The 56,590-nt window shown below is 64.9% G+C and carries 52 protein-coding genes (2 of these 52 only partly in view); 22 read left to right on the top strand and 30 right to left on the bottom strand.

What is annotated here, in order from left to right:
- Together treZ and treY are read left to right on the top strand one after the other, a co-directional pair.
- Positions 1-50, top strand: the final stretch of a protein-coding gene (treZ, locus tag ACFDR6_RS23245) for a malto-oligosyltrehalose trehalohydrolase (protein ID WP_375859624.1). 1,702 nt of this gene lie to the left of the window's left edge; 50 of the gene's 1,752 nt are visible here — the last part of the coding sequence; the start codon falls outside the window, past its left edge; its stop codon occupies positions 48-50.
- Position 51: 1 nt separating this feature from the next.
- The gene (gene treY, locus ACFDR6_RS23240; RefSeq protein ID WP_375859623.1) at positions 52-2,838 is read left to right on the top strand and encodes a malto-oligosyltrehalose synthase; all 2,787 of its coding nucleotides are present in this window, start codon (positions 52-54) and stop codon (positions 2,836-2,838) included.
- 2 nt (positions 2,839-2,840) lie between these two features.
- On the opposite strand, the gene ACFDR6_RS23235 is transcribed toward treY, so the two are convergent.
- Complete coding sequence (locus ACFDR6_RS23235; protein WP_212088686.1) at positions 2,841-3,158, bottom strand: polyhydroxyalkanoic acid system family protein; 318 nt, start codon at positions 3,156-3,158, stop codon at positions 2,841-2,843.
- A gap of 181 nt (positions 3,159-3,339) precedes the next feature.
- Between ACFDR6_RS23235 and ACFDR6_RS23230 the strand changes: the two genes are divergently transcribed.
- The gene (locus ACFDR6_RS23230) at positions 3,340-3,504 is read left to right on the top strand and encodes a DUF3309 family protein (protein ID WP_018318514.1); all 165 of its coding nucleotides are present in this window, start codon (positions 3,340-3,342) and stop codon (positions 3,502-3,504) included.
- A 132-nt stretch (positions 3,505-3,636) separates the two neighbouring features.
- Here the strand turns inward: ACFDR6_RS23230 and ligD are convergent, their stop codons facing one another.
- Positions 3,637-6,321, bottom strand: a complete 2,685-nt coding sequence (gene ligD / locus ACFDR6_RS23225; RefSeq protein WP_375859622.1) for a DNA ligase D — start codon at positions 6,319-6,321, stop codon at positions 3,637-3,639.
- A 116-nt stretch (positions 6,322-6,437) separates the two neighbouring features.
- Here ligD and ku point away from each other — a divergent pair, with 116 nt between their 5' ends.
- Positions 6,438-7,322: a non-homologous end joining protein Ku gene (gene ku, locus ACFDR6_RS23220; RefSeq protein ID WP_212088682.1), complete on the top strand. Its 885-nt coding sequence runs from the start codon at positions 6,438-6,440 to the stop codon at positions 7,320-7,322.
- 118 nt (positions 7,323-7,440) lie between these two features.
- Here ku and ACFDR6_RS23215 read toward each other — a convergent pair whose 3' ends face one another.
- From ACFDR6_RS23215 to ACFDR6_RS23185, 7 genes are all read right to left on the bottom strand, one after another.
- Positions 7,441-8,130 carry a response regulator gene (locus ACFDR6_RS23215; protein ID WP_317240927.1) on the bottom strand — a complete coding sequence of 230 codons (690 nt, stop codon included), beginning with the start codon at positions 8,128-8,130 and terminating at the stop codon, positions 7,441-7,443.
- Positions 8,127-10,850, bottom strand: coding sequence for a DUF4118 domain-containing protein (locus ACFDR6_RS23210; RefSeq protein WP_375859621.1), 2,724 nt, complete (start codon positions 10,848-10,850; stop codon positions 8,127-8,129). The genes ACFDR6_RS23215 and ACFDR6_RS23210 overlap by 4 nt, the downstream gene beginning before the upstream one ends.
- Positions 10,851-10,890: 40 nt before the next feature.
- On the bottom strand, positions 10,891-11,496 hold the full coding sequence (locus tag ACFDR6_RS23205; RefSeq protein WP_212088676.1) for a K(+)-transporting ATPase subunit C: 606 nt from the start codon (positions 11,494-11,496) through the stop codon (positions 10,891-10,893).
- 110 nt (positions 11,497-11,606) lie between these two features.
- Positions 11,607-13,721, bottom strand: coding sequence for a potassium-transporting ATPase subunit KdpB (kdpB, locus tag ACFDR6_RS23200; protein ID WP_375859620.1), 2,115 nt, complete (start codon positions 13,719-13,721; stop codon positions 11,607-11,609).
- Positions 13,722-13,739: 18 nt separating this feature from the next.
- A complete protein-coding gene (kdpA, locus tag ACFDR6_RS23195) occupies positions 13,740-15,443 on the bottom strand; it encodes a potassium-transporting ATPase subunit KdpA (protein ID WP_375859619.1) in 1,704 nt (567 codons plus the stop codon).
- Positions 15,444-15,555: 112 nt separating this feature from the next.
- The gene (locus ACFDR6_RS23190; RefSeq protein ID WP_247322870.1) at positions 15,556-15,645 is read right to left on the bottom strand and encodes a K(+)-transporting ATPase subunit F; all 90 of its coding nucleotides are present in this window, start codon (positions 15,643-15,645) and stop codon (positions 15,556-15,558) included.
- 389 nt (positions 15,646-16,034) lie between these two features.
- Positions 16,035-16,616: a TetR/AcrR family transcriptional regulator gene (locus ACFDR6_RS23185; protein WP_317240932.1), complete on the bottom strand. Its 582-nt coding sequence runs from the start codon at positions 16,614-16,616 to the stop codon at positions 16,035-16,037.
- A gap of 81 nt (positions 16,617-16,697) precedes the next feature.
- Here ACFDR6_RS23185 and ACFDR6_RS23180 point away from each other — a divergent pair, with 81 nt between their 5' ends.
- From ACFDR6_RS23180 to ACFDR6_RS23170, 3 genes are all read left to right on the top strand, one after another.
- Positions 16,698-17,438, top strand: coding sequence for a crotonase/enoyl-CoA hydratase family protein (locus tag ACFDR6_RS23180; protein WP_375859618.1), 741 nt, complete (start codon positions 16,698-16,700; stop codon positions 17,436-17,438).
- Positions 17,439-17,508: 70 nt separating this feature from the next.
- Positions 17,509-18,141 (top strand): uracil phosphoribosyltransferase, encoded by a 633-nt coding sequence (gene upp, locus ACFDR6_RS23175; protein ID WP_212088667.1) that lies wholly within the window; start codon positions 17,509-17,511, stop codon positions 18,139-18,141.
- A 33-nt stretch (positions 18,142-18,174) separates the two neighbouring features.
- Positions 18,175-19,749 (top strand): AMP-binding protein, encoded by a 1,575-nt coding sequence (locus tag ACFDR6_RS23170; RefSeq protein ID WP_375859617.1) that lies wholly within the window; start codon positions 18,175-18,177, stop codon positions 19,747-19,749.
- 22 nt (positions 19,750-19,771) lie between these two features.
- Here ACFDR6_RS23170 and ACFDR6_RS23165 read toward each other — a convergent pair whose 3' ends face one another.
- Complete coding sequence (locus ACFDR6_RS23165; RefSeq protein WP_375859616.1) at positions 19,772-20,938, bottom strand: acyl-CoA dehydrogenase family protein; 1,167 nt, start codon at positions 20,936-20,938, stop codon at positions 19,772-19,774.
- 95 nt (positions 20,939-21,033) lie between these two features.
- On the opposite strand from ACFDR6_RS23165, the gene ACFDR6_RS23160 reads away from it, so the two are divergent.
- Both ACFDR6_RS23160 and ACFDR6_RS23155 read left to right on the top strand, forming a co-directional pair.
- A complete protein-coding gene (locus ACFDR6_RS23160; RefSeq protein ID WP_375859615.1) occupies positions 21,034-21,537 on the top strand; it encodes a MaoC family dehydratase in 504 nt (167 codons plus the stop codon).
- A complete protein-coding gene (locus ACFDR6_RS23155; protein WP_375859614.1) occupies positions 21,537-22,388 on the top strand; it encodes an HpcH/HpaI aldolase/citrate lyase family protein in 852 nt (283 codons plus the stop codon). The genes ACFDR6_RS23160 and ACFDR6_RS23155 overlap by 1 nt, the downstream gene beginning before the upstream one ends.
- A gap of 99 nt (positions 22,389-22,487) precedes the next feature.
- Here the strand turns inward: ACFDR6_RS23155 and ACFDR6_RS23150 are convergent, their stop codons facing one another.
- The 6 genes from ACFDR6_RS23150 to ACFDR6_RS23125 all read right to left on the bottom strand — a co-directional run bounded on the left by ACFDR6_RS23150 (position 22,488) and on the right by ACFDR6_RS23125 (position 27,250).
- On the bottom strand, positions 22,488-22,871 hold the full coding sequence (locus tag ACFDR6_RS23150) for a hypothetical protein (protein ID WP_375859613.1): 384 nt from the start codon (positions 22,869-22,871) through the stop codon (positions 22,488-22,490).
- Positions 22,872-23,019: 148 nt separating this feature from the next.
- Positions 23,020-24,126 (bottom strand): trypsin-like peptidase domain-containing protein, encoded by a 1,107-nt coding sequence (locus ACFDR6_RS23145; RefSeq protein ID WP_375859612.1) that lies wholly within the window; start codon positions 24,124-24,126, stop codon positions 23,020-23,022.
- Positions 24,127-24,283: 157 nt separating this feature from the next.
- A complete protein-coding gene (locus ACFDR6_RS23140) occupies positions 24,284-24,619 on the bottom strand; it encodes a hypothetical protein (protein WP_212088655.1) in 336 nt (111 codons plus the stop codon).
- Between the two features lie 87 nt (positions 24,620-24,706).
- On the bottom strand, positions 24,707-25,198 hold the full coding sequence (locus tag ACFDR6_RS23135; protein ID WP_375859611.1) for an Hsp20/alpha crystallin family protein: 492 nt from the start codon (positions 25,196-25,198) through the stop codon (positions 24,707-24,709).
- A 76-nt stretch (positions 25,199-25,274) separates the two neighbouring features.
- On the bottom strand, positions 25,275-25,736 hold the full coding sequence (locus tag ACFDR6_RS23130; protein WP_212088651.1) for an Hsp20 family protein: 462 nt from the start codon (positions 25,734-25,736) through the stop codon (positions 25,275-25,277).
- A gap of 212 nt (positions 25,737-25,948) precedes the next feature.
- Positions 25,949-27,250, bottom strand: a complete 1,302-nt coding sequence (locus ACFDR6_RS23125; protein ID WP_317240937.1) for an MFS transporter — start codon at positions 27,248-27,250, stop codon at positions 25,949-25,951.
- Positions 27,251-27,589: 339 nt separating this feature from the next.
- Between ACFDR6_RS23125 and ACFDR6_RS23120 the strand changes: the two genes are divergently transcribed.
- The 3 genes from ACFDR6_RS23120 to ACFDR6_RS23110 are packed head-to-tail and all read left to right on the top strand — an operon-like array spanning position 27,590 to position 31,352.
- Positions 27,590-28,801, top strand: a complete 1,212-nt coding sequence (locus tag ACFDR6_RS23120) for an ABC transporter substrate-binding protein (protein WP_375859610.1) — start codon at positions 27,590-27,592, stop codon at positions 28,799-28,801.
- Positions 28,802-28,808: 7 nt separating this feature from the next.
- On the top strand, positions 28,809-30,542 hold the full coding sequence (locus ACFDR6_RS23115; RefSeq protein ID WP_375859609.1) for an FAD-dependent oxidoreductase: 1,734 nt from the start codon (positions 28,809-28,811) through the stop codon (positions 30,540-30,542).
- Positions 30,543-30,557: 15 nt separating this feature from the next.
- Positions 30,558-31,352, top strand: a complete 795-nt coding sequence (locus ACFDR6_RS23110) for an IclR family transcriptional regulator (RefSeq protein ID WP_212088636.1) — start codon at positions 30,558-30,560, stop codon at positions 31,350-31,352.
- Between the two features lie 167 nt (positions 31,353-31,519).
- Here ACFDR6_RS23110 and ACFDR6_RS23105 read toward each other — a convergent pair whose 3' ends face one another.
- Genes ACFDR6_RS23105 through ACFDR6_RS23090 form a run of 4 tightly spaced genes read right to left on the bottom strand, consistent with a single transcriptional unit; the run spans position 31,520 to position 36,036 of the window.
- Positions 31,520-32,299 (bottom strand): SDR family NAD(P)-dependent oxidoreductase, encoded by a 780-nt coding sequence (locus ACFDR6_RS23105; protein WP_375859608.1) that lies wholly within the window; start codon positions 32,297-32,299, stop codon positions 31,520-31,522.
- A 54-nt stretch (positions 32,300-32,353) separates the two neighbouring features.
- The gene (locus ACFDR6_RS23100) at positions 32,354-33,097 is read right to left on the bottom strand and encodes an aspartate/glutamate racemase family protein (RefSeq protein WP_375859607.1); all 744 of its coding nucleotides are present in this window, start codon (positions 33,095-33,097) and stop codon (positions 32,354-32,356) included.
- An 8-nt stretch (positions 33,098-33,105) separates the two neighbouring features.
- Positions 33,106-34,371 carry an NAD(P)/FAD-dependent oxidoreductase gene (locus ACFDR6_RS23095; RefSeq protein WP_375859606.1) on the bottom strand — a complete coding sequence of 422 codons (1,266 nt, stop codon included), beginning with the start codon at positions 34,369-34,371 and terminating at the stop codon, positions 33,106-33,108.
- Between the two features lie 3 nt (positions 34,372-34,374).
- Entirely contained in the window at positions 34,375-36,036 is a 1,662-nt protein-coding gene (locus tag ACFDR6_RS23090; protein WP_375859605.1) for a thiamine pyrophosphate-binding protein, read from the bottom strand.
- Positions 36,037-37,111: 1,075 nt separating this feature from the next.
- Here ACFDR6_RS23090 and ACFDR6_RS23085 point away from each other — a divergent pair.
- Positions 37,112-37,804: an aspartate/glutamate racemase family protein gene (locus ACFDR6_RS23085; RefSeq protein ID WP_317240943.1), complete on the top strand. Its 693-nt coding sequence runs from the start codon at positions 37,112-37,114 to the stop codon at positions 37,802-37,804.
- Between the two features lie 171 nt (positions 37,805-37,975).
- On the opposite strand, the gene uxuA is transcribed toward ACFDR6_RS23085, so the two are convergent.
- From uxuA to ACFDR6_RS23055, 6 genes are all read right to left on the bottom strand, one after another.
- Entirely contained in the window at positions 37,976-39,163 is a 1,188-nt protein-coding gene (gene uxuA, locus ACFDR6_RS23080) for a mannonate dehydratase (RefSeq protein ID WP_375859813.1), read from the bottom strand.
- Between the two features lie 16 nt (positions 39,164-39,179).
- Positions 39,180-40,229 (bottom strand): L-idonate 5-dehydrogenase, encoded by a 1,050-nt coding sequence (locus tag ACFDR6_RS23075; protein ID WP_375859604.1) that lies wholly within the window; start codon positions 40,227-40,229, stop codon positions 39,180-39,182.
- On the bottom strand, positions 40,226-41,632 hold the full coding sequence (locus ACFDR6_RS23070; RefSeq protein WP_375859603.1) for a TRAP transporter large permease: 1,407 nt from the start codon (positions 41,630-41,632) through the stop codon (positions 40,226-40,228). Before ACFDR6_RS23070 ends, ACFDR6_RS23075 begins: the two co-directional genes overlap by 4 nt.
- Positions 41,633-41,636: 4 nt before the next feature.
- Positions 41,637-42,215 (bottom strand): TRAP transporter small permease, encoded by a 579-nt coding sequence (locus ACFDR6_RS23065; protein WP_375859602.1) that lies wholly within the window; start codon positions 42,213-42,215, stop codon positions 41,637-41,639.
- A 136-nt stretch (positions 42,216-42,351) separates the two neighbouring features.
- Complete coding sequence (locus tag ACFDR6_RS23060) at positions 42,352-43,317, bottom strand: sialic acid TRAP transporter substrate-binding protein SiaP (protein WP_375859812.1); 966 nt, start codon at positions 43,315-43,317, stop codon at positions 42,352-42,354.
- An 82-nt stretch (positions 43,318-43,399) separates the two neighbouring features.
- Positions 43,400-44,212 (bottom strand): FadR/GntR family transcriptional regulator, encoded by an 813-nt coding sequence (locus ACFDR6_RS23055; RefSeq protein WP_375859601.1) that lies wholly within the window; start codon positions 44,210-44,212, stop codon positions 43,400-43,402.
- A gap of 143 nt (positions 44,213-44,355) precedes the next feature.
- Between ACFDR6_RS23055 and ACFDR6_RS23050 the strand changes: the two genes are divergently transcribed.
- From ACFDR6_RS23050 to ACFDR6_RS23040, 3 genes are all read left to right on the top strand, one after another.
- Entirely contained in the window at positions 44,356-45,840 is a 1,485-nt protein-coding gene (locus ACFDR6_RS23050; protein ID WP_375859600.1) for a mannitol dehydrogenase family protein, read from the top strand.
- An 85-nt stretch (positions 45,841-45,925) separates the two neighbouring features.
- A complete protein-coding gene (locus tag ACFDR6_RS23045) occupies positions 45,926-46,333 on the top strand; it encodes a nuclear transport factor 2 family protein (protein ID WP_212088612.1) in 408 nt (135 codons plus the stop codon).
- A gap of 202 nt (positions 46,334-46,535) precedes the next feature.
- Positions 46,536-47,354, top strand: a complete 819-nt coding sequence (locus ACFDR6_RS23040; RefSeq protein ID WP_317240946.1) for a class I SAM-dependent methyltransferase — start codon at positions 46,536-46,538, stop codon at positions 47,352-47,354.
- A 150-nt stretch (positions 47,355-47,504) separates the two neighbouring features.
- On the opposite strand, the gene ACFDR6_RS23035 is transcribed toward ACFDR6_RS23040, so the two are convergent.
- Together ACFDR6_RS23035 and ACFDR6_RS23030 are read right to left on the bottom strand one after the other, a co-directional pair.
- The gene (locus ACFDR6_RS23035; RefSeq protein WP_317240947.1) at positions 47,505-48,512 is read right to left on the bottom strand and encodes a methyltransferase; all 1,008 of its coding nucleotides are present in this window, start codon (positions 48,510-48,512) and stop codon (positions 47,505-47,507) included.
- Between the two features lie 404 nt (positions 48,513-48,916).
- A complete protein-coding gene (locus ACFDR6_RS23030; protein WP_375859599.1) occupies positions 48,917-50,710 on the bottom strand; it encodes a winged helix-turn-helix domain-containing protein in 1,794 nt (597 codons plus the stop codon).
- A 153-nt stretch (positions 50,711-50,863) separates the two neighbouring features.
- Here ACFDR6_RS23030 and ACFDR6_RS23025 point away from each other — a divergent pair, with 153 nt between their 5' ends.
- From ACFDR6_RS23025 to mddA, 4 genes are all read left to right on the top strand, one after another.
- On the top strand, positions 50,864-51,169 hold the full coding sequence (locus ACFDR6_RS23025) for a nickel-binding protein (RefSeq protein WP_212088599.1): 306 nt from the start codon (positions 50,864-50,866) through the stop codon (positions 51,167-51,169).
- A gap of 325 nt (positions 51,170-51,494) precedes the next feature.
- Positions 51,495-51,905, top strand: coding sequence for a hypothetical protein (locus tag ACFDR6_RS23020; RefSeq protein WP_212088596.1), 411 nt, complete (start codon positions 51,495-51,497; stop codon positions 51,903-51,905).
- Between the two features lie 135 nt (positions 51,906-52,040).
- The gene (locus ACFDR6_RS23015; protein WP_212088594.1) at positions 52,041-52,367 is read left to right on the top strand and encodes a hypothetical protein; all 327 of its coding nucleotides are present in this window, start codon (positions 52,041-52,043) and stop codon (positions 52,365-52,367) included.
- A gap of 78 nt (positions 52,368-52,445) precedes the next feature.
- Positions 52,446-53,219 (top strand): methanethiol S-methyltransferase, encoded by a 774-nt coding sequence (gene mddA / locus ACFDR6_RS23010; protein WP_212088592.1) that lies wholly within the window; start codon positions 52,446-52,448, stop codon positions 53,217-53,219.
- A 307-nt stretch (positions 53,220-53,526) separates the two neighbouring features.
- On the opposite strand, the gene ACFDR6_RS23005 is transcribed toward mddA, so the two are convergent.
- Positions 53,527-54,555, bottom strand: a complete 1,029-nt coding sequence (locus ACFDR6_RS23005) for a lysozyme family protein (protein WP_212088590.1) — start codon at positions 54,553-54,555, stop codon at positions 53,527-53,529.
- Between the two features lie 81 nt (positions 54,556-54,636).
- A complete protein-coding gene (locus ACFDR6_RS23000; protein WP_317240949.1) occupies positions 54,637-55,437 on the bottom strand; it encodes an HAD family hydrolase in 801 nt (266 codons plus the stop codon).
- A gap of 146 nt (positions 55,438-55,583) precedes the next feature.
- Between ACFDR6_RS23000 and ACFDR6_RS22995 the strand changes: the two genes are divergently transcribed.
- Together ACFDR6_RS22995 and ACFDR6_RS22990 are read left to right on the top strand one after the other, a co-directional pair.
- Positions 55,584-56,432 carry an SDR family oxidoreductase gene (locus ACFDR6_RS22995; RefSeq protein WP_317240950.1) on the top strand — a complete coding sequence of 283 codons (849 nt, stop codon included), beginning with the start codon at positions 55,584-55,586 and terminating at the stop codon, positions 56,430-56,432.
- A gap of 119 nt (positions 56,433-56,551) precedes the next feature.
- Positions 56,552-56,590, top strand: the start of a protein-coding gene (locus tag ACFDR6_RS22990) for a serine hydrolase domain-containing protein (protein ID WP_375859598.1). 1,230 nt of this gene lie beyond the right edge of the window; the window shows 39 of its 1,269 coding nt (coding positions 1-39); its start codon is at positions 56,552-56,554; the stop codon falls past the right edge of the window.

Here is a 56,590-nt window from a genome sequence, read left to right as displayed (position 1 = left end):
CCGGCGAGCGGCTTCCGCCCTGGTCGGTAGTCTGGCGCCTCGGAGGTTGACATGCCTCCCGCCATTCCTCTCGCGACCTACCGGCTTCAACTCACCGCCGATTTCGACTTCGACAAGGCAACCGCGGTCGTTCCTTACCTCAAGGCGCTGGGGATCACGCATCTCTACGCCTCGCCGGTGATGAAGGCCCGCAAGGGCTCGACCCATGGTTACGACACCGTCGATCACGGCCTATTCAATCCGGAGCTCGGCGGCGAGGCCGGCTTCGCGCGGCTGAGCGAGGCCCTCAGGCAAAACGATCTCGGCCTCATCATCGACTTCGTGCCCAACCATGTCGGCGTGCATTTCGCCGACAATCCCTGGTGGCTGGACGTGCTGGAATGGGGCCAGGCCTCACCGCACGCGGTCTCGTTCGACATCGACTGGGATCAGCTCGCCTACCGCGCCCGCGGCGGCGTGCTGCTGCCGATCCTCGGCTCGTCCTACGGCGATGCGCTCGAGCGCGGCGACATCGAGCTGCGCTATGATCCGGATCAGGGAAGCTTCTCCGCCTGGTATTTCGAGCATCGCCTGCCCATCGCGCCCGAGCGCTATGGCGAGATGCTGCGCATGATCGTGAAGGAAGCCGATGCCGCCGAGACGGAGGCCGGTCAAAGCCTGCTCGCGCTCGCGGCGCGCTACACCGGATTGCGCCGACCCAACCGCAAGGAAGCTCCCGCCTTCAAGTCGGAGCTCAGGGAGATCGGGGGAGCCGCCGGGATCATCGCACGCGGCCTTGCAGCCTATCGGGCCGCCAAGGATCGCCCCGCGCAGACGCTGGCGCTGCATCATTTACTGGAGCGCCAGCATTACAAGCTCGGGCATTGGCGGCTCGCCTCCAGCGACATCAACTATCGCCGCTTCTTCGACGTCAACGGACTGGCAGGTCTGCGCGTCGAGGATGCGAGCACATTTGCCGCCACGCACCGGCTGGTGAAGCAGCTCATCGTCGATGGCAAATTGCAGGGAATTCGGCTCGATCACATCGACGGCCTGCGCGATCCTGCCCAATATTGCCAGCGCCTGCGCCGGCTGGTGCGCGACGCGCAAGGCAACACGAAGCCGTTCTATACGGTGATCGAGAAGATCCTGTGCGAGCACGAACGCCTGCCACACTTCGCCGGCGTCCAGGGCACCACCGGTTATGAATGGATGAACGTCATCACCCAGGTTCTGGTCGACGCCAAGGGGCTGGCGGCGCTGGACGAGACCTGGCGGCAGATCAGCAACCGGCCGCCGCGGCTTGCGCCTTACGTCAAGGACGCCAAGCGGCGCGTGCTGGAGACGCTGCTCACCAGCGAATTCACCGTGCTGACGCGCCTGCTCGCCCGCATCGCCAACGGGCATTACTCGACCCGCGATTTCTCCGCCGACAGCCTGCGGCAGGCGCTGGAACTCTATGTGCTGCATTTCCCGGTTTACCGCACCTATCTGACCCACAGCGGCCCAATAGCCCCCGACCGCAAGCTGATCGACGACACCATCGCGCGCGCCCGTTCGGAATGGTTCGCCGCGGACGAAGGCATCTTCGATTTCCTGCGCGACGCGCTGACCATGGACCTGCTCAAGCCCGGCCGCCCGCCACACAGCGTCCCGCGTGTCCGCCGCTTCGCGCTGAAGGTGCAGCAATTCACAGGTCCCGTGATGGCGAAGTCGCTGGAGGACACTGCCTTCTACCAGTTCCACCGGCTGCTCGCCCTGAACGAAGTCGGCGGCGATCCCGCCAGCAACGGGCTCACCATTCCCGCTTTCCACGAGGCCCTCCAGGCCCGCGCCAAGGAATGGCCGATGGGAATGACGGCAACCGCCACGCATGACACCAAACGCGGCGAGGACGCCCGCGCGCGGATCGCGGCACTCAGCGAAATTTCCGGCGAATGGACCAGCGCGGTTTCGCGGTGGAAGGTGTTGAACGCGCCGCACCTCGCGCTCCACGGCAATCTCCGCGCGCCGTCGGCGACGTTCGAGTACATGCTCTACCAGACGCTGCTCGGGGCCTGGCCGCTGGGCGAGACGATCGATGCCGGCTTCGTCGAGCGCATCCAGGCCTATGCGCTGAAGGCCGCGCGCGAGGGCAAGGAGGAGACCAGCTGGCTCAATCCGCACGAGGCCTACGAGAACGGCGTGAAGAGCTTCGTCGACAAGATTCTCGACCCCGCGCTGTCAGGCGAATTCCTGGAGGCGCTGCAAACGCTGGCGCGCCGCCTCGCACTGCTCGGCCTGTTGAATTCGCTGAGCCAGCTCACCCTGAAGGCGACGCTGCCCGGCGTGCCCGACTTCTATCAGGGCACCGAGTTCTGGGACCTGTCGCTGGTCGACCCGGACAACCGTCGCCCGGTGGACTTTGCCGCGCGGCATGCGGCGCTGGGCACGCTGGAAGATCCGGATTGGCGGGGCCTGATCAAGAGCTGGCCGGACGGCCTGATCAAGCTGGCCTGGACACGGCGCCTTCTCAAGCTGCGCAACGAACTCGCCGACGTTTTCGCTCAAGGCGACTACGAGCCGCTGGCGGTGCGCGGCGCACATGCCGATCATGTCATTGCCTTCGCCCGCCGCCACGGCCGCGCTGCCGCAATCATCGTGGTCGGGCGTCATTTTGCACCCTTCACGCAAGCGGGGCGGGAGTGGCCCACGCTCGAGGGATTCGACGCGACCGTCGATGTCACGGGCTATGCTGCGGCGGGTTTTGCCGGCAACGGGCTACCGCTCTCGCAGGCCTTCCGTGATTTTCCCGCCTCCGTCATCGAGGCCCGCACGGCAGATGCCATCAGGCGCGCACGGCCCCGCGTGCGCGCCTGAAATTACTTTCCCTCGCCCTTGGTCAGCAGCAACTGCCCGCGCTTCTTGATCGTGGCCTGCGCCATCTCGGCAAAGCGCTGCAATAGCCAGGGCAGCACCACCTCGACCCGGACCTGATCATCGCCGACGTCGACCTGACCCGTCGCGACCTGTCCGAGCGCGCGGATTCGGAAATTCATCGTGTCTCCGCTCCACCGCTCCTCCTCAACCTGCATCACCGGAATGCTGGCGGCGGCGCGGCCAAGCCCGGTCTTGAGCCGGCGCACCGCCTCCTCGCGGCCGAGACGGTGCGGAATTGAAACGACAAGCGGTGCTGACATGGCTCGGCCCTGTGAGACTGATCTCACATAATCATGCCGGCTGGAACGTCAAACGTTCCATGCAACCCGATCCTGCAACCGCTGTTTCCATGGTCGGAACTTTAAAACCTGCGGCAAGTTGCCCTCGCACCACGGGACAGGTGCAAACGACCCTTTCATCAAAGGGCTGGAGGAGATTCGCATGTCAATCGGTACGATCATTCTGATCATTTTGGTCATCGCCCTGCTTGGCGGCTTCAGCGGCATCGGCGGCGGCCCGTTCTATGGCACCGGCTATTACGGCGGCGGCGGCCTCGGGCTCGTCATCGTCATCCTGCTGATCCTGCTGCTGATGGGAAGGATCTAGCGGCACAACGAGGATTGCGTAGGGTGGGCAAAGGCGCTCTCGCGCCGTGCCCACCTATTCGTCGCAAAGAAAAAGATCGTGGGCACGCTTACGCTTTGCCCACCCTACGAGAGTTGTGCCTCTGGCAAGGACCTACTTCATCTTCCCCGCGAGTTTCTTGATCGCGGACTTGATTGAAGCGGCCGCATCATCATAGCCCTCCCACGCCTTCGACCGCGGCAGCGAGCCCGGCACGGTTCGCACCGTATATCGCTTCGGATCGAGATCGCTCTTCACCTGGGCCCAGGTGACCGGCATCGACACCGTGGCCCCCGCGCGCGCCCGCGGCGATAACGGCGCCACTGCCGTCGACATGCGATCGTTGCGGAGATAGTCGAGGAAGATCTTCCCCTTGCGCAGCTTCTTCGACATGTTGAGCAGATAGCGCTCAGGATCGTCATCGGCCATCCACTGGCAGACGCCTTGCGCGAAAGCCTTGGCTTCCTTCCAGCTCACCTTGTCGCGTGCGCCGTGGCGCAGCGGCACGACGACGTGCAGGCCCTTGCCGCCCGTGGTCTTGCAGAAGCTCTCCATGCCGATGTCGATCAGCCGCTGCCGCATCTCCTTGGCCGCCTCGACGACGTCGGCGAACTCGACATCCGGCGCCGGATCGAGATCGAACACCAGCCGACCCGGCGTATCATAGGCGTCTGGCGCGCAGTTCCAGGGATGCAGCTCGACGCCGCCGATCTGTGCAACGGCGGCAAGCCCTTCAACGCGATCAATCTGCAAATAGGGTTTACGATCGCCCGAGACCTTGGCCAGTTCGAGCAAATTCGAGGTGCTCTGCATGGCATGGCGCTGGAAGAACGTCTCGCCACCGATGCCGTCGGGCGCCCGCACGATCGAGCACGGGCGGCCCTTCAGATGTTCGATCATCCAGGTCCCGACCGCCTCGAAATAGCGGGCGAGATCAAGCTTCGTCACGCCCTCGCCATCTCCGACATCCGGCCACAGCTCCTTGTCCGGCTTGGAGATGACGACGCCCATCACCTCGGCCGTGCCAGCGTCCTTCGATCGCTTGGCCGCCTTCGTCGCGCGCTTTCTGGCCGTGGGCTCGGCGAGCTCGGTGTCGACGGGCGTCTCCGCCTCGACCTCCTCGGCGGGCTTGTCCTGCCGCAGGCCCTTGAACGCCGCCTGGCGAATATTGCCGTCCGCGGTGAAGCCGGCGAACTCGATCTCCGCGACCAGCTCCGGCTTCAGCCAGTGCACCTCGCGCGTCTTCTTCGGGGCATTCTTGCCGCCGAACGGGCTATCCTTCGCCGCCATCGCCTTCAACGACGGCATGATGCGCTTGACCTTGTCGGCGCCGAAGCCGGTGCCGACCATGCCGACGAAGGCGAGATGATCGCCGCGCTGCACGCCCGCCATCAGGGAGCGGAATTTGCCGTTGGTGGTCTTGTAGCCGCCGATCACCACCTCGTGGCCGGCGCGACATTTCGATTTGACCCAGCTCTCGGTGCGCCCCGAACGATAGGGCGCATCCAGCTTCTTCGACACCACGCCTTCGAGCTCGAGCTTGCATGCCGATTGCAGCACCGCGTCGCCGCCGCTCTCGAAATGCTCGACATAGCGGATCTGGGTCGATTTCCGCTTGCTCTTCTCCAGCAACTTCTTGAGCTGGGCCTTGCGCTCGCCGAGCGGCAGCCGGCGGTAATCCTGGCCATCGGCGAAGAGCAGGTCGAAGGCAAAGAAAATCAACTCGTCGGTCTTGCCGTCCGACAACGCAGCCTGCAGCGAGGAGAAGTTCGGCGCGCCATTGTGGTCGAGCGCGACGATCTCGCCGTCGATCGTCACGTCCGGCAGCGCAGCCGCTTCCTTGGCGATGGACCCGAACTTTTCCGTCCAGTCGAGGCCCTTGCGCGTCTTGAGCGTGGCCTCGCCGTCCTCGACCCGGAGCTGCACACGATAGCCGTCGAACTTGATCTCGTGGCACCAGCCCTCACCGCCCGGCGGCCGCTCCACCAGCGTGCAGAGTTGCGGCGCCACGAAGTCCGGCATCGCCGCAACCTTCTTCGCATTCGTCGCCGTCGTGGCCCTTTTCTTTGCCGCCTTGGCTTTGGAGATCTTGTCGACCTTCAACGTCGCGCGCGGCGCCGGCTTGATCGCACGCCCCTTCGCCTCGTCAGCCCGATTGGATTGCCAGACCGCGTCGGCCTTGGTCCTGGCACCCTTCGCCAGCATGAACGGCTTTGGCGCGCGGCCCTTGCCTTCGGCGATCTGCTCCATCGCACGGCCGGAGGCGACCGATCTGTCCTCGTCGAGAATGTCGTTGTCCTTGCCCTCGCGGACGAATTCGTCGCGGTGCTTGATCAGGAGCCAGTTGGTGCGCTTCTCGCCCCCGCGGTTGCGCATGCGCACCAGCACCCAGCTGCCGTGCAGCTTCTCGCCATGCAGGGTGAACTTCAAATCGCCCTTCTTGAAGCCGCGCTCGGCGTCCTCCGATTCCCAGGTGCCGCGGTCCCACAGCATCACCGTGCCGCCGCCATACTGTCCTTCCGGAATCGTGCCTTCGAAATCGCCATAGTCGAGTGGATGGTCTTCCACCTCGACCGCCAGCCGCTTGTCGTGCGGGTCGAGCGAGGGTCCTTTCGTCACGGCCCAGGACTTGAACACGCCGTCGAATTCGAGCCTGAGATCGTAGTGCAGCCGGCTCGCATCGTGCTTCTGGATCACGAAGCGCCGCTGCTTCGATGACGTCACTGCGGTCTTGCCCGATGGCTCGGGCGTCTTCTCGAAGTCACGCTTCTGTCGATAAGTGGAGAGTTTTTGCAGCACGACCGGTCCCGCTTCTCTTTCGGCGTTCAGCCTATCACGGCCAAAGTCCCACCCGGAACCAAAACCCAACGGGAGGGTTGGGGTTCCAAATCGCCTTGAGAACGCTGGAGAATTGCATGGCCCCCCGCGCCTATTGGAAGGGAACGTTGAAGCTGTCGCTGGTCGGCTGTCCCGTCGTGCTCTACCCCGCGACAACGTCAGCCGAGAAGACGCGATTTCACCTGATCAACCGCGAGACCGGGAACCGGCTCAAGCAGCAGATGATCGATGCCGAGACCGGCGACATCGTCGAGAGCGACCAGAAGGGCCGCGGTTACGAGCTGCGCAAGGGCAAATATGTCGAGATCGAACCGGAGGAGCTCGAGGCCGTCCAGATCGAGAGCAATCACACCATCGACATCGAGAGCTTCGTGCCGAGCGAGGAGATCGACCAGCGCTATCTCAACCATCCCTATTACATCGCGCCCGACGGCAAGGCCGCGGTCGATGCGTTCGCGGTGATCCGCGACGCCATGAAAGACCAGGAGCGCGTGGCGCTCGCCAAGATCGTGCTCACCAACCGCGAACACATCATGGCGATCGAGCCGCTCGGCAAGGGCCTGCTCGGCACCACGCTGCGCTTTCCCTACGAGCTCCGCGACGAGGGTGAGTTCTTCGGCGACATCAAGAGCCCGAAGATCACCAAGGACATGGTCGAGCTCGCCGGCCACATCCTCCAGACCAAGGCCGCGCATTTCGATCCCGGCAAGTTCAAGGACGAGTACGAGACCGCGCTGAAGGCGCTGGTGAAGCGCAAGGCCAGCGGCAAGACAATCGAACCGCCCGAGCGCGCGGAGCGACCGAGCAACGTGGTCAACCTGATGGACGCACTGAAGCAGAGCCTGAAGGGACGTGGCGGGAAGAAGACGGCGGCCAAGTCCCATGCGCGGCGGACGACCGGGCGACAACGCGCCGCGCGAAAGACGCACCGATCGACCGCGCGGCAGAGGAAGGCGGGATAGCTCGTCATTCCGGGGCGATGCGAAGCATCGAACCCGGAATCCATCATCTCGAATGCGACGAGCGGAGAAATGGATTCCGGGCTCGCGCCGAGGGGCGCGCCCGGGAATGGCAGCGAGACTAATCCCCCGCCCTCAACCGATACCCGATCCCCGTCTCCGTCAGCACATATTGCGGCCGTTCCGGATCTGCTTCGATCTTCTGCCGGAGCTGACGGACGTAGACGCGTAAGTATTGCGCGTCGGTCAGCTCGTCCCAGAGTTCCCTCAGCAGGAAACGATGGGTCAGCACCTTGCCGGCGTGCTGCACGAGCACGCGCAGAAGGTCATATTCCTTCGGCGACAGCTTGACGTCACGATCGCCGACCTTGACGATGCGGCGGACGAGATCGACCGAGAGATCGCCGGTACGGAATACCGGACGCTCTCCCTGGACCTGAAGCTGATGCCGCAGCGCGGCGCGCAGGCGGGCCAGCAGCTCGTCCATGCCGAACGGCTTGGTCAGATAGTCGTCGGCACCGAGATCGAGCGCCTGCACTTTGCCGGCCTCGTCGCCGCGGCTCGACAATACCACGATCGGTACGGCCTCGTTGCGGGCGCGGAGGGTGCGCAGCAGTTCATGCCCCTGAACGTCGGGCAGGCCGAGATCGAGAATGATCAGCGCCGGCTCCTCAACGAGCTTCTCCAGCGCAATCTTGCCGTTCGACGCTTCCAGGATTTCATAGCCTTGCGTCGTCAGCCCCATCCGCAGCAATTTGCGGATCGGCGGCTCGTCGTCGATGACTAGGACCTTGATCGGCGCAGCGCTCATGCGGCGGTATCCAATGCGCGGCTTAGTGCCGGAACAGGAAGACGGATGGTGAGGACAGCGCCGCTGCGGTCGCTGCGGCTCGCGGCCGAGATCGTGCCGCGCATCGCCTCGACGAAGCCGCGCGAGATGGCAAGGCCAAGGCCCGTACCGGGGCGGACATGGTCGCCCTTCTGCACGCGGTAGAACTTGTCGAACACGCTCTCGAGCTCGTCCGGCGGGATGCCGGCCCCCTCGTCCGAGATCTCGAGCACGACATGATCGCCGTCGCGCCGGCCGCGGATCGAGATCGTGGTGTCGGGCGGCGAATATTTGGCGGCGTTGTCGAGCAGGTTGAACAGCACCTGCTCGAACAGCACGGCATCGAGCTGCAGCATCGGCAGATCGGCGGCCAGCACCAGCTCGACCTTGTGGCCTTCGAGGATCTTGGCTGCCCTGCGCAGCGCGCTGCCCACGATCTCGCCGAGATCGTGCAGCGCCGTGTTGGGCACGACGGCGCCGGATTCGAGCTTGGTCATGTCGAGCAGGTTGGCGATGAAGCGGTTGAGCCGCTCGGATTCGTCGATGACGGTGGCGAGCAGGTCGCGCTTCTCGGCGTCGGACAAGGCCGCGGCGAGATCGCGCATAGTCGAGGCCGCGCCCAGCACCGAGGCGAGCGGTGTCTTCAAATCGTGCGAGATCGAGGTCAGGAGCGCGGAGCGCAAACGTTCGGATTCGACGGTGCGCTTGACGCGGTCCATATCCTCGACCAGCAGCACGCGCTCGATCGCCAGCGCACCCTGATCGACCAGCGCATCGAGCAGCCGGCGCTGGTCCGGCGTCAGCAGCGGCCCGCTGCGGTCGTCGTCGATGCCGATGACGCCGATCGGGCCGCGCCCCGTACGCATCGGCAGGAACAGCCGTTTTGCACCGGGCAACGTATCCGAGCCACGGCCGGCGGGGCGGTCGTTGCTCCAGGCCCAGTTGGCCGCGGCGAGATCAGCCTGGTCGAGCTCGTCTTCGGGCGGATAGCCGGATTTCACCGTGAGCAAGCCTTCTTCCGGCAGCAGAAGCACCACGCGGACCTTCAGCATCAATGCGATCTGGTAGGCTGTCGCCCACAGCACGTCGTCGAGCGTCGCGGTGCCCGCGAGCTTGCGACTGAAAGCGTAGAGGTGCTCGGACATCCTGATCCGGCCGATGGCGGCGTCGGCTTGCGTGCGCACGCGCGCCGCGAGATTGGAGATCAGTATGGCGATCAACATGAAGAAGAAGAACGCCGCAACGTTGGTCGGATCGGTGATCGTGAAAGTGTAGACCGGCGGAAGGAAGAAGAAATTGTAGGCAAGCGAGGCTGCAATGCTGGCAAGCAGCGACGGCCACAATCCATACCGCACCGCGACCGCAACCACCGCGGTCAACAGCACGAGGTCGACGTTCTCGATGCCGAACCGCGGCTGGAGCAGTACGGCGGCGCCGAGGCCGATCAGGACGATGCCCAGCGCCTTCAGATGGGGCAGCGGATTGAACGGCTCGGATCGCGCAGCGGTCTGTACCGACGTCTTGGGCGCCCCCTCGGCCGAAAGTTCTTCGCCCGGGATCACGTGAACGCTGATATTGCCCGCGCGGCGAACCAGGTCATGGACGACAGAGCCGCGCGTCATCTCGAACCAGCGCGAACGGGTGGACTTGCCGATCACGATCTGGGTGACGTTGTTGCCTTGCGCGAAACCGACGACGTCATCGGCGATACGGCGGCCGGCGGCCGGAATGGTCAGCGCCTCGCCGCCGAGCGATTCGGCGAGCCGCAGCGTATCGGCCAGCCGGTCGCGCTGCTCGTCGGACAATTGCAGGGATCGCCGCGTCTCGATCGATATCGCGGTGAACGGCGCATGCAGCCGGTCCGCCAGCCGCTTGGTGTAGCGCACGAGGCCGGCCGCGCGCGGATCCTCGCTGACGCAGACGAGGATGCGCTCGCCCGCGGCCCACGGCCCGGGAATCGCATTCGCCTGCATGTGGGTGAGCAGCTGTTCGTCGACCCGCTCGGCGGTGCGCCGCAAAGCGAGCTCGCGCAAGGCGGTCAGATTGCCCGGCGAGAAATAGTGCTCCAGCGCCCGCTCGGCTTGCCGTGGCACATAGACCTTGCCCTCTTTCAGGCGCTGGATCAGATCGTCGGGCGTGAGGTCGATCAGCTCGATCGCATCGGCGCGGTCGAACACGGAATCGGGCACCGTCTCGCGCACCCGGACATGGGTGATCTGGGCAACGACGTCGTTCAGGCTCTCGATGTGCTGGATGTTGACGGCGGTGTAGACGTCGATGCCGTGGGACAGCAACTCCTCGACGTCGAGATACCGCTTGGGATGGCGGCTGCCGGCCGCGTTGGTGTGGGCGAGCTCGTCGACCAGCGTGATCCTTGGCCGCCGCGCGATCACGGCATCGAGGTCCATCTCCTCCACGATCTGGCCGCGGTAGTCAAACTTCTTGCGCGGGACAACTTCGAGGTCGCGCACCAATGCTTCGGTCTCGGCGCGGCCATGGGTCTCGACGAAGCCGACCACGACATCGACGCCGGCCTTGCGCTTGGCGTGGGCGCTCTGCAGCATCTCGTAGGTCTTGCCGACGCCGGGGGCGGCGCCGACGAAGATCTTCAGCTTGCCGGTCGCATCCTCCTCCCGGCGCGCTGCCTCCAGCAGCGCCTCCGGGGACGGACGTTGTTCGGGATCGCGGCGCTCTCGGACCATCTTTCCAATATAATCATCTGGGCACGGCGAGCCTAGACCGCTACTTCGCCGCCGCCCGATCGAGCGCGAGATTCAGCGCCAATACGTTAACCCGGGGTTCGCCGAGCAAGCCGAGCAGCCGGCCCTCGGTGTTCGCAGCAACGAGCTGCTTGAGCACGTCCTCCGGCAGATTTCGCGCCTTCGCCACCCGTGGCACCTGGAATTGCGCCGCTTCGGGCGAGATATTCGGATCGAGACCGCTGGCCGAGGTCGTCACGAGATCGACCGGCACCGGCTGGTTCGGATTCTCAGCCTCGCGCTTCTCAACATCCTCCTTCAGCCGGTCGGCCAGCGCCTTGCTGGTCGGGCCGAGATTGGAGCCGCCCGAATTGGCGGCGTTGTAGGGCGCCGACACCGTCTTGGTCGCATCATTGGGGTCCGGGGCCAGGGTCGCCGACGGGCGGCCGTGGAAGTACTTGTCGTCTCTGAACTCCTGCCCGATCAGGGTTGAGCCGACGACCTTGCCGTCCTTCTCGATCAGACTGCCCTCTGCCTGCGCCGGAAACAGCGCGCCGGCGATGGCGGTCATCGCCAGGGGATAGGCCAGACCCGTGATGGCGGTGAGAACCAGGAGGAGGACGACGGCGGGGCGGATTTCTCTGAGCATGTTAGGTCTCCGATTTCTTCGTCATTGCGAGGAGCGAAGCGACGAAGCAATCCAGGCTGTGGGCTGAGGAGGCATTTCTGAATTGCTTCGCTGCCCTCGCAATGGCGGGGTTAGGCCAGGTGCAAGGCGGTCACGACGAGATCAATCGCCTTGATACCGATGAAGGGAATGACGATGCCGCCGAGGCCGTAGATCAAGAGGTTGCGCCGCAGCAGCGCGCCGGCACCGACGGCGCGATAGGCGACGCCTTTCAGCGCGAGCGGAATCAGCGCGATGATGACGAGCGCGTTGAAGATGATCGCCGACAGGATGGCGCTCTGTGGGCTCGACAGGTTCATGACGTTGAGCACGGTGAGCTGGGGGTAGAACGCGAGAAACATCGCCGGGATGATCGCAAAATACTTGGCGACGTCGTTGGCGATCGAGAACGTCGTCAGCGCGCCGCGCGTCATCAAGAGCTGCTTGCCGATCTCGACCACCTCGATCAGCTTGGTCGGATTGGAATCGAGGTCGACCATGTTGCCGGCCTCGCGGGCGGCCTGGGTGCCGGTGTTCATGGCGACGCCGACATCGGCCTGCGCCAACGCCGGCGCGTCGTTGGTGCCGTCGCCGCACATGGCGACCAGCTTGCCCTTGGCCTGCTCGTCGCGGATCAGCCTGAGCTTGTCCTCGGGAGTTGCCTGCGCCAGGAAGTCGTCGACGCCGGCCTCCGCCGCGATCGCCGCCGCCGTCATCGGATTGTCGCCAGTGATCATGATGGTGCGGATGCCCATGCGGCGCAGCTCGGCGAAACGCTCGCGGATGCCGCCCTTGACGATGTCCTTGAGCTGGACGATTCCGAGCAGCTTGCCGTCCCTGGCGACAGCCAGCGGCGTGCCGCCGGCCTTCGATATCTCGTCGGCGATCGTCTGAAGCTCGCGGCCGGTGTCCGAGAGCGTCGCGGGCTGGATGGCACGGGCGGTGTTGCCGGAGGCCAACGCCAGCGCCGCGCCGCCGCCGACATAGTTGAGCATGGCATCGACCGCGCCCTTGCGCACCGACGAGCCGCCGGCATCGACGCCGCTCATACGGGTCTGTGCCGTGAACGGAATGAAGGTGGCGCCAAGCTCGGCCATGTCGCGGCCGCGCATGCCGTACTTTTCCTTGGCCAGCACGACGATCGACCGGCCCTCCGGCGTCTCGTCCGCGAGCGATGCGAGCTGGGCCGCGTCCGCAAGCTCCTGCTCGGTGACACCGCGCAGGGGACGGAACGCAGTCGCCTGCCGGTTGCCGAGCGTGATGGTCCCGGTCTTGTCGAGCAGGAGCGTATCGACGTCGCCGGCGGCCTCGACGGCGCGGCCCGACATCGCCAGCACGTTGAAGCGCACCAGACGGTCCATGCCGGCAATGCCGATGGCGGACAACAGCGCGCCAATGGTAGTCGGGATCAGCGTCACGAACAGCGCGACCAGCACGACCACCGAGATCGAGCCGCCGGCATAGGCGGCGTAGCTCGGGATGGTGACGGTGGCGAACACGAAGATTATGGTGAGGCCGGCAAGCAGGATGTTGAGCGCGATCTCGTTCGGCGTCTTCTGCCGCTCGGCGCCCTCGACCAGCTTGATCATGCGATCGATGAAGGTCGAGCCCTGCGCCGCAGTGATGCGGACGCGAATCCGGTCCGACAGCACCTGCGTGCCGCCGGTGACCGCGGAACGGTCGCCGCCGGATTCGCGGATGACGGGAGCGGACTCGCCGGTGATGGCGGCCTCGTTGACCGAGGCGACGCCCTCGATCACCTCGCCGTCCGAGGGAATCGTGTCGCCCGCCTCGACCAGCACGAGATCGCCGACCTTCAGGCTCGTGCCGGGCACGAGCTTGAAGGCAGCGCCGGCACCGGTCAGGAGCTTGGCCTGGCTTTCGGTACGGGTCTTGCGCAGCGTCTCGGCCTGCGCCTTGCCGCGGCCCTCGGCCACCGCCTCGGCGAAATTGGCGAACAGCACCGTGAACCAGAGCCAGACGATGATCTGGAAGGTGAAGCCGAGATCGTTCTCGGCGGTGACGAGGTCGCGCAGGAAGATCAATGTGGTCAGCGCAGCGACGATCTCGACCACGAACATCACGGGGTTCTTGATCATCAGTCGCGGATCGAGCTTGGTGAAGGAGGCGCGACTCGCGGGCACCACGATCCTGGGATCGAGCATTGCCGACGTCGGCGCTTTTTTGTGCGGATTGGTCGTATCCATGGCGGTCACTCCAGACGATCAGAACAGGTTGCCGGCGTTCATCGCCAGATGCTCGACGATCGGACCGAGCGCGAGTGCCGGGAAGAAGGTCAGGCCGCCCACGATCAGGATGACGCCGACGACGAGGCCGACGAACAGGCCGCCGGTGGTCGGGAACGTGCCCATGGATGGCGGGATCGATTTCTTCGCCGCGAGCGACCCCGCGATCGCCATCGCCGGCACGATCATGAAGAAGCGACCGACGAACATCGCGCTGGCGAGCGTGAGATTGTAGAAGAGGGTATTGCCCGTGAGACCTGCGAAGGCGGAGCCGTTGTTCCCGGCCGCCGACGTATAGGCGTAGAGCACTTCGGTGAAGCCATGCGGTCCGGCATTTGCCATCGAGGCGACGGCTGCCGGATAGACCACACCGACGGCGGTCCAGCCGAGGATCATCAGCGGCAGCACCAGGATGGCCAGCATCGCCATCTTGACCTCGCGCGCCTCGATCTTCTTGCCGACATATTCCGGCGTGCGGCCGACCATCAGGCCTGCGACGAAGATCGCGAGGATGACGAACAGCAGCATGCCGTACATGCCGGCGCCGACACCGCCGACGATGATCTCGCCGAGTTCGATGTTGATCAGCGGGATCATGCCGCCGAGCGCTGTGAAGCTGTCGTGCATGGCGTTGACGGCGCCGCACGAGGCGGCGGTGGTGATGACGGCGAACAGCGAGGACGCAACGATGCCGAAGCGGACCTCCTTGCCCTCCATGTTGCCGCCGGTCAGGCCCAGCGCGTGGAGCGTCGAGGTGCCGCTGGCCTCCGCCCAGTAGGTGACGGCAACACCGGCCAGGAACAGCACGCCCATGACGGCGAGGATCGCCCAACCCTGGCGCTGGTTGCCGACCATGCGGCCGAACACGTTGGTCATCGCAGCTCCGATCGCCAAGATCGACAGCATCTGCACGAAGTTCGACAGCGCGGTCGGGTTTTCGAACGGATGCGCAGCGTTGGCGTTGAAGAAGCCGCCGCCATTGGTGCCGAGCATCTTGATCGCGACCTGGGATGCCACCGGGCCGACTGCGATGGTCTGCCTGGCGCCTTCGAGCGTGGTGGCCTCGACATAGTCGCCGAGCGTCTGCGGGATGCCCTGCCAGACCAGGAACAGTGCGTAGACGACGCAAATCGGCAGTAGCACGTAAAGTGTGCAGCGTGTGACGTCGACCCAGAAATTGCCGACCGTGCGCATCGACGCACGCGAGAAGCCGCGGATCAGCGCCACCGCCAACGCGATTCCGGTTGCCGCCGACAGGAAGTTCTGATGGGTCAATCCGAGCATCTGGACGAGATAAGACAGCGTGCTCTCGCCGCCGTAGTTTTGCCAGTTGGTGTTGGTGAGAAAGGAGATCGTCGTGTTGAAGGAAAGGTCCGGAGCGACTGCGCCCTGCCCGGCCGGATTGAAGGGCAACACGGCCTGGAGCCGCATCACGCCGTAGATGACGAGGAAGCCGCTGACGTGGAACAGCAGCATGGCGACCGTGTAGGTCATCCAATGCTGCTCACGCTTCTCGTCGACACCGGAGATCCAATATATGCCGGCCTCGATCGGACGCAGGACGGGTGACAGGAACGTCCGCTCGCCGCCGAACACCCGCGTCATGTACCAGCCGAGCGGTTTTGTGAGCGCGACGATGATGATGCAGAACAGAATGATCTGGAGCCAACCGACCATGGTCATGGAATCAACCTTTCAAGCTTGGCGCCCGCCGCAGGAGCGGCAGGAGCAACGTCAGCAGGCCGGCGACGAGCACGGCGTCGGCCAGTAGCAATTCGACGAGCAGCAACACGGGTCAGAACCGCTCGGGCCGCAGCAGCGCGTAGGTGAGATAGGCCAGCAGGCCGAACGAGACGGCGCCGGCGAGCACATAATCGAAGATCATGATCCGCGTCCTCAAAGCCGTTCGCAGGCGAAGGCGTAGCCGATCGCGAGCGCAAAGAAGCCGCATCCCAGCGCCAGCATCAGAATGTCCATCATGGCGATACTCCTCGTTGCACCCAGTTTTGGCGCAACTATTCCTCAGGCTCGGACGGGCAGTTCGTAACCAAGACGATCCATGCAACCTCGGCGCCCGGCCGGATCTTCACCACGCTGAAGTGCCACCAGGGGCATAGGTTTTCGAGATGAGGGCTGTGGCGAAGTTATAGGAATCTCATAAAGACTGGCGCAGACGACGCGTTGACCCGCACCCGCAAGGCGCCCGGCCCGCTGCGTCCCTCAGCCACCTCTCCTGACGCCCGTGATCACGCTTGTCGCGCGCGGGCTCGGCGTCTAGCTCCTCGCTTCGCTCTCGATCAGCCGGGCCAATTCCGCCGCCGTGACCTCGATCGGCCGGCCGCTGCGCTCGACGCGGGCCTGGATCAACGCACCCTGGAGCGCCGAGGTGCAGAGCACGGCCAGCGCTTCGGCGCGGGATCTGCCGAAGCCGTCCGCGACCAGCTTGTCGCGCAGGATCGATATTCGCGCCGCGTAGGCCTTGCGACCGGCATCGGACACGGCACGTTCGCGCGGTGCCAGCTCGAGCAGCACGGTCGTGATCGGGCAGCCATTGCGAAAGCCGGAGCCCTGCATCCAGCCCGCCAACAGTCTTGCATGGGCACGCAAGAGATCGGCGGTCGAGCCGCATTCTTCCGCGAGCTTGGCGACCGTGGCGGCGACGCGGCGGCCCGCCTCCTCCACCGCCGCCACCGCGATCGAGGATTTTCCGTCCGGAAAGTAATGGTAGAGCGATCCTTTTGGCGCACCGCTGACGTCGACGATGTCGTTCAGCCCGGTCCGGGCGAAGCCCTGGCGGCGGAACAGCGTCACCGCGGCATTGATGATGGGCTGGCGGTGTCTTGGCACGGCCGGCATGGCGTCCTCCGGTAAGAATTATATTGATTGGTCTACATCAGACTTCGACAGTCAAGCCGTAACCACAACAAGGAGCGGTCAATGGCCAAGGCAGTAAGCTACCAGTTGGAGGACGGAGTCGCGCGGATCGGGCTCGACGACGGCAAGGTCAATGTGATGTCGGCCGCGATGCTGGCGGAGATCGGCGCCGCCTTCGACCGGGCCGAAGGGAAAGCCGAGGTCGTGGTGCTGCGCTCGGCACGGCCCGGCATCTTCTCTGCCGACTTCGATCTCAAGGTCTTCGCCTCGGGCGATGCCGCCAGGAGCCTCGAAATGGTCCGCGCCGGCGCGGAGCTTGCGCTGCGGCTGATGTCGTTTCCGCATCCGACGATCGGCGTGATGGAAGGCCACGCATATCCCATGGGAACGTTCCTGCTGCTCGCCTGCGACGTCAGGCTGGGCGCGCGCGGGCCGCATCGCATGGGGCTGAACGAGGTCGCGATCGGCATCGCGCCGCCGAGCTTTGCCATCGAACTCGCGCGCAGCCGCCTGCATCCGGCCTGGCTCAGCCGCACCGCGGCGCTCGGTGAAATGTACGAGCCGGAGGAGGCGCTGACCGCCGGCTTCCTCGACCGCGTGGTTGCACCGGAAGCCATCGAGGGCGCGCTTGCGGAGGCCGTCGCCGCGTTGCGCGCCATCCACAAGCCATCACATGCGACCGCGAAGAAGCGCCTGCGTCAGGCCGCGATGGACGCGATGCGTATTGCGATCGACCGTGAATTGACCATGGCTGCCTATGCGGCAAGCAACCGGGCCCGCAGCGCGGTGGCAATGCCCGGCTGACGTCAGCTGTCCCTGCGGAAACCACCCAGCCGATCTGGCGCAACTCCAGGGAACCGTGTAGATCGGTTTCATGAGCAGCAACGTCAACGTCGTCACCCACCCCCTGGTCCAGCACAAGCTCTCCCTGATGCGGGAGAAGGACCGGTCGACCAAGAGCTTTCGCGAGATCCTGAACGAGATCGGGATGCTGCTCGGCTACGAGGTGACGCGCGATTTGCCGCTGGAGCTGGTGGATATCGAGACGCCGATCGCGGCGATGCAGGCACCCAAGATCGCCGGCAAGAAGCTCACGCTGGCGCCGATCCTGCGCGCCGGCGTCGGCTTCCTCGACGGCATGCTGGCGCTGATGCCCTCGGCGCGCATCGCCCATATCGGGCTCTACCGCGACCCCGAGACGTTGCAGGCCGTGGAATATTACTTCAAGGCGCCGCAGGATCTGTCCGACCGCACCGTGATCCTGATGGACCCGATGCTGGCGACCGGAAATTCGGCCTGCGCCGGCGCTTCCCTGCTCAAGGCGCGCGGCGCCCGCGACATCCGCTTCGTCTGCCTTCTGGCTGCGCCCGAGGGCATCGCGCAGTTCGAGAGCGAACATCCGGACGTGCCGATCTGGACCGCTGCGATCGACGAGCGGCTCAACGACCACGGCTATATCGTGCCGGGCCTCGGCGATGCCGGCGACCGGATGTTCGGTACCAAGTAGACAGATTTGCGCGGTCGGGTTACTCCGCTTGCCATGAGTGCCAACGCGTTTTCGCTGCAATCGCTGATCCGGCTGGAGCCCGCCGCCGATCCCGCCTTCGTATTCGACGGCACGCCAGTGTCGCGCGCCGGGTTCTCCGATAGGATCGAGCAATCCGCGGCTTGGCTTGCAGCACAGGGCATCGGCAAGGACGACGTGATCGCGGTCTGGCTGGTCAACCGGATCGAATGGCTCACGCTGCTGTTCGCCGCCGCCCGCCTTGGCGCCGTCGTCGCCGCTGTCAACACGCGCTACCGCAGCGGAGACGTCGCGCATCTGCTTCGCGTGTCGGGCGCGAGGCTGCTGGTGGTCGAAGCCGCTTTCCGCTCGATCGATTTTGCCGCAATCCTGGCCGACCTCGCCAAGGACGAGGTGCCCGCGCTGCAACGGCTCGCGGTGATCGGCGCGGATGCGATCCCGGCGCATTGGCCCTGCGTGCGTTTCGACGCCTTCGACAGGGCTTATCCTCCCGCCCCGCCGGCTCAGGACGATATCGACCTGCCTGTCCTGCTCTACACGACGTCGGGCACCACCAAGGGACCGAAGCTCGTCGTGCATTCGCAGCGCACGCTGGCGAGCCACGCCGTCGCCGTTGCCAAGGCGCTCAGGCTCGATCCGCAGCGTCACGCGCTGCTGGCCATGCTGCCGTTCTGCGGCACCTTTGGCATGACGAGCCTGCTCGGCTTCGTCGCGGCGGGCGCGACCGTCCACGTGCTCGACGCCTTCGAGGCGGCACCGGCGCTGAGGATCCTCAGCGCGCACAAGATCACGCATTCGTTCGGCTCGGACGAGATGTTTCGCCGCATCCTCGCCCTCACCGACGCGCCCCGGCCGTTTCCGCATCTCGAACTCTGCGGCTTCGCCGCATTCCAGCCCGGCTGGCGCGAGCTGGCCGCGGAGGCCGAGACCCGCGGCCTGCCACTGTTCGGCCTTTACGGGTCGAGCGAGGTCCAGGCCTTGTTCTCGATCGCGCAGCCTGGCGATGCCTTCGCCGACCGCATCGAGGGCGGCGGCTGGCCGATGTCACCCGACACGAAAGTGCGCGTGCGCGACACCGAAACCGGCGAGCTTGCGCCGTTCGGCGTTTCCGGCGAGATCGAGATCAGTGCGCCGTCACGCTTCCTCCGCTATTTCAACAATCCGGAGGCGACGCGGGAGGCGATCACCGCCGACGGATTCTTCCGCACCGGCGACATCGGCCGGCTGCGCGGCGACGGCTCCTTCGTCTACGAGACCCGCGCCGGCGATGCCATGCGGCTCGGCGGTTTCCTCGTCGCGCCCGGCGAGATCGAGGACGAACTCAAATCCTGTCCTGGCGTTACCGACGCCCAGGTGGTCGCCGTCGATCTGAAGGGCCAGGCGCGCTGCGTCGCGTTCGTGATCCCGGCGAAGGAGCCACCGATGCCGGAGACGCTGATCGCGCACCTGCGCGACCGGCTCGCCGGCTACAAGGTCCCGGCGCGAATCTATGTCGTGGATGCCTTCCCCGTCACCGACAGCGCCAACGGCGTGAAGATCCAGCGGGCCCGGCTCCGCACCATGGCGATGGAACGGATCGCCTCCGAATAGCTGTTCGCGCCGCGAGAGCCGTTCAGTAAGACTTGGCGAGGCCAAGCACCTTCTCCGCGATGAAGCTGAGCGCGAGCTGCGGGCTGACCGGCGCGATGCGCGGGATCAGCACCTCGCGCAGATAGCGCTCGACGTGGAATTCCTTGGCGTAGCCGAAGCCGCCATGGGTCATCACGGCCTGCTCGCAGGCGTGATATCCGGCCTCGCCTGCGAAGTATTTCGCGGCGTTCGCGCCAGCGCCGCAGGGCAGGCCCTTGTCGTATTGCCAGGCCGCCTGCATCACCATCAGCCAGGCCGCCTCGAGCTCGACCCAGTTCACCGCGAGCGGATGCTGGATGCCCTGGTTCTTGCCGATCGGCCGGTTGAAGACCACGCGCGTTTTGGCGTACTCGGTCGCACGCGACAGCGCGAGCTTGCCGAGCCCCACGGCCTCGGCAGCAATCAGAATGCGCTCCGGGTTCATCCCTTCGAGGATGTACTGGAAGCCCTTGCCTTCCTCGCCGATCCGGTCCTCCATCGGGATTTCAAAATCCTCGAAGAACAGCTCGTTGGAATCGACGATCTTGCGGCCCATCTTCTCGATCTCGTGGACCTTGATCTTCTGGCGGTCGAAGTCCGTGTAGAACAGGCTGAGGCCGTGGGTGGGCGAGCGCACCTCCTCCAGTGGCGTGGTGCGCGCCAGCAGCAAGATCTTGTGCGCGACCTGCGCGGTCGAGATCCACACCTTCTGGCCGTTGACGATGTAGCGGTCGTTCTTGGCGACCGCGCGGGTCTTCAGCTGGGTGGTGTTGAGGCCGGTGTTGGGCTCGGTGACGGCGAAGCAGGCCTTCTCGCGGCCCTCCACCATCGGCGGCAGCATGCGCTTGCGCTGGTCCTCGGTGCCGAACACGACGACGGGATTGAGGCCGAACACGTTGATATGGACCGCAGAGGCGCCGGACATGCCCGCACCGGATTCCGCGATAGTCCGCATCATGATCGCAGCTTCAGTGATGCCGAGCCCGGAGCCGCCATATTCTTCCGGCACGCAGATGCCGAGCCAGCCAGCGTCGGCTAAGGCCTTGTGGAAGTCGTGCGGGAAGCCGCCGTCGTGGTCCTTCTTCAGCCAATAGGCGTCGGGAAAGCCCTCGCAGATCTTGGCAATGGCGTCGCGAATGGCCTCCTGCTGATCGGTGAGCGCGAAATCCATGGTCTTGATCTCCCTTCGCCAAGCGTCTTTAGCTCGAAAAACTGCATGCAGATACGTGAATTTGCCCGCGAAGTGTGTCTACCATGCATGGGGTCATGCGGCGCAACGCAACGAGCGCGCCGTTATTTCGCAGGGAGGAAACCGCGATGGCCGGACTTTATTTCGAGGAGTTTTCCGTGGGCCAGGAGTTCAGGCATCCGCTGACCCGGACCGTCACGGAGATGGACAACACCATGTTCAGCCTGCTGACGCTCAATCCGCAGCCGCTGCACATCGACGCGCATTTCGCCGAGAAGACCGAGTTCGGCCAGCGCATTTTCAACAGCCTTTACACCCTCGGCATCATGATCGGCATGACGGTCTATGATACGACCATGGGGACCACCGTCGCCAATCTCGGCATGACCGACGTCGCCTTTCCAAAGCCCGTCTTCCATGGCGACACCTTGCGGGCAACGACAAAGGTACTCTCGTTGAGGGAATCCAAATCGCGCCCGAGCGCGGGCATCGTCGAGTTCGAGCACCATGCCCTGAATCAGAACGACGAAATCGTCGGCAAATGCCGCCGCATGGCGATGATGCACAAGAGGCCGGTCTGATGCGCTCGATGCTGTTCGTGCCGGGCGATTCCCCGCGCAAATTCGAGAAGGCGAGCGAAGGCAAGGCCGACGCGCTGATCGTCGATCTCGAGGATTCCGTCGTCGCGGAGAAGAAGCCGGAGGCGCGCGGGCTGACGCTCCAGATGCTGAAGGGCTCTCGCGGCCCGCATCAGCTCTACGTTCGCGTCAACGCCCTCGATACCGGCATGACGCTGGCCGATCTCGCCGCGGTGATGCCCGGCAGGCCCGACGGCATCGTCCTGCCGAAATCGCAGGGCGGCGATGACGTCCGCCAGGTCGCGACCTGGCTCGAAGCCTTGGAAGCCGCAAGCGGGATCGCAGTCGGCGCAACGCGCATCATCTGCGTCGCGACCGAAACCGCCGGCTCGATCTTCGGCCTCGGCAGCTACAAGGGATGCTCCCCCCGCCTCGCCGGCCTGATGTGGGGCGCGGAGGATCTCTCCGCCTCGCTCGGCGCGACCGAGAAAGCCTCGGGCGGGATCTTCCACAGCCCTTATCGCCTCGCGCGCGATCTCTGCCTGATGGCGGCCGCCGCAGCGGAGGTCGCGCCGATCGACACCGTCTATACCGACATCGACAATCTCGCAGGCCTTGAGGCGGAAACGCGCGCCGCACGACGCGATGGCTTCTCGGCCAAGGCGCTGATCCATCCCAAACATGTCGATGTCGTCAACGCGGCCTTCGCGCCGACGGAGGCCGAGCGCATATGGGCGGAGAAGGTGATTGCGGCATTTGCGAGCAATCCCGATTCCGGCACGCTGCGGCTCGACGGCCAGATGATCGACAAGCCGCATCTACGCGCCGCGAAGAAGATCCTGGGCCAACCCTAGATCGGGACACAAGCCTTCGCTGGCGAAAGGCGAAGCGCGGCGAGGTCGCCGCGCTGATGGCACGGACGGTCGACCGGCTGCGCCGCAGGAGCTTGAACCTCAGTCGAACGCCTGAACAGGCGGCGCTGACGTTTGCGCCGAAACGGCCGGCGCGGCTTGAACGGGCGGAGCCGGATTGAGGGTCGGTCGCATCTGGCCGTTGGCATTCATTGCCTCGCGCGTGCGCGGTGGAACGCGGGTCGCGGCGGCGCGGCGTGGCGGCGACCGGTGTCTTGCCGATTGCGAACCTCTCAGGCCCCAGGAGCGGGCGATCGAAGGTCCGGCCGTGTAGCCGATCAAGGCTCCGGCAACCGCACCGACCGGTCCCAGCACTACCGCACCGGATACCGCGCCGAGCGCTGCGTCGCCCGCGCGCTCCTGTGCGACCGCGGTCACGGGCACACAGGCCAGCATCGCGACAGCAGTGATCAATACCTTGTTCATCGGAGCGCCTCCCTCATGGGAAATCACTCCTGCTCAAATATGGCGGCACGACGTTTGTATGTTGCCCATAGCGGGGCAATCGGCCGTTGGAACTTGGATGAGTGGACCTCCCGCCCGGCCACCAGGATCACCCCGCGCTGCGAGCCTGCTAACGAACGAGACGATTCCCGCCGGCGACGGCACCGCTCGTTTCGGCCGCGGGAGCGATCCTCACCGCGGCCGCGAGCGGTGCGCCATTGCGCAAGAAAGTGAGCTTTACCTCGTCGCCGACGCGAGCAAGGCCGATCGTGTTGCGGAGCTGGGCGGCGGTGCGGATCGGGCGGTCGTCGGCCCGGGTGATGATATCGCCCTTGCGCAGGCCCGCCTGTTCCGCTGGCGAATCCACCGCAATCTCCGCGATGACGGCACCTTGGTTCAATCCTTTGTTGACCGACGGATGCAGGTCCTTCAGCGAAACCCCGATCCGGCCGCGCTCGACACGGCCCTTGGCGATGATCTGCTCCATCACCTTGCGAGCCATGTTGACGGGAATTGCAAAGCCGATGCCGACATTGCCGCCGGCGGGTGAAATGATGGCCGAGTTGATGCCGACCAGTTCGCCGCGCAGGCTGACCAGCGCCCCGCCGGAATTGCCGGGATTGATCGCGGCATCGGTCTGGATGAAGTCCTCATAACCCTGCTTGCCGAGTCCGGTCCGCCCCAGCGCGCTGACGAGGCCTGACGTCACGGTCTGGCCGAGGCCGAAAGGGTTGCCGATCGCAAGCACGAAGTCGCCGACCTCGAGCGCGTCGCTGTCGCCGAAGGACAGCGCCTTGAGCCCGGCCGGGTTCTGGATCTGCAGCACCGCTACATCGGTCGGCGGATCGCGGCCGACGACCTTGGCGGAGAACTGCCGGCCGTCCTTGGTGGTGACCTGAACGACGGAGGTGCCTTCGACCACATGATTGTTGGTCAGCACATAGCCGCGCTGGGCATCGACGATGACGCCGGAGCCGGTCGCATTGACCTCCTTCTCGATCTGCCGGGGGACGTCGAAGAACTCGCGGAGCAACGGGTCGCGGTAGAGCGGATTGTCCTCCCGCACGCGGCCATGCACGGAAATGTTGACGACGGCCGGCGTCACCTGGCGCACCAGGGGCGCCAGCGTCGGCATCGAGCCGCCCGTCCTCAGGTCTGGAATTTGGCCAGCGGCCGGCTGCGATGCCGTGAGCGCGAGCACCAGCAGCGCCAGCGAAAGCAAACGCACGATATTCATCTTGGTCACCTGCCGCTGAACCGGGATGTGGATGAAAGAACCTTGCGGCCTCAGTCACGCGGTGCGGCGACAAGACCGTGCATGACAAGAAACGGAACGGCAAAGGCCGCCGAGGCCTGGCCGAGCAGCACGAGCGCCAGGACGGTGTGGGTGATGATCATGCGGCGCGCCTCTCCGCGGCGGCCCAGGGCCGCCGCAGCCGCATCGGAACGCCGCCCCCGCGTGGCGGGTCGTCATTGTCATTGTCGCCGTCGAGCTTGCGCAACGCCGCCAGAACATCGGCAAGCCGGATGGTGCGGCTCATGCCCGGTATCTCGCGCAAAGCGGGACAGGATTCGACCGCGTACATGTCGGAGGCCCAGGACGACAGGATGATCCGCTTCTCCGGCGCGGAGAGCTCCTCCGCGTTCAGGACGTCGGCGGGCGACTCGTAATGGGCAGCGGGATGAAACAGCGGGTTGAGTGTTCCGGCATTGGTATTCGCTTTGGTCATGGCGTGTCTCCCTGATGCTCCTTTCCGTGGGGGACGGGTTTGTTGACGTTGAGACGGCGGCGTCGATCGCCGCCGTCTCGCTTGGCACTAATGCGTGTTGATCGCGATGCGCTTGACGCCTTCGCGCGCCTTCTCCGATTTCGGCAGCGACACGGTCAGGACGCCGTTGCTGAACGACGCCTCGGCCTTGTCTTCCTCGACGCCCTCCAGCGGAATCTGCCGCTCGAACGCGCCGTAATAGCGCTCGGTGAAGTACCTGCCTTCGCCGTTGCGCTCCGCCTTCTTCTCGCCGCGGACTGTCAGGACGCCATTGGCGATCTCAACCTGCACGTCCTTCTCCGTGAGGCCGGGAAGCTCTGCGGAGACCGTCAGCGTCTTGTCGGTCTCGCTGAGCTCGACCTTCGGCCAGCCGAATCGGCTTTCCATCAGTGGGGACAGGCCGGTTCCGCCGAACCCACGGAAGACGTCGTCGAACAGACGGTTCATCTCACGGTGAAGCGTCAGGAAGTGATCGAAATTGTCGCGCGCCGGCGCAAGCTCCTGGTTTCTCGACCAGGGAATGAGATCACGAAAACCCATGGTTCTCTCCTTCATGCATCGGGAGCGCGGCCCGCGCATCCGCGCGCCGCGTTCCGCTACCAACTCGATCGAGCGTTCAAGCTGCTTTCTTTTGCTCGATCTGCGATGCCGCAGGAGCGCCGCCCGCAATGGGAATCCGGCGCGGCTTCATGGCTTCCGGAACCTCGCGGACGAGGTCGATGATCAGGAGCCCGTCCTGGAACGAGGCCTGCTTCACCTGGACATAGTCGGCAAGATTAAACACGCGCCGGAACGGACGCGCGGCGATGCCCTGATACAGGTATTCGCGCGCAGCCGTCTCGGGCTTCCTGCCCTCGATGGTGAGCGCGTTCTGTTCGGCCGTCACCGTGATGTCGCTGGCGCCGAACCCCGCCACAGCAACGCTGATCCGGTAATGGTCTTCGCCGGAACGCTCGATATTGTAGGGGGGATAATTGTCCTCGGTCGCCTGGCGCAGGGTGGTGTCGACGAGGTCGGCCAGGTGGTCGAAGCCGATGGTGGAACGCCACAGGGGCGCGAAGTCAAAACTGGTCCTCATAACCAAGTCCTCCAAAGAGCAAGATGGATACGAAGGAGCGCAAGGCAGGGGGACCCCGGCCAGACGCCCGTACCGGACCCGGGTTTGGCATCCGGCACACCGCTCTCGCGGCGAAAAACGACTTAGAAGATCGGAAGTCGGTTTCAAGGGGCCGGCTCAAAATTTTTTTGCCGCCGGGCGTCCCCCCGGCCCCCCGGCGGGCGGGCTGCCCCTCAGGATCTGAGCGCGGCGCGCGCCGTCTCCGGCGCCATCAACGTAGCGATGATCGTGATGAGCGACAACGCGATGATGTAGACCGACACCGCCCAGTAGGAACCGGCCCATGCGAGCAGCGCTGCGGCGATCAGCGGCGAGAAGCCGCCGCTCAGTGCTGCCGCGACATTGGCGCCCAGCGAGGCGCCGCTGTAGCGAACCTGGGTGCGGAACAGCTCCGGCATGAAGGCAGCCTTCGGTCCGAACAACAGGGCGTGCGTTAGCGTCATCGTCACCACGAGTGCCAGCGTGATCAGCGCCGGCTCCCTGCTGTCGAGGAACCAGAACAGCGGAAACGCCAGCGCCACCGAGAAGACGCCGCCGGCAAGATAGAGCGCCTTGCGGCCGAAGATGTCGGACAGCCACCCGGCGAGCGGCAGCGTCGCGAACTCGACGATGGCGGCCCAGACGACCGCGTCCAGGATCACCTGACGCGGCAGGCCCAGTTTCGTCGTGGCGTAAACCACGGTGAAGACGGTGAGCAGATAAGCGAGCCCAACCTCCGACACCGTGATGCCGATCGCCAGCAGAAAGCTCCGCCAGTCCCGGCGCAGCACTTCGAGCACCGGCTGCGCCAGCACCTCCCTGCGCTCGACCACCTCCTTGAAGTGCGGCGTCTCCGCAAGCTTGAGCCGCACGATGAAGCCGACACCGACGAGCAGGATGCTGATCAGGAACGGCACGCGCCAACCCCAGCTCAGGAAATCCGCCTCGGGCAGCTGCGTCATCAGACCGAAGATGCCGGTGGAGGCGGCGACGCCGACGGGAAAGCCGATCTGCACCAGGCTGCCGTAGAAGCCGCGGCGATTGCCGGCATGTTCGATCACCATGACGACCGCGCCGCTCCATTCGCCTCCCAAGCCGATGCCCTGGACGAAGCGCAGCACGACGAGCAGGATCGGTGCCCAGACGCCGATCTGATCGTAGGTCGGCAGGCAGCCGATCAGGAAGGTGCCGAGCCCCATCGCGATCATGGTTGCGACCAGCATGGTCTTGCGGCCGAGCCGGTCGCCGTAATGCCCGATGATGGCGCCGCCGATGGGCCGCGCCACGAAGCCGACCGCATAGGTCGAGAACGCCGCCAGCGTTCCGACGAAGGGATCGAAGCTCGGAAAGAACAGCTTGTTGAAGACCAGCGCCGCCGCCGTGCCGTAGATCAGGAAATCGTACCACTCGATCGCGGTGCCGAGTGCGCTCGCCCACACCACATGCGCCGTCGTCGATTTCTCCGCCCCCGCGGAAATCCCCATTGCTGTCGTCATGCCCTGCCCCAAGATTCCGCATGCATCATGGCCAATCGCAACGACGGTTGCAACCTGGGGGCGTGTCGACCCTCACAGGATCACCGCGCGATTTTTGCGCGCAGCTGCTTCAACATCCGTCATCGCGATGAGCCTTTGCGACAAGACAATCCAGCCGGTCTCCGCGGGGACGGTTCGGGATCGCTTCGCTGCGCTCGCAATGACGACGCCAAGACAGCAGTTCCTCCCGGCCTTCAGGAACTTCGCCCGTTATTCGCCATTGACAAATTTATTAGCTAATATCTAATTTCCCAAACCAGCTTGCCGCGTCAGGCGGCCCATAAGAGAGAGGAAACAACCATGAGAGGGCTTCTGGCCTGCGTGCTCGCGGCCATGACTTCGGCAGCCACGACCACAGCGGCCACCGCGCAAGTCTCCGACGAGGTGGTGCGGATCGGCGTGCTGACGGATCTGTCGAGCTGGGGCCGCGACAATTCCGGGCCGGGCTCGGTCGAAGCCGCGAAGATGGCGGTGGATGAATTCGGGCCGGCCGTGCTGGGCAAGCCGATCGAGATCATCAGCGCCGACCACCAGATGAAGACCGATGTCGGCGTGCAGATCGTCCGCGGCTGGTTCGACAACGGCAAGGTCGACGCCGTGGTCGACATCCCCAATTCCGGCATCGCGATCGCCGTCCACAACATGGTGCGCGAGCGCGGCAAGGTCGCGCTGCTGTCGGGCCCCGGCGCGAGCTCGTTGACCGACGAGCTGTGCAGCCCGAATACCGTGCACTTCACCTACGATACCTACGCGCTGTCGAAGGTGACGGCCTCGGCTGTCATCAAGGAAGGCGGCAAGTCCTGGTACTTCATCACAGCCGATTATGCCTTCGGCCAGCAGCTCGAGAAGGATGCAACCCGTTTCATCAACGAGATGGGCGGAAAGGTGCTCGGCGGCGTCAAGCATCCGACCAACACCGCGGACTTCTCCTCCTTCGCACTGCAGGCGCAGAGCTCGAAATCCGACGTGGTCGCTTTCGCCAATGCCGGCCAGGACACCGACAACGCGGTCAAGCAATCCGGCGAGTTTGGCCTGGTGCAGGGCGGCCAGAAGCTGGTCGGCCTCCTGATGTTCGACACCGACGTGCACGCGATCGGCCTCAAGGCCGCGCAGGGCACCTACATGACCACGGCGTCGTACTGGGCCATGGACGAGGCCACCCGCGCCTGGTCGAAGAAGTTCTACGAGCGCACCAAGGTGATGCCGACCATGATCCAGACCGGCGTCTACGGTTCGGTGCTGCATTATCTCAAGGCGATCAAGGCCGCCGGAACCGACGATTCCGCAAAGGTGATGGCGAAGATGCGCGAGCTGCCGATCGAGGATACATTCGTCCATGGCGGCAAGTTGCGGGAGGACGGCCGCGTCATCCGCGACATGTATCTCGCCAAGGTGAAGAAGCCCGAGCAGTCCAAGGAGCCATGGGACTATCTGGACATCGTCAAGACCGTAAAGGGCGAGGACGCCTTCCGCCCGGTCTCCGAGTCCAAATGCCCACTCCTGAAGAAGTGAGATCCAGATGACCGGCAACGAGCAAAGCGCAATTGAGACCTACGAGTGCGACGTGCTCGTGGCCGGATCGGGTTGCTCCGGCATGTCGGCCGCGATCACCGCGCGCCATCGCGGCCTCGACGTGCTGGTCGTGGAGAAGGAGCCGCGCTTCGGCGGCACCACCGCCCGTTCCGGCGGCTGGCTCTGGATCCCCGGCACGTCGCTGGCGAAGGCCTACGGCATGGAAGAGACGCCGGAGCAGGCCCGCACTTACTTGCGGCACGAGGCCGGCAACAATTTCGATGCCGCGCGCGTCGATGCATTTCTGTCGGCCGGGCCGGAAGCGGTGGACTTCTTTACCACCAAGACGGCGTTGCGCTTCGACATGCCGCTGGTATTTCCCGACTACCACGCCGAGGCACCCGGCGGTGCGCAAGGCGGCCGCTCCATGGTGACGCGCCCGTTCGACGGCCGCGAACTCGGCGACCTCATCAAGTCGCTCGGCATGCCGCTCCCCGAGCTTACGGTGTTCGGCATGATGCTCGGAAGCGGCAAGGAGATCATCCACTTCATGCGGGTGACGAAGTCGTTGACCTCGGCGGTCTACGTCGCCAAGCGCCTGTCGCGACACCTGATGGACGTGCTGCGCTACGGCCGCGGCATGACGCTGACGAACGGCAATGCGCTGGCGGGGCGCCTCGCAAAATCCGCGCTCGATCTGAAGATTCCGATGTGGCTGTCCTCGCCGGTGCGCGAGCTGACGGTCGAGAACGGGACGGTGACAGGCGCGATCGTTTCGCGCGAGGGACGCGACGTCCGGATCCGCGCGAGGCAAGGCGTCGTGCTCGCTTGCGGCGGCTTTCCGCATGACGTCGAGCGGCGCAAGAAGATGTTTCCGCATGCGCCGACCGGCAACGAGCATTATTCGCCGGGGCCGACCGGCAATAGCGGGGATGGACTACGTCTGGCGGAAAGCGCCGGCGGTCATATCGAGGACCGCTTGCCGAATGCGGCAGCCTGGGTGCCGGTGTCGCTGACCACGCGCAAGGACGGATCGAAGGGCGTGATGCCGCACTTCATCGACCGTGCCAAGCCCGGCGTGATCGCGGTGATGCGCGACGGCCGGCGCTTCGCCAATGAGGGCAATTCCTATCACGACTTCGTCCAGGCCATGGTCAAGGCCGCGAGGCCCGGTGAGGAGATCGCGGCCTATCTCGTGTGCGATCACAAGACGCTGCGGAAATACGGCCTCGGCTGCGTGCCGCCCTTCCCGATGCCGCTGGGCCACCACTTGAATACAGGCTATCTCATGCGCGGCGATACGTTGGAGGCACTTGCGGCGAAGGCCGGCATCGATCCCAAGGCCTTCGTCGAGACCGTCGGGCAGTTCAATGCGACCGCGCCGCTGGGACACGACGCCGCCTTCGGCAAGGGCTCGAAGGCCTACAACCGCTACCAGGGCGATGCCATGCACGGCCCGAACCCCTGCGTCGCACCGATCGAGAACGGGCCGTTCTATGCCATCAAGATGATGGTCGGCGATCTCGGCACCTATGCCGGCATCGTCACCGACGAGAATGCGCGGGCGCTCGACGCCGAGGGCCGGGTCATTCCCGGGCTCTATGCGGCCGGCAACGACATGGCGAGCATCATGGGCGGCAATTATCCCGGGGCCGGCATCACGCTTGGGCCGGCGCTGACCTTCGGCTACATTGCCGGACGACATCTTGCCGACAGCGCCGTCAAGCGCGACGCGGCATAGCGCGATCGGAGGCGCATGAAGAGGGAAAGCCGCGGCATCCAGTCGATCGAGGTCGGCGGAGAACTGCTCCGCGCGCTCGCAAGGTGCGGCGAGCCGATGATGCTGCGCGATCTCGCGCGCGAGGCCGGCATGACGCCGGCCAAGGCGCATCCTTATCTCGCCAGCTTCTCCCGCATCGGCCTGATCGAGCAGGACGAGAGTACCGGCCGCTACGAGATCGGCGCGCTGGCGCTGGAGCTCGGCCTGATCAGCCTGCGCCGGCTCTCCGGCGTGCGCATCGCAAGGCCGAAGATCGCGGCGCTCGCGAGCCAGATCGGACATGCGGTCTCGCTCGCGGTGTGGGGCACGCACGGCCCGACCGTGGTGCAGCTCGAAGAACCGGCCCAGCCGGTGCACATCGTCATGCGCGCCGGCTCGGTGATGGCGCTGCTGGAGACCGCGACGGGCCGCGCCTTCGCCGCGTTCCTGCCGGAGAAGACGATCAGCGCCGCGCTCGACAGCGGCCTCGACCGCCACGGTGTCGGCTACAACCCGAAGCGCGCCGTGAAAGGCGCCAAGCTCACCGACATGCTCGCGGAGGTCCGAAAGCACGGCCTCGCCCGCGCGCTCGGCGATCCCCTGCCCGGCGTCAACGCGTTCTCCGCCCCGGTGTTCGATCATTCCGGCCATGTCGCGCTGGTCATCACCGCGATGGGACCGGAAGGCACCTTCGATGCCCGTTGGGACAGCCCGATCGCGCATGCGCTGCGCGACTGCGCGGGAGGAATCTCGAAGCGGCTCGGCCATGGGATCGCCGTCGCGGCGGAGTGAAGCGGCGGACTGCCCGCCTCGCAACAGGTGTCATTCCCCGCGAAAGCGGGGAATCCAGTACGCCGCGGCAGATGTAGCGAGAGCGAGTTCTTCAACGCCTGCCTCTGGGATACTGGATCGCCCGCCTTCGCGGGCGATGACAGCGAATGTGGAGCGACGCCTTCCCCCTACTTCTCCTTCACCGGCACCGTGTAGTTCAGGACCAGCCTTCCGCCATCCGGATAGATCGTCTGCCCCGTGATGTAGGACGCGTCCTCGCTGGCAAGGAACGCGACCACGGACGCCACCTCGCTCGGCTCGCCGCCGCGGCCCGCCGGCGTGCGTGACAGCACGGTCTTGCGGGCATCCTCGGAAGTGTAGATGGATGACGCCACCATGTCGGTCAGGATCGTGCCGGGTCCGACCGCGACGACGCGGATATTGTGCGGGGCGAGCGCGACGGCCGCGACGGAGGTGAGCTGCTTCATGCCGCCCTTGGACATCGCGTAGGTCGCCAGCGCCGGGATCGCCAGCAGCGCATTCACCGAGGACATGTTGACGATGACGCCGCCGCTGCCTTGCGCGATCATCTGCCTGGCGGCCGCCTGCACGCCGAAGAACGCGCCTTTCAGATTGATGCCTATGATCTCGTCGAATTCCTCTTCGGTGATCTCGAGGATGTCCCGGTTGCGGGCGACGCCGGCGTTGTTGACCATGATGTCGAGCCGACCGAATTCCTTCACGGCGGTGGCGACGAGCTGATCCACGTCCGCACGCCTGGCGACACTGCCGACGATCGTGCGCAAGGCATCGGGACGACCGAGCTCGGCGGCCGCCGCCGCCAACCCATCGGCATCGACATCCGAAATCACCACCTTGACGCCATCGTCCAGGAATCTCTTTGCGCAGGCCTTGCCGATGCCGCGCGCCGCGCCGGTGATGGCGGCAACCTTGCCGGATAGCTTCATGGGTTCACTCCAGGACTTATGACAATAGGCCTTGTGGCGATCTCGAGGACGCGTTCACGCAAAGACGCGCGGGCGCAGCCCCGCATGAAACCAGGTGATCATGGAATAGATGTCGTAGACCGGCAACCCGACTTCCGCCTGAAGCGCGGCCGCATAGGGCGGCATGTTGGTGCATTCGAGCACGATGGCGCCGACGTCCGGGTTCGCAGCAACGAGCTGCTTGCCGGCCTCGACCACGTCGCGCTCGGCTTGCGCGATGTCCATGTCGTCCTTCTCGGCCCTGATCAGGACGCGGAAAAATTCCTTGCCGTTCTCGGTGCCGACCAGCGGCGTGTCGAGCGGCACGCCGGCGCCTTCGAGATGGGCCGGCGTCAATGTCGAACCCGACACCGTGACGAGACCGACGCGCTTGCCGGGCGGCAAGGTCGCCTGCACCCAGGGCACCTGCATCAGCGAGGACGTCGCGACGGGAACGCCGACCGCAGCCGCGATCTCCTTCTGGAACAACGAGAGGAAGCCGCAATTCGTGGTGATGGCCTCGGCGCCGAGCCGCACCAGATCTTTCGCGGCATCGATGAAATCGGGCAGCAGGCCGGCCGCGCCCTTCAGCACCACCTTCTCCGGCGATGCCCCGCTCACGACGCGATAGAGCACGGGGAATGGCCAAGTCGTGCCGTTACCCATGTCGCCGGGAATGCGGGGAAAGCGCGCTTCCAGCATCAGGATGCCGAGCGGCGCGCCATAGATGGCCTTGCCGCCACGGGCGATGCGGGAGGACGGATTGGCTGAACTGGTCATGCTGGACCTCAGAGGAACCGTTCGGGTGCAAACGGCGTCAGCGGAATCTCGGGCGGCTTGCCGCTGACGAGCTGGGCAACGAGCCGGCCGGTGCGGGCCGAACCGACCAGGCCGACATGGCCGTGGCCGAAGGCATAGACGACGTCGCGCGAGGCGCGCGCATAGCCGATGCAGGGACGTCCGTCGGGCATGCTCGGCCGATGCCCGAACCAGGTTTTGATGCGCGAGGTCGGGATGTCCCTCGGCAGTTTGGGGAACATGCTGACCAGGTGATTGCGCAGGATCTCGGCGCGTTTCCAGTTCGGCGCGGCCTCCAGGCCGGCGATCTCGACCGTGCCGGCGGCGCGCAGGCCCTTGTTGGTCCAGTTCACCACCATCTTGGCGTCCGACGCCATCATGGAGCTGCGCGGCCCCGATTCCGGATTCTCGATCATGACGTGATAACCGCGCTCGGTCTCCAGCGGCAGCGGATCGCCGATCGAGGCCGTGAGCTGCTTCGAGCGCGCCCCGGCGGCGACTACGACGGCATCGCAGGCAATCTCGCCGGTCTCGGTGATGACCGCGAGGAGCTTGTTGCCGTCGAGCTTCAGCCCCGTCGCCTTGGCGCGCACGTGCGTTGCACCACTCACCAGCGCATGGTTGGCGAGCGCGGCGACATAGGCGCCGGGATCGCGGCAGCGGCCCGCCTCTTCCACCACCACGCCGAAGGTGTAGCGCGGATGCAGGTCCGGCTCGCGCTGGCGCATCTCGTCGGCGGACAGCTCCAGCCACTGGACGCCGACCTTCCTGCGCAGGCGCCAGCCGAGATCGTTGTCGAAATTGCCGCGCGAAGGGAAGACATGCATCACGCCGTTACGCTCGATCAGCTCAGGCACGCCGGCTTCCTCGGCGAGCTTCCGGTGCAGCAGCGGTGCGTCCTTCAACAGATCGCGCAGCGCAAACGCCGTCGTCTCGACCCGCGCGGCGGTCCAGCCCGAGATCAGGTACTTGATCAGCCAGGGCAGCGCCTTCGGCAGATAGGACCAGCGGATCGCGAGCGGGCCGAGCGGGTCCATCAGATAGCCCGGCACCTTCTTCCAGATGCCCGGCTCGGCCGGCGGGATCACCGAATGCGACGACAGCCAACCGGCATTGCCGTAGCTTGCCGCCTGTTCGCCGCCGGGCTCTCCCGGATCGATCAGCGTGACGCGATGGCCCTCGCGCAGCGCCTCGATGGCGCTGATCACACCGACCGCGCCGGCACCGATGATGGCGACGTGCCGGCCGGTCGCCATCGCTTACGCCTTCACCGTGGGCGCAAAGTCCTTGCCGACCGAGATCGCGCGCGGATCGATGATGCAGTGGAGGATCGACGGCTTGCCGGAGGCCAGCGCGCGCTCGAACGCCGGCGCGAATTCCTCGGTGCGCTCGACGCGCTCGCCATGACCGCCAAATGCCTTCGCGTACATCGCAAAATCCGGGTTCTTGAGCTGGGTGCCGACGACGCGGCCGGGATAGTCGCGCTCCTGGTGCATACGGATGGTGCCGTATTGCGAATTGTCGACGACGATGACCACCAGCGGCGCATCATATTGCACGGCGGTTGCGAACTCCTGGCCGTTCATCAGGAAGCAGCCGTCACCGGCAAAGGCGACGACGGTACGATCCGGATATTGCCGTTTCGCAAGTACCGCGGCCGGCACGCCATAGCCCATCGAACCCGAGGTCGGCGCGAGCTGGGCCGCAAAACTGTGGAAACGGTGATGGCGATGGATCCAGCCGGCATAGTTGCCGGCGCCGTTGCAGACGATGGCGTCCTTGGGCAGGCGGTCCCGCAGCCAGGTCATGACCTGGCCGTACTGGAACGCGCCCGGCAGCTCGCGCGCCTTGTCGGTCCAGGCGAGGTAATCGGCGTGGGCCTTGGCGGCCTCGCCCTTCCAGGCCACCGCCCCTGAGGCCTTCAGCGTCTCGACGGCGGCAGCGAACGCGGCGGGCGTTGCCTGGATCGCCAGCGCCGGCTGATAGACGCGGCCGAGCTCTTCGGAACCCGGATGCACATGGACCAGCTTCTGCTGCGGATTCGGAATGTCGAGCAACGTATAGGACGAGGACGGCATCTCCGACATACGGCCGCCGATGAGCAGGACGACATCGGCCCCGTCGATGCGCGCCTTCAGCTCCGGGCTCGGCCCGATGCCGAGATCGCCGGCATAATGCGAATGATCGGCATCGATCAGCGAGGCCCGGCGGAACGAGGTTGCGACCGGCAGGTCGAACCGCTCAGCAAAGCGCGCGATGCTCCTGGTCGCCTCTTCGGTCCAGCGCGAGCCGCCGAGAATGACGAGCGGCGCCTTGGCGCCGGCAAGCATGTCGCCGAGCTTGTCGATGTCGGCCGGCGCGGGCCAGCTCACCGCCGGCTCGATGCGCATGGCATCGGCCACGGAAGCGGTCTCGGTCAGCATGTTCTCCGGCAGCGAGATCACCACGGGACCGGGGCGGCCCTGCATGGCGACGCGGAAGGCGCGCGCCACCAGCTCCGGAATGCGATCGGGGCGATCGATCTCGACCGCCCATTTCGCCATGGTGCCGAACACCGCCTTGTAGTCGAGCTCCTGGAACGCCTCGCGCTCGCGCATGCCGGTGTCGACCTGGCCGACGAACAGGATCAGCGGCGTCGAATCCTGCATCGCGATGTGGACGCCGTGGCTGGCATTGGTAGCGCCGGGGCCGCGGGTGACGAAGCAGATCCCGGGCCGGCCGGTGAGCTTGCCATAGGCCTCCGCCATCATGGCAGCGCCACCCTCGGCGCGGCAGATCATGACGTCGATCGGACTGTCATGCAGCGCGTCGAGCGCGGCGAGATAGCTCTCGCCCGGCACGCAGGTGACGCGCTCGACGCCTTGGGCGACGAGCTGATCGATCAGGATCTGGCCCCCGGTGCGGGTGTTGCGGATGGTCATGTCGGCTCCCTCAGGGCTTTGGCAATGCGTCACTATTCGGAGACTGCGTAAGACAGCCCGGGAGGGCGCGCAAGGTCGAAAGGTCATCATAGCCTGCGCAGGCGTCATGCCCGTCCGTGCCGTTTGCACGACCGCCCATTCGCGATGATGCGACGGCGAGGATCGAGGCGTGCGGGGCACGGCGTCCGGGGCACGAGCGGAGTGTGTGGCGCCTGCACTTTCCCCGTCATTGAGCGTGGCTGCGCTTCACCTCCTCGACGGAGGTCTCGTGGGTGGGCAAAGGCGCACAACGCCGTGCCACCATCGCTCTCGATCGCGAAAAACGCGTGGGCTGACTCGCAGACATGCCTTCGCATCCTCGCGGCCCTTTGCGCCCGAGCTTTGCTGTCCTCTTCACGCCCTCATAACGAAAGGGCGCAGGGAAGGCCGGGCGCCGGCTGGCACCCGCTTGTCCGTCGTGCGATGAGAATGCACACGCAATGCACAACGGATGACAGGTGAAGCCGGAAACGTCCGGCCTTCCCTGCGCGATGTTTGACGGCGTATGGCGCGCTCTCCCCGGAGACGAGTGTCCTGTTTGTCTCCGTCACCTCGCGAATTGGCGGTGCGCTTCGTCCGGTCGGACGTCCCGCACCTCCGCAAGGCTTGGCTGTAGCAACGACAGCCAGGACCACGCGATTTGGCCGTACGCTTCAGCGCCGTTCGTCCGCACGCGGCCAAGACCTCACGGGGTTCTCCCGCCCTGCTCCCGCCTGTCGTGCACGACGCTGCCGCGTCCATCGCTGCCCGATCCGCGGTTCGAAACGACGTACGACCGCCCCTTTCGCCGGATCAGGATGGACGATACCTACGCCGAAACCGAATTTCGGTAAAGTGGAATATTTTTTATGGCGACGGATTGACAGAGGCCGACACATGCACGATGGCGTAGCCCGGTGGAGCGCGAGCGTCATCCAGACCACGCAGGCTCAATTGGTCAAGCCAGTCCGCGCACCAACTCGCGTACGTCAAGCGATGGCTACCGAGCCGCGACGTTTTCGTCTACGGTCGGGCCGGACTCAACGAGGACACGGGAATGCAGACCATCGGGCTGATCGGGGGCATGAGCTGGGAGAGCACCGCGCTATACTACAGGCTCATCAATGAGCGGGTCCGCGATCGCATGGGCAAGCTGCATTCCGCCCCGCTGTTGCTGTATTCCTACGATTTCGAGGAAATCAAGCAGATGCAGTATGCGGGCCGCTGGAGCGAGGCGGCGGCCAGTCTGGCGCAGGTGGCGCGGCGCCTCGAAAGCGCCGGCGCGCGAGCTATCGTGTTGTGCACGAACACGATGCACAAGCTGGCGCCTGACATCATTTCGAACGTAACCGTTCCATTCATTCACCTTGGCGACGCGACGGCACAGCGGATCCGGGCGAAAGGATACCGGCGGGTCGGCCTGCTCGGCACCAAGTTCACGATGGAGGAGGACTTTTACATCGATCGGCTGCGCGCGCATGATCTCGACGTGCTGGTTCCTCCGGCCGACGCGCGCGCGGATGTGAACCGGATCATCTACGACGAGCTGTGCCTCGGAATCGTCGCCGATCCCTCGCGCCAGCGCTATCGGGACGTCATGGCAGCGCTCATCGCCGCCGGCGCGGAGTGCATCATCCTCGGCTGCACCGAGATCACGATGCTGGTCGGCCCGGATGACACGTCCGTCGAAACGTTTGACACTACCGCCATTCACGCCGAGACGGCGGCGGATTTCGCGATGGGAGCCTGAAGCAGAGCCGCGATGGCAGCGTGCCATCAAGGCAGCCGGTGTCAGGGTGCCTCACCGCTCTCTCCACGTCATTGCGAGCGCAGCGAAGCAATCCAGAGTCTTTCCACGGAGGGATTCTGGATTGCTTCGTCGCAAGGGCTCCTCGCAATGACGGTGTGGAGAGACTTGCCCCTACCGATGCTCGATCGCGCGGATAGCGCCCCGGAGCTCGGCGAGACCTCGCAGGCGGCCGATGGCGGTGTAGCCGGGGTTGGTGCGCTTGGTGGCGGCGAGATCATCCAGCATGCGGTGGCCGTGATCGGGACGGAACACGATCTGCCTGTCCGGCGCGCGCCGGGCGTTCTCCTTCAGAAGCGCCTTGAGCACCGCGACCATGTCGACATCGCCGTCGAGATGATCGGACTCGTAGAACGACAGCCCGTCGGCCTCCCGTTTGGTCGCGCGCAGATGGGCAAAGGCAATGCGCGGGCCGAAGCGCTCGGCCATCTCGGGCAGGTTGTTCTCGGGCCGCACGCCGAGCGAGCCCGTGCACAGGCAGATGCCGTTGGCCCTGGACGGCACGGCGTCGAACAGCGCCTGATAATCGTCGGCTGACGAGGCAATGCGCGGCAGGCCGAACAACGGGCGCGGCGGATCGTCCGGATGCAGGGTCAGCGACACCCCGAGCTGCTCGGCCACCGGCGTCACGCGCGCGAGGAATTCGGCGAGATGCTGCCGTAGAATCCTCGGCGTGATGTCGCGATAGGTTTCGAGCCGGTCGCGGAATTGCGGAATGGTCATCGGCTCGGTGGTCGAGCCCGGCAGCGCGCTGGCGATCACCATGACGAGATAATCGATATCGGCCTGGCTCATCTGCTCGAACAGCTTTTTCGCGCGAGCCTGTTGTTCGGGCGAATATTCCTGCGCGGCAGCCGGGCGCTCGAGGATGTGCAGCTCGAAGGCGGCAAAGCGGTCCTGGTCGAAGCGCATGGCGTGGGCGCCGTTCGGCAGCTCCCATTCGAGGTCGGTGCGGCACCAGTCGACGACGGGCATGAAGTTGTAGCAGATGATCTTGATGCCGGCGGCGGCGACGGCCTCCAGGCTTGCGATCCATGCCTCGATGGACTTCGTCGCCTTCCCGCCCAGCCGCTTGACGTCGTCGGGGATCGGAATCGACTCCACCACCGACCAGCTCAGCTTCGAGCGGCCGGGCTGACCGTTCTCGATGAAATTCTTGCGCTCCTCGACCGCCTTGCGCGTCCAGGCTTCTCCGATCGGCACCTGATGCAGCGCCGAGACGATGTCGCTCGCCCCGGCCTGCCTGACGTCGTCGAGCGAGACCGGATCATCGGGCCCGTACCAGCGCCATCCTTCCAGCATCATGCATTGCCTCCCATCAATTCGCGGTCAGCACGACCTTGACGCTCTGCGAGCGGTCGAGCGCCAGCCTGAGCGCATCGGGCGCGGTCGACAGCGGACGCTCGGCGGTGACCAGCGACAGCACGTCGACGCTGCCGTTGGAGATCAGTTCCACCGCGGTTGCAAATTCGAAGCCGAAGCGGAACGAGCCGCGCAGGTCGATCTCCTTGGCCATCACCGCATTCGACGGCGTCGGGATCTGGCCGCCCGGCAGATTGCCGATCTGCACCACCACGCCGCCGCGCCTGACAATGCCGATCGCGCTGGCAAGCCCTGCGGCCGTGCCCGAGACCTCGAACGCAACATCGTAAGGACGCGACGCAGCTTGTGCCTTCAGCCCCTCCTCGCCGCCCGAGACATTCTCGACATGCGAAGCGCCGAGCTTGGTGGCAAAAGCGAGCGGCGCCGACGCGATGTCGGCCACGGTGACATCAGCCATGCCGGCGCGGTGCGCGGCGAGCATGGTCAGCAGCCCGATCGGACCGGCGCCGAAGATGATGCCGCGCCTGCCCTCGATATTGCCGGCGCGCGCGACCGCGTGCAGGCAAACGGCGAGAGGTTCGGCCAGCGCGGCGGCTTGATACGACACGTGGTCGGGAATCTTCACGCACTGCGCGGGGATCGCGTCGAAATAGTTGGCAAAGCCGCCCTGCATGTGCGGCGTCTTCGAGGCCGAGCCCATGAAATAGATGTTCTCGCAGAGATTGGGCCGGCCTTCGCGGCAGGCGACGCAATGGCCGCACCAGCGCGACGGGTTGACGGCGACGCGGTCGCCGACCTTCAGGTTGGCGGCGGGCCCCGCGATCTCCACGACCTCGCCGGAGATCTCGTGGCCGAGCACGAGCGGCGACTTCACGACGAAATCGCCGGTCCGGGCATGGCGGAAATAGTGCATGTCCGAGCCGCAGATGCCGCCCGCACCGAAGCGGATGCGCACCATGCCGTCTGCGAGCTTGTCGAGCGGATGCTCGACCATGCGCAGATCTTCGGGACCGAACAGGGTTGCGGCGAGAGCGGTCGAGGTCATTTGGACAATCCCATGTATTTCGGCAGCCAGAGGGTGAGTTCAGGAATGAAGGTGATCGCAATCAGCGCGAGCATCAGCGGCACCAGCCAGGGCAGGATCGCAACCGTCGTACGCTCGACCGAGAGCTTTGCCACGCGGGCGAGCACGAACAGCACCATGCCGAGCGGCGGATGCAACAGGCCGATCATCAGGTTCAGCGTCATGATCAGACCGAAGTGGATCGGATCGATGCCGAGCTTGAGCACGATCGGCAGCAAGATCGGCACCAGAATGGTGATCGCCGCCGTGGTGTCGATGAAGCAGCCGACGAACAGGATCAGGACATTGGCAAGCGCGAGGAACACCCATTTGTTCTGGGTGATGCTGAGCATCCAGTCCGACAGCATCTGGGCCGCCTGCGAGACCGTCAGCAGCCAGGCGAAGATCGAGGCTGCCGTGACGATGAACAGCACCGAGGCGGTGGTCTCGATGGTGTCGAACGTCGCCTTGGCGACGGTCTGGAACGTCATGGTGCGGTAGCGCACGAGACCGAGGAACAGGGACCAGATCACGGCAGCGACCGCGGCTTCCGTCGGCGTGAACCAGCCGAGCGTCATGCCGCCGATCAGGATCACCGGCGCCATCAGCGCCATCACGGCTGAGAAGTCGAAATACCAGTCGATGATGAGCAGCGTGCCGAGGCCGATGACGACGGCCATGTTGACCGACATGCCGGCCATCACCATCAGCCAGATCGCCATCGGGAAAGACAGCACGATGGCGATCTCGAGCCCGGCCGAGCCGAGCTGCGGCCAGGAGAACGGCGTGTCGCTGCCCCATTTGTTCTTGTGCGCGAAATAGGTGACGGTGATCATCATGAACAGCGTCAGCACCACGCCGGGAATGACGCCGCCGAGGAACAGCGCACCGATCGAGACGTTCGCCATCATGCCGTAGATCACGAAGGGCAGCGACGGCGGGATGATCGGCCCCAGTGTCGCCGAGGCCGCGGTGACGCCAACCGAGAATTCGGTGGAGTAGCCGTGGTCCTTCATCGCCTTGATCTCGATGGTGCCGAGGCCAGCGGCATCCGCGATGGCGGTGCCGGACATGCCGGAAAAGATCACCGAACCGACGATGTTGACGTGGCCGAGGCCGCCGCGCATCCACCCCACCAGCGCGACGGCGAATTTGTAGATGCGCCCCGTGACGCCGGCGATATTCATGAGATTGCCGGCCAGGATGAAGAACGGCACGGCGAGCAGCGGAAAGCTCTCGACCCCGGCGATCATGCGCTGCGCCAGGGTGACGTCCGGCGTCACGCCGCTGACCAGGATGTAGAGCAGCGACGACGCGGCCATGGCAATCGCCACGGGAACGCCGAGCAGCATCAGGACGAGAAAGCCTCCGAGCAACAGCAGCATGGTGTTATCCTTCCGATCCGTCGTAGGCACCGGGACGTTCGAGGACCGAGTAGCCCTGCCGCCAGTTCTGGACGGCCACCTGCACGGAGCGTGCGAACATCAGCACGAAGCCGAACAGCACGGCGTAATAGACGTAGTCCTTGGGAAGATTGATCGTGGTCATCTGCTCGTCGCCGATGATCTGGATGTAGATCCAGACCAGCTTGATGGCGTAGCCGAAGAAGGCGATCCGGATCAGGTCGATCATTGTCGACAGCACGCGGCCTGCGGCATGCGGCAGGTAGCGATAGACGAGGTCGACCTGGATGTGCCGCGACAGCCGTACGCACATCGCCGAGCCGATGAAGACCACGCCGATCAGGCAATAGGTCGCGATCTCCTCGGTCCAGGCGTAGCTGTCGTTGAGCACGTAGCGGGTGAAGAACTGGAGGAAGACGGCGAGCGCCATCACCCAGAAGATTGCGAGCGCCACCCAGTCCTCGAACGCGTAGACGCCGAGATCGACCTTCGGCGTCGCCTCTTCCTCGAACGTATGGGCAATCTCATCCGCGGTGATCTGCCGGTGGATTTCGGCGGTCGACATGGGTTGCTCCCTCAAACCTCGCAGTCGTCATTCCGGGGCGGCTCGACGGGACCGCGCAAGCGCGGCCCGGCGAGACGAACCCGGAATCTCGAGGTTCCGGGTTCTCGCTTCGCGAGCCCCGGAACGACGGCGTGAATTATTTCACCGCCTGGATCTTTTCCCAGTCGGCTTTGCGATAGCCGAAGGTCTCGAACGCGACGTTCTTCAGCACGGTGTCGCGGAACTCGTTCTTGTCGACCTCGGTGACGGTCAGGCCCTTGTCCTTGAAGAAGGCGACCAGCTTGGCTTCGTTCTGCTTGATCTCCCCGGTCGCCTTGGCTGCGGCTTCCTGGGCGACGTCGGTGAAGATCTTCTTATCCTCGTCGGAGAGCTTCTTCCAAAGGGCGCCGGCGATCACGGTGTTGAGGTGATCGACGATGTGGCCGGTCAGCACGATGTGCTTCTGCACCTCATAGAACTTCTTGGCCTCGATCGTGGTCAGCGGGTTTTCCTGCGCCTCGACGGTGCCGTTCTGGAGCGCGAGATAGACTTCGGCGAAGGCGATCGGCGCGGTGTTGGCGCCGCAGGCGCGGGGCATGGCAAGATAGGCCGGCACGTCGGGCACGCGCATCTTCAGGCCCTTCATGTCCGCGCAGGTCTTGATCGGCTTGTTCGACGAGGTCTGGCGCACGCCATAATAGGTCACCGCGACGATGTGGTGGCCGCTCTTGTCCTCATAGCCCTTGGCGAGCTCCTTGAAGATGTCGCTCTTGGTGTAGGCGAGCAGATGATCGGCATCGCGGAAGGTGTAGGGATAATAGGTCACGCCGATCGGCGGGAAGCTCTTGGCCGCGAAGCTCGAGCCGGAAATGATGATGTCGACCGAGCCGAGCGATAGGCCCTGGTTGATGTCGGCCTCCTTGCCGAGCTGCGAGGCCGGATAGACGTCGATCGCATAGCGCCCGTTGGTGCGCTTGCCGATCTCCTGCGCGGCCCAGACCGAGGCGGTGTGGAACGGCTCCGAGGTCTCGTAGACATGAGCCCATTTGAGCTTGGTCTGCGCCATGCTTGCGCTGGTCGCGGCCAGCAGCGTAGCGGCGGAGACCATTGCTGCAATCGTCATTGTCTTCAACATCGACTTTTCCTCCATCGTTCAAGTCTGCTTCTTGTTCGCCCGCCCCGACACGGATGCGGGCCGTCCAATCTCATCGCCGCCGCGCGCCGCTGTCCGCAGTCCGCTTCTTCGGCGCATCTTTCGGTTTCGACGGCTTTGCCGCAGGTCGCGCCGCGCGGCCGCGTCCGGGCGACGATCCCGCCGCGTTCTCGGCGCCGAAATTCTGCGCAAAGCGCTCCTGCGAGCGCGCCAGATGAGCGCGCATCGCCTCGCGCGCGGCTTGCGGATCGTGCGCCGCGATGGCCTCGCGCACGGCGCGATGCTCGTCGAGCGCGGTGCGCCAGGTGCCCGGACTCTCGAAATAATGCGCAAGCTGCGCGAAATAGGGATTGAGACGCTGGTCGAACAGCTCGCCCACCACGCGCACCAGAACGGCATTGCCGAGGCTTCCGGCGATCGCGACGTGAAAGGCGCGGTCGTGGACCATCGAGGCCTCGCCGGGATGCTCGACATTCTCCATCGCGAGAAGGGACGCATCGATGCGGGCGACATCGTCCTTGGTCGCGACGCGCGCGGCCTGCTCGGCGATCGCACTTTCCAGGAATTCGCGGGCGCGCAACAGCTCGAACGGGCCTTCGATGCCGGCGGCTGGCGGCGCGGGTGCAGCGTCCGCGGGGTCGATCACATAGATGCCGGACCCGACGCGGATGCGGACGCGGCCTTCGACCTCGAGCGCGATCAGGGCTTCGCGCACAGTCGGCCGCGAGATCTTCAGCTGCTCGGCGAGCTCGCGTTCGGTCGGCAAGCGGCTGCCGACCGCGTACTCGCCGCTGTCGATCAGGCTTCGCAATTGATCGGCGACCTGGCGATAGAGCCGTCTCGCCTCCACAGCTTCCAGCGGCACGCTGGTCCTCCCCGAAAGGGTCGCGCGGGGTCTGACCAGACCCGCGGCCCGCCAATTTTGGATAATTGGCCTTACCAATTGACCGAAGCATTGACCTGATAAGGGCGCCATGTCAAGCAGCGGCAAAGCAAAGGGAGACGTCCATGCGCCCAGGTTCGACACGCCTTGGCCGCGCCAATCTCGACCGGCTGCCGCCGACCATCCGCCGCCCGGGCTACGACCGTTCGCGCGTCACGCCCGGTATCGTGCATCTCGGTCTCGGCGCCTTTCATCGCGCACATCAAGCGGTTGTCATCGATGATTGCCTGACCGCCGGGGCCCCCTCCTGGGGCATCGTCGGCGCCAGCCTGCGCAGCCCGGATACGCGCGATGCTCTCGCCCCGCAGGATCACCTTTACACGGTTGCGATACGCGCCGCCGAAGGCACTGAGCACCGCGTCGTCGGCGCACTGCTCGACAGCGTCGTCGCACGCGAGAACCCGGGCCGGCTGGTCGAACGGATGGCCGATCCCGCCATTCGCATCGTCTCGCTGACGGTCACCGAGAAGGGCTATTGCCACACGCCGCAGACCGGCGATCTCGACGAGCGGCATCCCGACATCGTGCACGACCTCAACAATTTCGGCGCGCCACGCTCGGCGACCGGCTTCATCGTCGCCGCGCTGGCGCGGCGGCGGGCACAGGGCCTTCCGCCTTTCACCGTGCTGTGCTGCGACAATCTCGCCGCCAACGGCCACACCGTGCAGCGGATCGTGACGCAGTTCGCCGCGCTGCGGTCGAAGGATCTCGGCAAATGGATTGCGGATACGGTCGCCTTCCCCTCCACCATGGTCGACCGCATCGTCCCGGAGACGACGGAGAGCGACCGCGATACGGTCGCGAACGCGCTCGGCATGCGCGACGCCTGGCCCGTGATGACCGAGCCGTTCACGCAATGGGTGGTCGAGGACCGTTTCACGGCGGGCCGGCCCGATCTCGCCGCCGCGGGCGTCGAACTCGTCAGCGACGTCAAGCCGTTCGAGCTGATGAAGCTGCGGCTGCTCAACGCCAGCCATTCGGCGCTGGCCTATCTCGGCTATCTCTCTGGTTATGAGACCATCGCGGACACGATGCAGGATCAGCATTTCGCGCGCCTCGCCGCGCGGGTGATGGAGGACGCCGCGGTGACGCTGACCATGCCATCAGGCACTGATCTCGCCGCCTATCGCGCCTCGCTGCTCGAGCGCTTTGCCAATCCGGCGCTGCAGCACCGCACCTGGCAGATCGCGATGGACGGCTCGCAGAAGCTGCCGCAGCGCCTGCTCGGCGCGATGCAGGATCGCCTGCGCAAGGATTTGCCGATCGCAACCCACGCGCTCGCGGTGGCCGGCTGGATGCGCTACGTCACCGCAACCGACGAGCAGGGCCGCACCATCGACGTGCGCGATCCGCTCGCCGCCGAGTTCGCCGCGCTGGCGCGTGAGGCCGGCCCCGTCGCCGAGCGGCTCGCGCCCGCACTGCTTGGGGTCGCGAAGGTGTTCGGGCCGCTCGGTTCCGAGCCGCGCCTGCGCGAGGCCGTGACCGCGGCGCTCGGCCAACTGTATCAGGACGGCGCGCGGCGGGCGGTGGCGATGCTCGTCTCGGCCTGACCACAAAGCGGGCAAATGCTGCACTGCGGTCTGACCGACGGAAGTCGCGCTTGATTTTTGCCTGTCATTGCCCCACCCGAGAGGCATGGCAAAAGACAGCAAGATCATCGCCGCCAACGCGGCCTTCTACGCCGCTTTTTCAGCAGGCGACTTCGCCGGCATGGAACAGATGTGGGCGGACGACGACGGCATTTCCTGCATCCATCCCGGCTGGCCGGCGATCGTCGGACGCGCCACGGTGATCGGAAGCTGGCGCGACATCCTGCAAAATCCTGAAAGACCGCAGATCACCTGCGCCGAACCGCAGGCGATCGTCGACGGCGACAGCGCCCGCGTGCTCTGCATCGAGATCGTCGACGGCACCGCTCTGGCGGCTGCGAACCATTTCCGCCGCGTCGGCGACGACTGGCGCCTGGTGCATCACCAGTCGAGCCCGATCGCGCAGATCGTCGAACAGGATGACGACGATAGAATGAGCCACCGCGTCCACTGACCGCAGCCGGCACGCGGGCGCGCTCTAAGTCGCGTGCTCACAATCGAGGCTGTTTCACCTTTGAGGGAGATCTCGAAGCGTCGTAGACCGATGACCGCCAAGGGCCACAAGCGGACCGTCCCCCTTGCAGCTTGTTGTCCGATAGGCCAGCATCAAGACGGAAATGTCTCTCGATGCTTCTACTCGGCAATAGGGGCAAGTCATGTCGGTCCACGAACACTGGCAAATGGATGCCAGCGCGCCGGAACTGTACGAACGTTATTTGGTGCCAGCCATCACATCAGTATGGGCCAACGACCTGCTCGACCGCATCCCACCAGCGCGCGGCGACAGCGTACTCGACATCGCGTGCGGGACCGGCATTGTCGCGAGATTGATAGAGCAACGTGGCATCGTGAGACGTGTTGTCGGCCTTGACCTCAATTCAGCGATGCTCGCGATTGCGCGCGCGAAGTCTCCAGAGATTGAATGGATCGAGGGGAGTGCGCTTGACCTTCCGTTCGATTCCGACAGCTTCGACGTCGTACTCTGCCAACTCGGGCTACAATTCTTCCCGGATCGGCTTCTGGCGCTAAAGGAAATGATGAGAGTGCTTAAGCCCGCCGGCCGCGCTGGATTCAGCGTTTATGGCTCAATCGAGAAGACCCCGGCGGCGTACGCTTTCGTGCAGGCGCTCGATAAGTGTCTCGGAGAAGGGGCCTCACGCATTAAACGTTCTGAGCATCTTTCCTGCGATGCTCAGGAGATTGCTCGTTGGGCGAAGCAGGCCGGCTTTGACTTCGTCGAAGTGGTCCCCGTCACCAAACAGATCAGATTTCCGTCAATGCTGGATTATGTGCGCTTTCAGCTCACGGCGACGCCGATGGCTGGTCTGTTGAACGATAAAGAGGCGCCTGAGCGGGAGCGGCTAATCATGTCGATTTCCGATGATGCTGCCTCTCGGCTCGACCATTCCATGCTGGCAGGTGGCAAGCTAACGTTTCCGCAGCAATCGTTCGTGGCGATTGCCTCGCTCCACTGAAGCCCGCTTCGCGTCATTCACGTCGATTCGGCCGCGTCACCACCACGTCCGGTCTGGCCTCGGCTTCTGACCTGTCGGGTGCCATCGCGATCTTCGCCTTCGCGCCAGCATTAGACGTCAGATCATCGAAGCAAATACAGACTTTTCGGCCTAAATTGGAACAGCCTCTATGATCTGAAAGTGCAAGCCTGCGCGAGCCGTGCCGCGCGTCTCAAATCCGGCCGTTCGACACAGCGCGCAATACTCGTCGTAAGTCCGTTCCAGCGCACCAAGCATGACGAGCATGTTGAGGTCACTGAGTTTCGAGATTGGCCCTTCGTTCGGCGGCTCCACAATGCGTTCAACGAGGAGCAGCCTCGCATTGGCTGTCATCGCGCGACGGCATGTAGTCAGGATAGAAATTGCTTCCTTGTCGTCCCAATCGTGAATGATCGCCCGCATCACATAGGCATCAGCCCCCTCCGGAATGGCTTCAAAGAAGCTGCCACCGACGATTTCGCATCTGTCGGCGACACCATCCCGCTTCAGAACTTCGGCCGCCTTCTCGACCACGTGCGGCTGATCAAACAGTGTTCCGCGCAAGCCCTTGTTTGCCGCGAGAATTCCCGCCAGCAATTGGCCTTGACCACCCCCGATGTCGGCCACGTGACGAAAGCGGCTAAAGTCGCAGGCGGCGATGATAGCCTCGATGGCGCCGCGAGAATTGGCTGTCATGGCTCGGTTAAAAATCGCGTTCTCATCGGGACGGGTGCTGCGATACTCCCATACGCTCTGACCATTGAGATGCCGAAAGGCACTCTCACCGGTGCGCACGCTATGTTCGAGATGGCCCCAAGCCTGCCAGGCATAAGGTCGCCCGACATATGCCGCCCAGCCGTCCAGTGGGGTCGGTGAATCAGAGCGAAGGCACTCGCTCATCGGGGCGAGCGAAAACGTTCTGTTCTCACCCTCATGGAAAACACCGACCGAAGCTAATGCCCGCAAGAGTCGATATAGTGTCCTCGGATGGGATCCGCTGAGCCGAGCAAGTTCGTTGCTGCTTAGCGGCCCATGGCTAAGGTGGTCGGCTATGCCAAGACGGGCCGCGACGTGAATGGCTTGCGAAATTTGATAGCCGTTGATGAGCCGCGTCAGGTCCGAGAATGCATTCGTAGTCATGATCTCATCTCCTCCTGGACACGCGATGAAGATCGGGAAGACGTGGACGCAAACGAATTGTATCGGCAGAAATTGGGATACACGGTGTATCACGCCCAAGACGCTTCGCGGAAGGATTTCAACAGAAGCAGAAGGAGCCTAGGTCGGCTTCGGGCCAATAGCTGACGTTTCCGCCCTGGTTGGCGAGCACATGCAGGCGCCAAATGATCGGATCCCAGGCGAAGGGGTCCTCGGCGTCCCAATCAGTTTAACGGCAAAGCCAGGCTTTTTGGCCCGCCTCCGCAGCATGCAATTTTCGTCGGAGGAGCAGAATGCGTCGAGCATGATGGGCGCAGCGAGATGACGGTCTGCGCGAGGTTAACAATCGCTTTCGTCATTACAAAGTTCGATTGCTGGCTTTGCGCTTAGGCGGCGCAGCCAGCCTGACCTACACCGATCTTGCGCTGCAGTTCCTTGCAATATGCCTCAAGCTTGTGCGAGCCAAGTTCGCGCGCCACGAGCTGGGCGGCATGAACTTCCGCCGCGGCGCCGCGGACGTCGTCGCATTCGAGCTGCAGTGTTGCGATCCGCAGTCGAAGCCTCACGGCCTGGACCCGTCCTTCGATGCTCGACCAGAGCTGCCGAGCAAGGTGGAGGTGACGCAAAGCCGCTTCCAGATCACCGGCGGAATGCGCGAGCACAGATTGCGCTTCGTTGGTGAGCGCCCGGATCGACGGCATTGGCCATCGATCGGCACTGCCCGACAGCTCTTCAATCAAGACTACCGCTTGCTCGAGGCGGCCGGTATGCGCCGCGACCAGCGCCAGATGCGCGAACAGGATTCCGCGCCGCTGCAATGTCCACCAGGTCTTACCGATCAAGCTGCGCTCGAGGCTGGCATGGGCCGCTTCCGCCTCGCCCCGTTCCAGCAGCAGCATGGCGCGGCCGGGTTCGGGACACCAACCGAGCGAATAGGCTCGATCATAAGCTTCGAGCGCCGCGTCGTCATTGCCGATGGCGGACTGAATGTCGCCGAGGACGCGATTGGCATCGCCGATCGACCACGGCGCATCGCTGTTGAGACGGGACAGTGAATCCTCGATGCGGGTCAGAGCCTCGCCGAGCGATCCCCTGATGCCAAGGACTTCGGAACGGTGGAGCTGGCACGAGCCGGTCAGTTCGATCCCGCTCTCCGAGCAGAAGCCCTGGTAGCCCAACGTCCACTGGTCGGCTCTGGCCCAGTCCCCGAACATCCGCGAAGCCCACAGGATGTTGCAGTAGAGAATTCCCCCCATGACCGGATCGAGCTGGCTGCTGGAGAGCGCCAGGGTCGCCGCATGATCCTGGTCGGCCAGACCGGCCCGCGTGTCGCCAAGGCACAACCGGTAGAAGCCGCGATAGACGAGGCTCAGCGCCTCGATGCCGACCGCGTCCTTGTGGCGGACTGCGCTATAGGCCTCATCTGCCAGCGACAACGCCAGATCCGGCTCGCCGTCGAAGGCTGCGACCTTCGATTTCATCCAGAGAACCAGCGCCGCGGTCGCGGCATCCTCGATCTCGCCGGCCCAATCCTCTGCACGGGCGAGCCAGCCCTTGGCGATCGCGGCCTGGCCGCGCTCGAAGTAAAGGCCGGACAGGGCGACTGCATCAACGACGGCCGACGGCACATTGCCGGCTTCGATATGCGCCGCGATGGCGCGAGCCAGGACCGGCATGGCCGCATCGGTCCTGCCTGTGCATTGGAGCGCGAGGGCCCATTGATGCAGGTCCGCACCATCGAGAATCCCGGCGGCCTCGGCCGCTTCGAACAAGGCCGCGGCCTCGGTCCACACCTTCGCGGACGCCGCGCGTTGCGCCCGTGTCCGCATGTCTGTGGCATGCTCGCCAGGCGTCCCGGCAGCAGGAGCCTGCAGCTCCGGCTCATGGTCGATGCAGAAGCGATAGCCTTTGCCCGGGACATTGCGGATGGCGCCGTCCATGCCGCCCTCGCGCAAGACCGTACGGAGCAGGCTCACGGCCCGCTGCAACGAATTGTCGGTGACGGTCACGTGCGGCCAGATCGCGTCCAGCAGCTCGTCCTTTTCAATCACCCGGTCGCGGTTGCGCACGAGATAGGCCAGCAGATCGAACACCCTCGGCTGCAAGGCGACCTCGCGCCGCGCGCACAGAACGACGCGACTCGCTTCGTCGAGCTCGAAGGGTCCGAACCTGTGGATCATGTCGGTGTGTCCGCGCAGGACGGGAAAGGTTCAGCCAGGCATCAGGAAATGATCAGGCCCTGGTAAGGACGGTCAGCGCCGGCTGCGCCTATAGCTCCCAGGCGGTCGTTCTTGGCCCATCAGTCGACAACCACACCCCTGAGGAGATCTGACATGGAACTCTACGTCATTCGCCGCCCGAGCGCCTGGGCCAACCTCGCCGAGCTCGAAGCTGCAGGCGCGAAATCGGCCCGTATCGGCAATGAGCAGATGCCGGACCGCGTGCGCTGGATCCGCAGCTACGTGGTGCACGAGGCCGACGGCCGCATCGGCACTTTCTGCATCTATGAGGCGCGCGACGGCGAGTCCATCCGCGAGCATGCGCATCGCGTCGGCATGCCCGGCGAGGAATTCTACAAGGTCGCCGCCACCGTCGTCGTGCGGGCCGATCCCGCACAGCAGACGGCCGCCGCGGAATAGCGATCGGCGCGATCATCCGCCGATCATGCAACCGATCCAACGATAAGGAGCAACACTTGAACAAGCCCTTCTGGAAATCCCTTCTGCTCATCGCCGGTCTTGCGGCCAGCTCGGTTTTTAGTTCGGCCGGAACGGCCGATGCAGCGAAGATGAGTTGCATTCAGAAATACAGGCTCTGCAACCAGCGTTGCGCGGGAGCCGCAGGCAGGGGCGACTGGACTGCCTGCATCAATCGGACCTGCAACCGGCAATACGACAACTGCGCGTCTAGTTACTGACTACCAGCGCGGGCGTCATCGTCTCGAACCCATCGAAAGGAAATCACATGTCCATGCCCTCTCAGGCGTCCGCGCTGAGCCCGTCGCATCGATACCTCGCTGCCCTGCTTGTGCGGCTGCGCCGGTTCGTCAACCGGTCGGTTGCCGACATGCTGGCCAAGCGCGAGCGGGCGGCCACGCAATTCATGATGAAGAAGCTCCGCGACCGGCACGGCAACGATGCCCGCCGCCGCAGCGTTCCCGACGTCCGCGCCGCGATACTCGTTCTCATGGTTGCCAGCTCGCTCTCGCCCGCCGCGGCGAAGGCGGAGGATCCGGCCGTGCGCGATCATCGCGGCGGCCAGGTCAATCAGGCGCCGAGGACATTCTGCGACCCGCGCAGCCACACCCACACGCCAGATGGCGGCTGCGACACGGCGAGAGCCGAACCAAAGCTTCGCGACCATCGCGCGCGCTGAGTAACACCTCTTCAAGGCCCCATGGCCGGCGCCGTCAGCGTCGTGCCTCACCAACTCCGACCACGAAGGCAGATCCGCCTTCGCGGTCCGAGCCCGCACGTCCCTGCAACAAGATTTCCAACCTAGGAGAAAGCCATGAACTCGCTTTTCAAGTCCAAGCATGCATTCGACAGCAACGCCTCCAAGAAGACCGCCTTCAAGACGACGATCGCGCTGGCGATCGGAATGGCAGGCGTGGTGATGACGCTGACCACGGCTTCCGCCGCGACGAATGTCCGTGACCATCGCGACAAGCCGGTGGTTCGTGACCATCGCGAGGGACAACCGGAGGTCCGGGATCATCGCAGCGCAGGAGGCGGGGGCGTGACCGTCCGCGACACCCCGCCCAAACGAAAGCCGGTCGACTGCCTGGGCAACCTTTGCCACGTCAAGAAGGTCTGCATCGGGTTCGCCTGCATCTGAGCCGGCCCGACGGCCGCGGCAACGGATCGCCGTCGCCGCCGCCGTTATCCCACCAACCGCACATCCGGAGATCAGGACATGTCCATCACCCTGCAGAACGGGCCGGTTCAGGCCCAGAGCTCGCTCGCCGCACGAAGCCTCGTGCTCGGCTACGGCGTGGTTTCCTATTCCGTCTTTTTCGGCACGTTTCTCTATGCCGTCGGCTTCGTCTCACAGCTCATCGTTCCGAAGACGATTGACAGCGGTGCGGCGCCTTCGCCTGCCTATGCACTCGTCGTCAATCTCGGACTGATGTCGCTGTTCGCGGTCCAGCACAGCGGCATGGCGCGACAGGGCTTCAAGCGGCTGTTCGCCAGCGTCGCATCGCCTGCGCTCGAGCGCAGCACCTATGTGCTGTTGGCGAGCCTGAGCCTGACCCTGCTGTTCTGGCAGTGGCAGCCGATGCCGGCGGTGATCTGGTCGATCGAGACGCCGTCGCTCGCCTATGCCGCCGTTGCCGGCCACTTCACCGGCTGGCTCATCGTGCTCTACAGCACGTTCCTAATCAGCCATTTCGAGCTGTTCGGCCTGACGCAGGTCGTCTCGCATTTCCTGGGGCGGCTGGCCGCACCCATGAAGTTCAGGACGCCCGGGCTGTATGGCCTTATCCGGCATCCCATCTATCTCGGCTTCATCGTCGCGTTTTGGACGACGCCGACCATGACGGTCGGTCACCTGCTCTTCGCATCCGTGACGACCGCCTACATCCTTTTCGGCATCTGGCTCGAGGAACGCGATCTCGTGGCGCTGTTTGGCGATCAGTACCGGCACTACAAGGAAAAGGTCGCGATGCTGATCCCCGGCCTGTTATGACGCGCAGGCGGTCATTCGCAACGAAACGGCGGACTGCTGCACGTTCCCTCTTAGCTGGACGACCGGGTGTCGCGAAGTCACGACACCCGGCTCGTTGGGGACGCGATTGCGCCGCGAAGAAATCGATGCTTTGCTGTCCGTTGACGGTTCTACCTTGCCCATTCCGTTATGAATTGGCCGGCACTTCGACGTCCGCTATGGGTCACAAGCAGCGGTCCGGGCCGGCGCGGCACGGCGTCCGGCCTACTGCCAACAGCAGGCGTCCAGATCGGCTTGTCCTTTTCAGCTGACCCCGCCGACAACGGAATTATTGGCTTGCCGCCGCGGCAGCAGTCGCCACGTACTTCGTGTAGAATTCGGCGACCCGGCCGCGCCACATTCCGACGAACGCCTCTGACGTCACGTTCTCGACCGATTTCCAGGTGCGCTTGAAGGCCGGAAGTGTATTGCCCCAGATTGCGCGTTTGCACCACCGCTCGCCCTTCTCCTTGCCTTCGCTGCTGGCGCACATGGATTTCCAGGCGAGCCGAGCGGGCTTGCTGATGTGCTCGGCGGCGCCTTCCCAGCCCTGCTGATGGATCAGGTAGAGATCGCTCATGTCCGGCGTCCGATGCGTGATCCATCCGAACTGGACGCCTTCAGTGATGATCTTGTAGGCGGCCGCGACGGCGTTATCCCGCGGGCTGCGAATCTGCCCGTAGCCGAACTTGCCGAACTCATAGTGGCTGAGCTGAAAAAGCCCGATATACGACCCTGTGCGTTGATTGGGGTTGAAGCCGGACTCGATCTTGGCAACCGCCATCATGAAATTGAAATCGAGGCCAAACGCGTCGGAGGCGCGCTTGATCTCTTCGGCCGGCGTTCCGACCGGAATGTCCTTGAACGCACGCAAGACGATCTCCGCCGGTTTCTCGACGGGCGGCAATTCGGACCAGACATAGTAGACCAGATGACGAAAATCCTGCGTCGACGCCGCTTTCGGAGCCTCGTTGGACGCATCGCGTTCCGGCGGCAGCGGTTGGACGACATCCTGTCCCAACGACGCCAGTTTTGGCGCGACGGGTTCATCGACGATCTCCGCTTCGGTGCTCGACGGACTGGAACCTGCTGACGTCTCCGAGCCAGGCGCTACACTTTCTGACCGAAGCGCTGCCGCAAGTCTGGCGGATGCCTCCGCGTACAAGGCAGGCGTCACCGTGTTCGCAGGCGACGCCATGCTCGCTGCCGCTTCGGGCAGGAGGTCCGGCGCCGTGGCGGCCGGTCTGTTACCGGCGGCCAGGTAAAGTCCCGCGGATGCGATCACAGCCACGATGCAGCTGGTCTGCCAAACCTTCATTGCCCGAAGTCTACGGATGGCTTCTGTACGAAGGCTGTTTGCATGTTCCCCGGCCCGTAGCTGAGTCCTCTTCGTAGAATCTTAAGGTTTAAATGTGGTGAACGAGGGCAGGCTCTCTGCCTCGCAGCTCGATGTATCCCCCCTGGGGTTCCCCGTTCTTTGCCCGGAGGCGAGTTCCGACAGATCATCCAGAACAGCCCGCGCCTCGCTGAAATCATCCTCCGCAAAGAACATGCTGCGGGTGATCAGAACGGGGATGCCGGCGCGTGAGGCGGCGATCAGGCCGTTGGCGGAATCCTCGATCGCGACGCAGTCCGCCGCACCCAGCTTCAGCCGCGCCAGCGTTTCGAGATAGACGTCCGGCGCGGGCTTCTTGTGCCCGACGTCGTCGCCGGCAACGATCGCGTCGAACTCCGCAGCCCAGCTCGCCCCCAGCGCCTGGGCCAGCAGCGCATCGATGTTGCCGTGCGAGGTCGTGGTCGCAATCGCAAGCCGCTGGCCGCGCGACTTCGCCGCAGCGAGCAGCTCGATCACTCCCGGTCTTAAAGGGCAGCAGCCGGTTTCGACCAGCTCGGCGTAACGCGCGGTCTTGATGCGGTGAAGCGCGGCGATGTCCTCATCGGACAATGGCGCTGCGCTCCGCAGCCTTGCGTGGTAGGCGCGCATACGCTCCTTGCCGCCGGTCACCCGCAGCAGGTCCTTGTAGACGGCGCGGTCCCACTGCCAGTCGAGACCTTGGCGGATGAAGGCATGGTTGAAGGCCTGCCGATGCAGTTCCTCGGTTTCGGCCAGGGTGCCGTCGATGTCGAAAATCAGCGCGGCGGCGCGCCGGATCAGTTCCGCGGCACCGGATGGCGCAATCGTGGCTGTTGCTGCCTGCATGATCAGGACGCCCCTCGGTGACGAGCAACCATCGCCCGAGGTGGAGGGCGAGACAAATCGCAATATCTTTTGCCGGACCCAAAAATCTCTTATGAGCGGGGACGCGCAGCAGGCGCGAAGGGAACTCCGACCGGCACGGCAGAGACATGCGCCTCTTCATTCTGGGCTTGGGCTACAGCGCGAGGCATTTCGTGGGGAAGTTCGGCGGCACCTTCTCGCATGTTGCCGGCACCGTGCGGGATCCTGCGCAGCAGGATGATATCGCCGGCATCGAGGTGCATCCTTTTTCCGGGAGCGATCCGGATCGCATGACGGCCGAACGTATCGGCGAAGCCGATGTCCTTCTCATCTCGATCCCACCCGGCAACGCCGGCGATCCCGCAATCGCCGCGTTCGGCGACGTGCTGGCGGCGGGCCGGCGCAAAATCGTCTATCTCTCCACCATCGGCGTCTACGGCGATCACGGCGGCGGCTGGGTCGACGAGAGCACTCCGCCGCAGGCCACCCTCGAGCGCGCGCGCATGCGGATTGCTGCCGAGCAGGCCTGGATGGAGGCGGCGCGCGGCGATGCCGCGATCCTGCGGCTTGCCGGCATCTACGGCCCCGGCCGCAACGCGCTGGCGACGCTGCGCGCGGGAACGGCCAGGCGCATCATCAAGCCCGGACAGGTCTTCAACCGCATCCATGCCGACGATATCGCGAGCGCGATCATGGCCGCCGTCCGCCACCGAAGCGGCGGCATCTGGAACGTCTGCGACGACGAGCCCGCGCCGCCGCAGGACGTGATCGCCTATGCCGCTGAGCTGATGGGCGTTGCACCACCACCGGAAGAGGCGTTCGCGACGGCCGACATGTCGGCGATGGCCCGCAGCTTCTATGCCAGCAGCGCCCGTGTCTCCAACGCGAAGCTGAAGCGTGAGCTCGGCGGCGCGCTGATCCACCCGACCTATCGTCACGGCCTCGATGCGCTGTGGCGCGCCGGCGAAGGGCGATAGGGTTCCGCAAATCCCGGTGCGCCCCTGTCATGCTGCGCCCGTGCTTGACTTCACGTGAGTGCGGACGTGTTCTTGGCGTCGTGGGCCTGCACATAACGAGCCCGCCCTGGGAGGACACAATGAACAAGACGATCGCTGTGATCGCGACGGCGGCTGCC

This window comes from Bradyrhizobium tunisiense, assembly GCF_042263385.1.
GTDB lineage: Bacteria > Pseudomonadota > Alphaproteobacteria > Rhizobiales > Xanthobacteraceae > Bradyrhizobium > Bradyrhizobium tunisiense.
The sequence above is the reverse complement of the archived record's forward strand: the minus strand, read 5'-3'. Positions and strand labels throughout refer to the sequence as shown.

Bases quoted from the DNA above. Each gene is read 5' to 3' on its own strand.
- ACFDR6_RS23160 (WP_375859615.1), top strand. From the start codon at position 21,034: ATGCGGCGCAACGCAACGAGCGCGCCGTTATTTCGCAGGGAGGAAACC.
- ACFDR6_RS23190 (WP_247322870.1), bottom strand. From the start codon at position 15,645: ATGATCTTCGATTATGTGCTCGCCGGCGCCGTCTCGTTCGGCCTGCTG.
- ACFDR6_RS23150 (WP_375859613.1), bottom strand. From the start codon at position 22,871: ATGAACAAGGTATTGATCACTGCTGTCGCGATGCTGGCCTGTGTGCCC.
- ACFDR6_RS23095 (WP_375859606.1), bottom strand. From the start codon at position 34,371: ATGGCGACCGGCCGGCACGTCGCCATCATCGGTGCCGGCGCGGTCGGT.
- ACFDR6_RS23020 (WP_212088596.1), top strand. From the start codon at position 51,495: ATGTCCATGCCCTCTCAGGCGTCCGCGCTGAGCCCGTCGCATCGATAC.
- ACFDR6_RS23030 (WP_375859599.1), bottom strand. From the start codon at position 50,710: ATGATCCACAGGTTCGGACCCTTCGAGCTCGACGAAGCGAGTCGCGTC.
- ACFDR6_RS23105 (WP_375859608.1), bottom strand. From the start codon at position 32,299: ATGAAGCTATCCGGCAAGGTTGCCGCCATCACCGGCGCGGCGCGCGGC.
- mddA (WP_212088592.1), top strand. From the start codon at position 52,446: ATGTCCATCACCCTGCAGAACGGGCCGGTTCAGGCCCAGAGCTCGCTC.
- ACFDR6_RS23140 (WP_212088655.1), bottom strand. From the start codon at position 24,619: ATGACCAAAGCGAATACCAATGCCGGAACACTCAACCCGCTGTTTCAT.
- ACFDR6_RS23205 (WP_212088676.1), bottom strand. From the start codon at position 11,496: ATGCTCAGAGAAATCCGCCCCGCCGTCGTCCTCCTCCTGGTTCTCACC.
- ACFDR6_RS23145 (WP_375859612.1), bottom strand. From the start codon at position 24,126: ATGAATATCGTGCGTTTGCTTTCGCTGGCGCTGCTGGTGCTCGCGCTC.
- ACFDR6_RS23110 (WP_212088636.1), top strand. From the start codon at position 30,558: ATGAAGAGGGAAAGCCGCGGCATCCAGTCGATCGAGGTCGGCGGAGAA.
- ACFDR6_RS23050 (WP_375859600.1), top strand. From the start codon at position 44,356: ATGCGCCCAGGTTCGACACGCCTTGGCCGCGCCAATCTCGACCGGCTG.
- ACFDR6_RS23070 (WP_375859603.1), bottom strand. From the start codon at position 41,632: ATGCTGCTGTTGCTCGGAGGCTTTCTCGTCCTGATGCTGCTCGGCGTT.
- ACFDR6_RS23065 (WP_375859602.1), bottom strand. From the start codon at position 42,215: ATGTCGACCGCCGAAATCCACCGGCAGATCACCGCGGATGAGATTGCC.
- ku (WP_212088682.1), top strand. From the start codon at position 6,438: ATGGCCCCCCGCGCCTATTGGAAGGGAACGTTGAAGCTGTCGCTGGTC.
- ACFDR6_RS23230 (WP_018318514.1), top strand. From the start codon at position 3,340: ATGTCAATCGGTACGATCATTCTGATCATTTTGGTCATCGCCCTGCTT.
- kdpB (WP_375859620.1), bottom strand. From the start codon at position 13,721: ATGGATACGACCAATCCGCACAAAAAAGCGCCGACGTCGGCAATGCTC.
- ACFDR6_RS23235 (WP_212088686.1), bottom strand. From the start codon at position 3,158: ATGTCAGCACCGCTTGTCGTTTCAATTCCGCACCGTCTCGGCCGCGAG.
- uxuA (WP_375859813.1), bottom strand. From the start codon at position 39,163: ATGCTGGAAGGATGGCGCTGGTACGGGCCCGATGATCCGGTCTCGCTC.
- ACFDR6_RS23000 (WP_317240949.1), bottom strand. From the start codon at position 55,437: ATGCAGGCAGCAACAGCCACGATTGCGCCATCCGGTGCCGCGGAACTG.
- ACFDR6_RS22995 (WP_317240950.1), top strand. From the start codon at position 55,584: ATGCGCCTCTTCATTCTGGGCTTGGGCTACAGCGCGAGGCATTTCGTG.
- ACFDR6_RS23210 (WP_375859621.1), bottom strand. From the start codon at position 10,850: ATGGTCCGAGAGCGCCGCGATCCCGAACAACGTCCGTCCCCGGAGGCG.
- ACFDR6_RS23155 (WP_375859614.1), top strand. From the start codon at position 21,537: ATGCGCTCGATGCTGTTCGTGCCGGGCGATTCCCCGCGCAAATTCGAG.
- ACFDR6_RS23130 (WP_212088651.1), bottom strand. From the start codon at position 25,736: ATGAGGACCAGTTTTGACTTCGCGCCCCTGTGGCGTTCCACCATCGGC.
- ACFDR6_RS23135 (WP_375859611.1), bottom strand. From the start codon at position 25,198: ATGGGTTTTCGTGATCTCATTCCCTGGTCGAGAAACCAGGAGCTTGCG.
- ACFDR6_RS23075 (WP_375859604.1), bottom strand. From the start codon at position 40,229: ATGACCTCGACCGCTCTCGCCGCAACCCTGTTCGGTCCCGAAGATCTG.
- ACFDR6_RS23100 (WP_375859607.1), bottom strand. From the start codon at position 33,097: ATGACCAGTTCAGCCAATCCGTCCTCCCGCATCGCCCGTGGCGGCAAG.
- ACFDR6_RS23040 (WP_317240946.1), top strand. From the start codon at position 46,536: ATGTCGGTCCACGAACACTGGCAAATGGATGCCAGCGCGCCGGAACTG.
- ACFDR6_RS23125 (WP_317240937.1), bottom strand. From the start codon at position 27,250: ATGACGACAGCAATGGGGATTTCCGCGGGGGCGGAGAAATCGACGACG.
- ACFDR6_RS23170 (WP_375859617.1), top strand. From the start codon at position 18,175: ATGAGTGCCAACGCGTTTTCGCTGCAATCGCTGATCCGGCTGGAGCCC.
- ACFDR6_RS23015 (WP_212088594.1), top strand. From the start codon at position 52,041: ATGAACTCGCTTTTCAAGTCCAAGCATGCATTCGACAGCAACGCCTCC.
- ACFDR6_RS23090 (WP_375859605.1), bottom strand. From the start codon at position 36,036: ATGACCATCCGCAACACCCGCACCGGGGGCCAGATCCTGATCGATCAG.
- ACFDR6_RS23005 (WP_212088590.1), bottom strand. From the start codon at position 54,555: ATGAAGGTTTGGCAGACCAGCTGCATCGTGGCTGTGATCGCATCCGCG.
- ACFDR6_RS23115 (WP_375859609.1), top strand. From the start codon at position 28,809: ATGACCGGCAACGAGCAAAGCGCAATTGAGACCTACGAGTGCGACGTG.
- ACFDR6_RS23180 (WP_375859618.1), top strand. From the start codon at position 16,698: ATGGCCAAGGCAGTAAGCTACCAGTTGGAGGACGGAGTCGCGCGGATC.
- ACFDR6_RS23215 (WP_317240927.1), bottom strand. From the start codon at position 8,130: ATGAGCGCTGCGCCGATCAAGGTCCTAGTCATCGACGACGAGCCGCCG.
- ACFDR6_RS23085 (WP_317240943.1), top strand. From the start codon at position 37,112: ATGCAGACCATCGGGCTGATCGGGGGCATGAGCTGGGAGAGCACCGCG.
- kdpA (WP_375859619.1), bottom strand. From the start codon at position 15,443: ATGACCATGGTCGGTTGGCTCCAGATCATTCTGTTCTGCATCATCATC.
- ACFDR6_RS23035 (WP_317240947.1), bottom strand. From the start codon at position 48,512: ATGACTACGAATGCATTCTCGGACCTGACGCGGCTCATCAACGGCTAT.
- ACFDR6_RS23120 (WP_375859610.1), top strand. From the start codon at position 27,590: ATGAGAGGGCTTCTGGCCTGCGTGCTCGCGGCCATGACTTCGGCAGCC.
- ACFDR6_RS23025 (WP_212088599.1), top strand. From the start codon at position 50,864: ATGGAACTCTACGTCATTCGCCGCCCGAGCGCCTGGGCCAACCTCGCC.
- ACFDR6_RS23045 (WP_212088612.1), top strand. From the start codon at position 45,926: ATGGCAAAAGACAGCAAGATCATCGCCGCCAACGCGGCCTTCTACGCC.
- ACFDR6_RS23185 (WP_317240932.1), bottom strand. From the start codon at position 16,616: ATGCCGGCCGTGCCAAGACACCGCCAGCCCATCATCAATGCCGCGGTG.
- upp (WP_212088667.1), top strand. From the start codon at position 17,509: ATGAGCAGCAACGTCAACGTCGTCACCCACCCCCTGGTCCAGCACAAG.
- ACFDR6_RS23060 (WP_375859812.1), bottom strand. From the start codon at position 43,317: ATGACGATTGCAGCAATGGTCTCCGCCGCTACGCTGCTGGCCGCGACC.
- ACFDR6_RS23165 (WP_375859616.1), bottom strand. From the start codon at position 20,938: ATGGATTTCGCGCTCACCGATCAGCAGGAGGCCATTCGCGACGCCATT.
- treY (WP_375859623.1), top strand. From the start codon at position 52: ATGCCTCCCGCCATTCCTCTCGCGACCTACCGGCTTCAACTCACCGCC.